Raw genomic sequence first — 56,057 nt, forward strand, 5'->3', positions numbered from 1 at the left:
CCGACCCGCCCGACCCGCCGGAACCCGACGGGCTTCCGGAGCCGTACGAGCCGCCGTACGAGCCGCCGTAGGAGCCGCCGGAAGAACCCGAACCGCCACTGCGGCCCCGGGAAGAACGGTCATTGGTACGAATGGTGCGGTTCATGCAGAACCTTCCTCGATGCGGCACGTATCGAGGAATCCCGGAAGGGAGATTCGCGAGAACGAGCCGAATGAAATTCGGGGCAGAGCCGTGCCGCGAAGAACGGGCCGGTCTGCGTGGTGTGCGTGCCGCGCTGCGCACCGCGATGCCGGGTGACCGGCGGACGGTGCGCGGGGCAGGGGGGCCGGGGCGGCGCGTGGTGAACGCTGCCCCTCGGCCGGACGTAGAAGCGGGCCGGCTGCCGGGGGCACGCCGTCACCCGCCGCCCATGCGGGCCGGTGGGAACCGGCGGGGCATGGGGAGGGGAAATGCAACGAGCTGGGGCCCGCACCCCAAGGTGCGGGCCCCAGCTGCGTGTACGCGTCAGCGTCAGGCGGGAACGATGTTCTCGGCCTGCGGGCCCTTCTGGCCCTGCGTGACGTCGAAGGTAACCTTCTGGCCTTCCTGAAGCTCACGGAAGCCAGAGGAGGCGATGTTCGAGTAGTGAGCGAAGACGTCAGCGCCGCCGCCCTCCTGCTCGATGAAGCCGAAGCCCTTTTCCGCGTTGAACCACTTCACGGTGCCAGATGCCATATGAATTCTCCTTTGGGGCAATTCCCGGAACCGCACTGTGCGATTGCCGGAGTCGCCGCGATGATTGCCCCGACCGGAAGTAACACCGGCTAAATAAAAAGTGCGCCCGCCGGAAAAATCCGGTGAGAGCACTTGTAAGTTTTTGGGAACCACAACTGCAACTGAGATCACAGTAGCACAGGGGGGTCGGGTGGGCGGGGAGGATTTCACCTCCCCGCCCGGCCGGGCGGGGAATATTCCGCGGGCTCCTTCGAAATTCTGTATCTGCAAGAACAGATATCCGTGCCCCGAAGTCATATGAACGGCGCCGCCGGACTCAGGAAACCCCGGGGCGCCGGTGCATCCGCTCGTTCAGCCGGAGGGCCTCCTCGAGCTGGTCCTCCAGCACGATGATCCGGCAGGCCGCGTCCACGGGCGTGCCGCCGTCGACCAGCTCCCGGGCCCGGGCCGCGATGCGCAACTGGTAGCGGGAGTAACGGCGGTGGCCGCCGGAGGAGCGGAGCGGGGTGATGAGGCGGGCCTCGCCGATGGAGCGGAGGAAGGCGGGGGTGGTGCCGAGCATCTCCGCCGCCCGGCCCATCGTGTAGGCGGGGTAGTCGTCGTCGTCCAGGCTGTCGGCGATCGGGGACTTCTCAGAGGTCACACAAGAGACGCTAACGCCGATGAGCAGGCATGTCTACTCTGACCATCACAGCTTTTCTCCTGGACGGGCATCCGGAGTTCTTGCCCGGCTGGATTGCTTTTCTCCGGCGTGTCTTCCTGAATTGACGCTCCGGGCGGCCGGTTCGGGACGCGCGGTGAGGTGACGGATCCGGTGGAGCCGATTGCGGCCGTCCGTTCGAGGGGTGTGTACTCCCGGAGGAACGACGGGCGATCGTGGGGGATACGACATGCGTGTGGTGCTCGCCGAGGACCAGTTCCTGCTGCGCGAGGGGCTGACCCGGCTCCTGGAGCCGCACGGGTTCGAGGTCGTCGCCGCGGTCGGCACCGGCCCCGAGCTCATCGAGGCGCTCGCCGTGCACGATCCGGACGTCGCCCTGGTCGACATCCGGATGCCGCCCACCCGACGAGGGGCTGCGGGCCGTCCTCGACGCCCGGCGCCGCCGCCCCGGGCAGCCGTCGGTGCTGCTCTCGCAGTACGTCGAGCAGCTCTACGCGCAGGAACTCCTGGCCGACGGGGCGGGAGGGGTCGGCTACCTGCTGAAGTCGGCCGCCGCGGGAAGCAGCGCCGGCAGCGGTCCGACCAGCGGGTTGACCAGGATCCAGAGCAGGTCCCGCCAGGTGGCGGCGTCCCCGAGCATCCGGTGGCCCGCTTCCAGACCGGGCCCGGGTCGCCCGCCGGCCCGGCGGCGTACGAGGACTCGACGCTGACCCCGGACCAGCGCCCGGCCAGGGCGCGCTGGGTCCGGGCCTGTCGGCGGACCGCGTTCAACGCGCCCGGCAGGAGCGGGAGTCCGACTCCGACGCAGGAGAGGCAGACGGCGAGGGACAGCCACAGGAGCAGCAGCGCCTCGTAGAGCGCCAGTCCCGTCAGGGCCACGCCCCGCAGCACCATGGCCGCCGGTCCGCCGAGTTCCCGGCGTGGTGTGTCGATCCCGTTCGCGTGCTCACTCATGTCCCGCCCCGTTCCGTGCCGACCGCTGTTCCGGTGTGGTTCCAGCAGGGCGAGCGGAGCGGGGGATCGCAGGGGTGCCAGTACCCCTCTATGGGCCGCGCGTGGGGGTCGGGGCGGGCGTGGGGGCGGGGCCGGTGGGGAGGGAGAGGCCCGCGTAGATCTGGTTCAGGACGGTGGGCAGCAGGGCCTGGGCGGTGGTCCGCCCGTCGGGCGAGAGGGTCAGGTTCGTCCAGATGACGAGCGTGACGTCGTTGTCCGGGTCGTGGCCGATGAACGAGTTGAAGCCGGGGAGTTCGCCGCCGTGGTAGTACATCGCGGCGTCGGGGGTGAAGCGCTGGTAGGCGATGCCGTACCCGTACTTCTGTCCGTCGGGCGCGGCCGGGTTCTCGGCCTGCGGGCTGTCGAGCCACTGCTTCTGGGATCCCGCGTCCAGGACCTCGCCCCTCACCAGGGCCCGGATCCACGCGGCCATGTCGTCGGCGGTGGAGACGGCGTTGCCGGCGCCGAAGGCGTAGGAGGGGTTCTGGCGGGTGTAGTCCACGGGCGCGAGCTGCCCCGACCGGGCCTGGGCCGTCATCGTGGCGGGGTAGGGCTGGTCGACCAGGGCGTAGGACGTCGTGCCGTACATGTAGCCGTGGGAGTACGGGGCGGGCAGGGACAGTTCGTCGGCGGCGGGCAGCGAGGTCCCCTTTAGTGCGAGTGGGGCGAACAGCCGGTCCTGGAACTGGCGGGCCAGGGAGCTGCCGCCGGCCTTCTCGGCGATCAGGCCCAGCAGCACGTAGTTGGTGTTGCTGTACTCGTAGGAGGTGCCGGGCGCGAAGTCCGGCGGGTGCCGGAACGCGATGTCCAGCATCTGGCGCGGTGTCACGGCCTTCCCGGGATCGGCGTCCAACGCATCCGCGAGTTCGGGGGCGTTGGTGTAGTTGTAGAGCCCGCTGCGCATCTTCAGCAGCTGGGCGACGGTGATCCGGTCGCCGTCCGGCACCCCGTCGACGTACGCGGACACCGGGTCGCCCATCCGGAGCCTGCCGTCCTGGGCGAGCAGGGTGACGAGCGCCGCCGTCATGGTCTTGGTGTTGGAGGCGACCCGGAAGTGGTCAGCGGTGGTGGGCCGTTGGGACGTGCCGCGCTCGGTGGTGCCGACGATCGCCCGAGAGGTTCCCTGCGGCGTACGGAGCAGGACCACCGCGCCGGGAACCATGAGCTGCTCCGCCGCCTTCTCCATGGTGGACTGGAAGGCGGCCGGATCGATCGGCCTGAGGGCCGACGGGACGGGGGACGGCGGGACGGGGGACGGCGGGGTGGGGGCGGGTGCGGAGGTGCCCGCCGTCGCCGCGGGCGCGGCCGGCGCGTCGGAGAGTGCCGCGGCGCTCGCCCCGGGGGGCAGGGCGCAGAGCGCGACCAGCAGCGCCGCGCACGGTGCCACCAGGGCGGTGCGGGGGGTGGTGCGCGGGGTCCGGGTGCGGGTGCCCGTACGCGGCGTGCGGTCAAGGTTTGGGGCCGGGTCCGGGTCCGGGTCCGGGTCTAGGGCGTCCTCCGCCAGGGGGACCTTGCTGTGCGCATCGGCTCGGGGAGCTCTCATACCCGCATCACAGCCTCGTGCCTCGCGCTCGGCGGTCCGGCACCGCGGCCGGGGGTCGAGCGGCGGGCCGGAGCTTCCTCCACGGACAATCCAGCCTATTTCACATCATTCGATCCGGCGAGGGGCCGGTGCCGGCGGCCCCTCGCCGGACTCAGCCCACCGCTTTCGCGATGAGCGCGCCGATCCGCGCCTCGTCGGCGGCGGTGAGTTCCGTGAGGGCGTAGGAGGTCGGCCACAGGGTGCCCTCGTCGAGCCGCGCCAGGTCGCTGAAGCCGAGGGTGGCGTACCTCGTCTTGAACTTCTGCGCGCTCTGGAAGAAGCAGACGACCTTGCCCTGGTCGGCGTACGCGGGCATGCCGTACCAGAGCTTCGGCGCGAGGCCGGGCGCGCTCGCCTTGACGAGGGCGTGGAGCCGCTCGGCGAGGACGCGGTCCGCCTCCGGCATCTCGGCGATCTTCGCGAGGACCTCGCCCTCCGGGTCGGCCTTGGCCGCGCGCGGGCCGCGGCGCGCGCCCGCCTTCAGCTCCTTGGCGCGCTCCTTCATCGCGTCGCGCTCCTCCTCGGTGAAGCCGTCGTACTGTTCGCCGGCCGCGCCGGTGCGCTCGGCGGACGCCTTCCTGTTCGTCATCGCGGGCTTCCTTTCGGAACGGGGGTGGGGGTCGGTCCGTGCGCGGGCGGGGGCGGGTCCGTCGCCGGTGCCTCGCGGTTCCTGACCGGTCGGGTCACCTGCTTCGCCACGCACGAGGGCATTCCCTCCACCGCGTCCGCGGCCCGGCTCCGGTAGACGCTGGGCGGCATGCCGACGAGCTCGCTGAAGCGGGTGCTGAACGTGCCCAGGGACGAGCAGCCGACCGCGAAACAGACCTCGGTGACGCTGAGGTCGCCGCGGCGCAGCAGCGCCATCGCGCGCTCGATGCGCCGCGTCATGAGGTAGGAGTACGGGGACTCGCCGTAGGCCTGCCGGAACTGCCGGCTGAGGTGTCCGGCCGACATGTTCGCGCCCCGGGCGAGGGCTTCGACGTCCAGTGGCTGCGCGTACTCCCGGTCGATCCGGTCGCGTACGCGGCGCAGCCGCGCGAGGTCGCTCAGGCGCTGCGCCGCGGTCAGTGCGCTCATCCACGCAGGATGGCACATGGGGGAACTCCTCCGGTGGTGTTCGGCGGCGGCTGCCGGACGGCTCAGCGGAGCTCTTGGATGCGGATCAGGTTGCCCGCCGGGTCACGGAAGGCGCAGTCGCGGATGCCGTACGGCTGCTCGGTCGGCTCCTGGACCACCTCGGCGTCCGCCGCCTGCACCTTCTCGAAGGTGGCGTCGAGGTCCGGGGTGGCCAGCAGGATCCAGCCGTAGGTGCCCTTGGCCATCATCTCGGTGATGGTCCGGCGCTCGTCGTCCGTGATCCCGGGGTCGGCGGCGGGCGGCGCCAGCAGGATCGACGTGCCGGGCTGCCCGGCGGGGCCGACGGTGATCCAGCGCATCGTGCCCTGTCCGACGTCCTTGCGGACTTCGAAGCCGAGGGCGTCGCGGTAGAACGCCAGGGCGGCCTCCGGGTCGTCGTGCGGGAGGAAGGTCGCGTGAATGGTGAGGTCCATGGCCGTCACGCTAGTCCCGCCCGGTGCGGGCCGCTTCTCGATTCCTGACCGGTCTCAGGCCGGGGGCGCGGGGCGCTCGGCGGTGGTGAAGAGACGGTCCAGGTGGTGCCGGAGGACGGCGACGGCCGACTCCGGTCCCCGCTGGCCCACCAGGATTCCGGTGCCCATGGTCGCCGCCATGGCGAGCAGGCTGATCGCCTCGATCCGGGCGTCGGCGCCGGGGTCGGCCAGGCCCGCCGCCTGGGCGCTTTCGAGCAGGCCGGTCAGGGCGTTCTCGGCGGCGTCCGGGTTGTCGATGAAGGGCTGGGCGGCGAGTGCCCCGTCGGTCACGGACAGGATCGCGTAGGAGCTGTAGAGCAGGTGGAAGGTGCGGCTCTCCTCGTCGGTCGGCAGGGAGGCCAGCAGCAGCGCCTCGATCGTCGCGCGCGGGCCCGGGTCCGGACCGGCGGCGGCGAGGCGGGCGCCCACCCGCGCGGTGAAGCGGTCGGTCAGGTGCTGGAGTCCGTAGAAGAGCAGCTTCTCCTTGCTCTGGAAGTAGTACTGCACGAGGCGCAGCGACACCCCGGCCTCGGCCGCGACGTCGCGCATGCCGACGGCGTGCAGTCCGCGCCGTCCGGCGACCCGGATGAGCGCCTCGGCGATCTGGGCGCGCCGTTCCTCGTGGTCCACGCGCTTGGGCATCCGTGGGTCTCCGGTGGTGGGTGGGGTCGTGGGGGCATCGCCCGGTTCGGTCCGGACCTCTTCATGGTACCGCCGTATCAACACCGTGGTACGGTCGTATCACGAAAGACGGATCTTCCCGGAGGTGACTCGTGACCGAGAACACGACCCGAGCGCGACGCGACATCGGCCGCTACGTCAACGACACCCTGCGCGACCGCTACTTCGCCGCCTGCGACGCGCTCTACGCGATGGGCGCGCCCGTACGTTCCGAGACGGACGTCGAGACCGGCTTCGGCACCACGCACGTCTACCGGTACGGCCCCGCCGACCCGGCCGCCGAGTCCCGCACACCGGTCGTCCTGATCCACGGCTCCGGCGGCTGCTCCGCCCAGTGGTACCCCAACACCCGCGCGCTCAGCGCCGAACGCCCCGTCTACGCCATCGACACCCCCGGCGACCCCGGGCGCAGCGTGCAGCGCGAGCCGATGTGGCAGCCCGAGCGCGCCGCCCAGTGGCTCGACGAGGTCCTCGACGCCCTCGGCCTCGACCGGGTCCACCTCGTCGGCTCCTCCTACGGCGGCTGGCTCGTCATCAACCAGGTGCACCGCCGCCCCGGCCGACTGGCCTCCGTCACGGCGCTGGACCCCGGCGGGCTGGAGAAGGTGGGCCTGCGCTTCTTCGTGTGGATCTTCGCCAGCCTGTTCGCGACCTACGCCCCCAAGTCGCTGCGCCCGCGCCTCGCCGCGTGGCTGGAACAGCCGGTCCTCGTCGTCCCCGAACTGCGTACGTGGATCCAGGCGGGCGTCCGCGCCTTCCGGATCCGGCGGCCGGCCCCGCTGCCGCTGTCCGACGCGGAACTGGGCTCCATCCGGACGCCGTTCTGCCTGATCATGGGCAAGCGCAGTCTGCTCGTGCACCCGAAGCGGCAGCTGGAGCGCGTACCGCGGCTGATCCCCGGAGCGCGCGCCGAGATCGTCGCGGCGACCGGCCACGGCCCGCAGATCGACCACCCGGACCTCGTCAACGCGCGGATGCTGAGCTTCATGGAGGACATCGACACCCTCGACCCGGCCGCGGCCGGCGGCGCCGTCGGCGCGTGACGCCCGGGCCGGCACGGGCTCGTACGGGCTCGTACGGACTCGTACGGACTCATGCGGGCGCGACTCCGGCGCCGGTCAGGGGGGCGAAGGGGGCGTCCCGGGAGGGGCGAAGGGGGCGTCCCGGGCGTTTCGGATCGGGCCGGTCGCGCGCCGGACAGACCGCGACCGGCCGGATTTCGGAGTCCGGGCCATCGGGCCGCCCGATTGGCCGAAACTCCGCTACTGGCTGGTACGCCGGTCTGCGGTTTTGTGAACGGAGTGTCTCGCCGGGGCCGCCAAGTTGGCCGGAACAGCGCGGCAAGACTTGCCTTCGCGGCGCTCGGGCGCGGCTGGTCTCCCGGCCGGCGGATTCCTTGAGCGGGCCTGGAGATCATGGGCCCGACGCAGGTCAGAGCCGGTTCGAGGGCTGAATCCCGGCCGTTTGTAAAGCTATTGACAGTCCCCGATCCCCTTGCGATGTTTTGCTCGCCGCGCCGCTCGATCGAGCCGTCGGCGAGGGGGCCGGGGAGGCGAAGTGGGCGCAGTGGGGGCTGTTGACGGACCGCGAGAGGACCGCCTGCGGGAGGACCGCCCGCGGGGTACGGACAGCACGACGACCCTCGTGGTCGTCGGTGCCAATCCGACCGTCGCCTGGGAGGCCGCGACCCTGCCCGGCGAGGTGGTCCACGTACAGCTGCCCGGCGCGCCCGCGCTCGGCCCCGAGGACCGGGTCCTCACCGCCGACTTCCTGGACCCTTCCGCCTTCCGCTCGTTCACCGACGAGGTCCTGCGGCCCCTGGCCCCCACCGCCGTCGTCTCCCTCACCGAACTCGGCCTGGAGCCGGCCGCGCTGGCCGCCCGCCGGCTCGGCGCCGCCGGCGTCGACCCCGCGGTCGTACGGGCCACCCGCGACAAGCTGGAGATGCGGCGCGTCCTGGAGCGCCGGGCCCCGCACCTGAACCCGGCCTTCGCGGCGGGCGACGACCCGGAGGCGGTGGCGCGGCTGTTCGCCGCCTACGGGCGGGCGGTGGCCAAGCCCGTCGACGGCGTCGGCAGTACCGCCATCGCCCTGGTGGAGGGCGCGGACGCACTCACCGCCGACCGCCGCACGGCGGCCACCCTGCTCGAACAGTTCGCCGAGGGGATCGAGTTCAGCGTCGAGGCGCTCTCGGCGGGCGGTCGCCACACGGTCCTCGGCATCGCCGAGAAGGGCACCACGGACGGGTTCGTCGAGGTCAGCCACATGATGCCGCCACCCTCCCTGGACCCGCGCCGGCAGGAGCTGGTGGCCCGGGCGGTCGGCGAGCTGCTCGACGCCCTCGGCCTGACCGACGGGCCCAGCCACACCGAGGTCATGGTCGACGGCGACAAGATCGTCGTCATCGAGACCCACACCCGGCTCGGCGGCGACGGCATCGCCGACCTGGTCCGGCTCACCACCGGGGTCGAGTGGCGGCGCGCCGCCCTCGGCTGGGCGGTCGGCGCGGGGATCACCAAGGGCCCCGCCGCCGCGGCCGCGGCCGCCACCGTCTTCCTCACCGCCCCGCCGGGACGCGTCACGGCCGTCGCGCCGCCGCCCCGCCTCGCGCACGGGGACGTACACGCCTGGGACCTCTCGGTCCTCCCCGGTGATGCGGTCCACCCGCTGCGCTCCTCCTCGGACCGCCTCGGCATGGCCGTCCTGACCGCTGCGGGCACCGACGCCTGCGCGGCGGCCGTCGCGGAACTGATCGCCCATCCGGTGGTCACCACCGCCCCCGGCCCGGCCCTCTGACGGCCCCGGGCACCGGCCCGCACCGGCCCGGCCCGCTCCGCTCCGCCTCCGGCCGTCCGCACCGCACAGCACGACACGGCACCGCACCGCACGGCACTGCACAGCACGACACGGCACCGCACGACACGACACGGCACGTCCCGCTCTCGCTCTCGCTCTCTTGGACCTCTCCGCTCTCTTCGACGCCACCTTCACCACACGGGGGACACATGTCTGTCCAGAACGATCCTATTTCCTACGATTTCCACGGTGATGCGCCGTTCTCGATGCCCTTCAAGGACATCAAGCCCGAGGAGATCCACATCTACCTCGACCTCGACACCAAGGTCGGGAAGAACACCTGCGGCCAGAAGTGCACCCACTGTTGGTTCGTCAACTACGAGAAGGTCTACGACAAGTCCTTCGCCATGGAGGAAGGCCCGAAGATCCTCGAGGGCCTCCAGTCGCACGGCTACCACGTCTACCCCCGCTACGTGGACAGCTTCGCCTACGACGGCGAGTTCATGCGGATCTACGGACCGGCCAACAACCGCGAGTTCCGGCAGGAGTCCGACCACAAGCCCACCGAGACGATGGAGAAGGGCGACGCCTGGACCAGCGGCCGCCCGCTGCTCGCCGACAACTGGACCGAGCTGCTCGACCTGGCCGCGAAGAACGGCTACGGCACCATCTCCATCACCTATCACGGCGTGATCGACGAGAACCTCGAGGTCACCGACCACAAGACGTACCCCATCAAGGGCGTCTTCTCCGGCGCGGACACCGAGGAGGTCCTGCGCCGCATCGCCGAGTACAACGAGGGCGTCGACCCCGAGGACGCCTTCCGCGTCAACATCGGTGTCACCGTCGGCCGCCACAACCACGGCCGCACCTCGCTGGAGCGCTACGCCCACTACTTCAACAAGCTGGGCGTGGCCACCGTCCGGTTCAACAACTTCACCGACCACGGTGGCCGCCACCCCGAACTGCGTCTCTCCCGCGAGGAGATCGAGCAGGCGTACCGCGACTTCAAGTGGATCCACGAGTCGGTCCCGCTCGGCTTCCAGCTCGGCGTCAGCGAGGACTTCGGCACCTTCGGCATCAAGGCCATGGGGTTCCCGGGTCACGTCGGCTGGTGCCGGGCCGGCCGCCAGCTGTTCGCCGCCATCCCGGCGGGGGAGGAGGTCCTGTCCGACGGCCCCGAGGGCCGCCGCGAGAAGATCGGCGACGTCGTCGGCTGCGTCAACACCTTCGAACCGCACCTGGGGATCCTGGTCCGCACGGTCACCGCGGACGGGACGGGCGAGCGCCACACCTACGACGTGGAGTTCGACCACGACGAGATCGAGGCGTTCACCGCCAAGCGGCTCGCCGGCACCTACAAGGACGGCTGCTTCGCCACCGAGCTGTCCGAGGAGCTCGGCCTGATCTCCCGCGTCCCCGAGCGGCGCCGCCTGCCGCTCCTCGTCAACTCCCCGTCCTGACCCCGAGAGGAACCCAGCCGCGATGCGCCACGTACTCGTCTTCGCCAAGACGCCCTACGCCAAGACCCCGTACGACCAGTGGCTGGCCGGCTCGGGGACCGTCCCGGTCATCGTGACCCCCGCCGAGTACGCGGCGGGCTACTCCCACCTCCCGCACGTGCACGCCTTCCCCGCCTACGACACGAACCAGCTGGTCGAGAAGACCGCGCTGCGCCTGGCCCGCGAGTTCGCGGTCGAGGCGGTCTTCGCCCGCGCCGAGGCCGACATCGTGCGGGCCGCCCAGCTGCGCGAGCTGCTCGGCCTGCCGGGCCAGCACACCGCGAGCGCGGTCGCCTTCCGCGACAAGGTGGTCATGAAGGACCACCTCGCGGGCGGCCCCGTCGACGTACCCGCCTACCGGCGGCTCGACTCGGCGTACACGGCGCTCGCCTTCGTCGCCGAACACGGCTATCCGGTCGTGGTCAAGCCGGTGTCGGAGTCGGGCTCGCTGGGCGCGGCGGTCATCCGCGACGAGGCGGACCTGGACGCGTACCTGGCCGGCCCGTGGCGGGGGACCAGCGAGATCGAGGCGTTCGTACCCGGTCAGATGTACCACGTGGACGGGCTGGTGGCGGGCGGCGAGGTCGTCTTCGTCCACCCCTTCCGCTACCTCAACGACTGCCTGTCCTTCCGGGACGACGACTGGGTGGCCAACCTCCCGCTCACCCCGCAGGACCCCTCGTACGACCGGCTGGTCAAGGCGGCGCGGGCGGTGCTCGCCGAGCTGCCGACGCCGCCGCAGACCGCCTTCCACGCCGAGTTCTGGATCACGCCCGACGACCGGCTGGTGTTCTGCGAGATCGCCAGCCGCACCGGCGGCGGCATGATCAGCGCGATGGTCCGGCACGCGTTCGGGATCGACCTGGACAAGGAGTGGCTGTACGCGGAGTGCGGCCTGCCCTCCACCCTCGGCGCCCTTTCGTACCGGCCGGCCGGGGCCCTGTGCATCCCGCCGCGGAGCGGGGTGCTGGAGCGGCTGCCGGCGGGCGGGGACGGGACGGGTGCGCGGGACGAGGCCGAGGACAGTGCCGAACTGCCGTCCTGCGTACGGGAGGTGACGCTGACCGGGGTGGCCGGCCAGGAGTTCCACGGCGGCGTCAAGTCCGGCCTGTTCCTGGCCGGCTACGTGGTCGACGGGGACACGGAGGAGGATGTGGCAGCCAATCTCGAACGCGTGGCGGGCTGGTTCTCCGACAACACCCGGTGGCGGCCCGCCGATTCCTCCGGAGGTACCGCATGAGCGCGACGACACCCCCCGACACCACTGCCACCGAGGGCCCGGCCGGCGCGCTCGTCGGGGCCGGCCGGCTGGCCGAACGGCTCGGGGAGGGCGTGGTCCTCTTCGACGCCTCCGTCGGCGCCCACCGCGGCGCCGCCGCGCGGATCCCCGGGGCCCGGCCCTTCGACCTCGACGGGCAGCTGTCGGACCACACCTCGGCCGTGCCGCACACCATGCCCGGCGCCGGGGCGTTCACCGAGGCCCTGCGGGCGCTCGGCCTGCACGACACCGACACGGTCGTCGTCTACGACGCGCAGGGCGTCTACTCCAGCGCCCGCGCCTGGTGGATGCTGCGCGCCATGGGCTTCGACCGGGTCGCCGTCCTCGACGGCGGCCTGCCCGCCTGGACCGCCGCCGGCCATCCGGTCGAAGCGGTGCCCGCCGCGTACGACGGCCCGCGCGGCACGTTCACCGCCCGGCCCCGGCCGGGCCTGGTCGTGGACGCCGACACCGTCGCCGCCGCCCTCGCCGACCCGGCCGCCGCCGTCCTCGACGCGCGGACCGGCGGGCGGTACGCGGGCACCGCGCCCGAGCCGCGCGAGGGCCTGCGCGGCGGCCACATGCCCGGCGCCGCCAGCCTCCCGTTCGGGGACCTCCAGCGCGACGGCGGCCTGATGCGGCCCGTGCCGGAGCTGCGTACGGCGTTCGAGGCGGCGGCCGGGGAGCGCGAGCGGCTGTACTTCAGCTGCGGCTCCGGGGTCACCGCCTGCGTCCTCGCGCTCGGGGCGACGCTGGCCGGCTACCGCGACCTCGCCGTGTACGACGGCTCGTGGAGCGAGTGGGGCCTGCCCTCGGACCGCCCGGTGGTCACCGGCGTGGCCGTCGGCGGGACCCCCGTCGCGCCGGGCGGTGGTGCGGCCGGCGGGGCCGCGGGTGGGGGCGGCTCGCCGTGACCGCGGGACGGCACGGTGCCGGACTCACCGCGAAGTGGCGGATCTTCACCGGGCTGCCCGCCGGCCTCAAGGCCCTGATCGGCCTGTCCTTCGTCGTGGCCCTCGGCAGCTACATGGTCACCCCGTTCATCGGGGTGCTCATGGTCGAGGCCGTCGGCATGGACATCCGGGTGGCCGGGGTGCTGGTGGCCGTGGCCACCTTCATCCAGTTCGGCGGCAGCATTCTCGGCGGCGCGGTCGTGGACCGGCTCGGGCTCAAGCGGACCATGGTGGGCGCGCTGGCCCTGCGCACGGCGGGGCTGGTCCTCCTCGGGGTGGCCGTGAAAGTGCCCTGGGTCGCGTACCCGGCCGTCGTCCTCGTCGCGGCCGGACCGGCGCTGTACCTCCCGGCGAACAAGGCGTACATCGTCACCAGCGTCTCCGACGAACTGCGCCCGCTCTTCCTCGGGGTGAGCAGCGCCGCCCTCAACGCCGGCATGGGGCTGGGCCCGCTGCTTGCCGCGCTGCTGATCGACGCGGATCCGGTCGTGCTGCTCATCGGCCTCGCCGCCCTGTTCGCGCTGATCACCGCGGCCCACCAGGCCACCTTGAAACCGGTCGCGCGCCGGCCGGCGGCCCCGGTGGCCGGCCCGGGGACGGCGGCGGCCGGCGCCGGGGCGCCGACCGGGAAGCGGGCGGCGCTGCGCGGCGCGCTGCGCCCGGTCCTCTTCACCGGTCTCGCCTTCTACCTGTACTTCTTCTTCCAGAGCTTCATGGGCCTGTACGCGGTCGGGGTGTCCGACATCCGGCTCCTCGGCTGGGTGATGCTGCTCAACTGCGCCATGGTCGTGGTGCTGCAGCCGGTGCTCGCCGACCGCATCGCGCGCGCCGGCTACCGCCGGCTGGTGGTCGTCTCGTTCGCCCTGATGGCGCTCGGCACGGCGGCCATGGCCCTCGGCGGCACCCCGGCCCTGCTGGGCGGCACGGCCCTCTTCACGCTCGGCGAGGTCTTCCTCTTCCTGCGCTGCGACCTGGAACTCGTCGACCGCGTGCCGGACAGTCCCGCCTTCGCCTTCGGCGTGCAGCGGCTGACCGCCGGTATCGGCGGACTCCTCGCGGGCGTCGTCGGCGGATTCGTCTTCGCCCACTACGAGGCCGCCGGCGACCTGGGCGGGTTCTGGCTGGTGGTGGCGGCGCAGTGCGCGGGCGCGGCCCTGCTCGCCCTGCTGCTGGGCGGCCGCCGCCGGGCCGCCGCCGCCCCCGGACCGCCGTTGCCCGAGGCGTCGTCGGCCGAACCGGCGGTGGCCCGGTGAACGAGCCCGACCCGTCGCGGGAGGCGGTGCCCGGGCCGGCCCCGTCGCGGGAGGAGGTGCCCGGGCCGGCCCCGTCGCGGGAGGAGGTGCCCGACTCCGCCCCCTCGCGGGAGACGCGGTTCGTGCACGCCGCCTCCGATCCGCGCCGGCAGGGCGGTTACGTCAACCCGCCCGTGCACCGCGCCTCCACCGTCCTCTACCAGGACACCGCCGAGATGGACGCCTCCCAGGCGGACCCGCTCAAGCGCGGCCCCCAGGTCTACGGCCGCTTCGGCACCCCCACCGGCCGCGCCTTCGAGGAGGCGCTGACCGAGCTGGAGGGCGGCCACGCGGCGGTGGCCACCTGCTCCGGTCTCGCGGCGATCACCACGGTGATCCTCGCGTACGTCCGGGCCGGCGACCACATCCTGGTCAGCGACTCCGTCTACCTGCCGACCCGGAAGTTCTGCGACTCGCTCGCCGTGCTGGGCGTGGAGACCGAGTACTACGACCCGGCCGCGGGCGGCGCCGCGATCGAGGAGCTGATCCGCCCCACGACCAGGCTGCTCTACCTGGAGTCCCCGGGCTCCACCACCTTCGAGGTACAGGACGTCCCGGCGCTCACAGCCGTCTGCCGGGCCCGCGGCGTGGCCACCGTCGCGGACAACACCTGGGCCACGCCCGCCTTCTGCCGCCCGATGGCACTGGGCGCGGGTGTGGACGCGGTGGTGCACTCCGCGACGAAGTACCTGACGGGCCACGCGGACAGCATCCTCGGCGCGATCGTCTGCACGCGGGAGAGCTACCCGGTCATCCGCGGCGCGGCGATCCGGCTCGGCCAGTGCGCGAGCGCCGACGACGTCTACCTCGGCCTGCGCGGGCTGCGCACCCTGGGCGTACGGATGAGCTGGCACCAGGACCAGGGGCTGGAGCTGGCGCGCTGGACCGCCAAGCAGGAGGGCGTGGCGGCCGTACTGCACCCGGGACTGCCCGAGGACCCCGGCCACGGCCTGTGGCGGCGGGACTTCACCGGCGCGGCGGGGCTGTTCGGGGTGGAACTGGAGCCGCGCTTCGGCAAGCCGGACGTGGACGCGATGCTCGACCGGCTGCGGGTCTTCGGCCTGGGCCACAGTTACGGCGGCTACGAGAGCCTGGTCGTCCCGGCCGACCCGGTTTCCCACCGCCTGCCGGGCACCTGGGCGGGGCGCGGTCCGCTGATCCGGGTGCACGTCGGCTTCGAGGGCCTGGACGACCTGAAGCAGGACCTGACGGCGGGCTTCGAAACCCTGCTGGACGGCGGCGGCCCGACGCCGTGACGCGCCCGGCCGCCACGACGCCGTGACACCGTCACGCGCCCGGCCGCCAAGAGGCCGTCACGTGCCCGGCCCAACGCGACGAGCCGGCCCGGCGTCAGTCGACCGGCCGCAGGGACCGTTCGGAGCGCAGGCCCGCCCAGGCCGCCGTGGCGGCCACGGCGGCGGCGGCGGCGAGGGCGAGGCCGCCGGTCAGGGGTGCGGGATCGGGCGGGGCCTGATTCCAGAGGTAGAGCTGGTACTGGGCCTCGGGGGGCAGGTTCAGCAGGTCGGCGATCCAGCGGTGCGGCAGGAACGGCGCCGCCGGAAGCAGTACGAGGGGCGCGGTCACCAGCAGGGGACCGATGCCGAGCGCGAGGGTCCCGATGACGCTGCGCAGCAGGGCCGCCGCGAGGGCGGCCAGGGAGACGAAGAGGAGCTGGACGAGGAGGGCGGCGGCGATGGCGCCCGCGGCCTGGCCCCAGGTCGCGGACTCGACGGGCAGGGGATCGACGGGCAGGGGAGGGGGTGTGGGGGCGGCCCCGCCGGCGAACCCGGGGGCCACCGCGCGCGGCCGTACCGGCCACAGCCGGGCGAGCGCCGAGGTGGCCAGCCACAGCAGTACGCCGGTGACGATCTGGCCGGCGAGTGACAGGGCGAGGGCGGCGCCGGCCTTGCGGGCCCACAGCACCCCGACCCGGTTCTCGAACAGGCGCAGGGCGCTCCAGGTGCCGCCTTCCAGGGTCTGGCCGAGCCCGGTGGCGACGACCACTCCCGTGAGGACGAGACCCAGCAGGGTCGCGAACTGCCATGCCGCCGCTCGCAGCGCCGACGGGAGCGAGGTGAGCGCCGACACCGAGGGGTCGAGCACTCCGTACGAGGCTCCCGACATCCAGAGCCGGACGGCGAGCGCCAGGGCCAGCAGCACCACGGCCGCGGCCGCTCCCCATACGGGAGCGGTCCACAGGGCGCGCAGCTCGCCGGCCCAGGCGGTCCACTCCCCGCGGGCCGGCCGCCGCCGGGTACCGGCCATCAGGCGCGGTCCCGGGTCCGGTTGAAGCGGTCCAGCCCGAGCCAGAGCAGACCGATGAGGGCCAGGGTCGGCAGGACGCGGAGCAGGACGGGGGCCGTGGAGGGGTCGGTGGAGATCCAGAAGTGGTCCCAGACCCCGTCCACCGCACCGAAGCCGACGAGGTCGGCCAGCGCGCCGCCGGGGAGCCAGGCGCCCAGCCCCGGGGCGGCGGAGGTGCGGACCACCAGGACGAGCAGCAGCATCCCGGCGAGGAAGGTGCGCATCGGCTGGCGCAGCAGTGCGCCGAGGGCGACCGCGACGGCTGCGGCCCCGGCCAGCACGGCCGCCCCGGCCAGTACGCCGAGTGCGGTGTCGGCGAGGACGGTGCCGAGGGCGCCGGGCGAAGGCAGCGGGTAGGCGCCGCGGCCGTAGAGCAGGCCGAACGCGGCTGTGGCGGCGGCCGACACGCACAGCAGCACCAGGCTCCACGCCCAGACGGCCAGGGCCTTGGCGGCGAGCAGCCTGCCGAGGCGGGACTCGTAGAGGAGGATCGGCACGATGCTGCCCCGGCTCCACTCGCCGGCGACGGAGAAGGCCGCCACCATGACGAGCAGCACGAGCCCCGGGACGGACGTCAGCAGCCGTACGGTCCACAGCAGCGAGCCCACCGGGTGCTGGGCCTGCGCGGCACGGACTCCTTCGGCGGTGAACCGGTCCTGGATCCGCTCCAGCCCGACGGCCTGCAGGGGCACTTCGGCGAGGCACCCGGCCTTCTGCTCCGGGGTGTTGCGCGGGGAATCGCACGACTCGGGGAGGAAGTCGAGGTTGGCCTGCACCTGCGTGATGTTGTACGAGGCCATGCTCTGGCTCACCCAGGCGCAGTAGAGGGAGCCGAGGACGAACAGCGCGGCGAGGGTGAGGCCGAGCGGGTGCCGCAGCAGCCGCCGGGTTTCGGCCCGGACGAGGCGGTTCACGGGCGGGCCCCGTTCCCGACGAGTCCGAAGAACCAGTCCTCGAAGGCGGCCGGACCGCTTTCGGGGTCGTAGCCGAGCGCGTCGAGGGTGCCGGCGGCGACCACCCGGCCCTGGGCGAGCATGATCACGCGGTGGCAGATGCGCTGGATCTCGTCGAGCTGGTGGCTGGAGACGAGGACGGCGGCCCCGCGCGCGGCCTCCTCGGCCACGATCCGCCGCACCATGCGCAGTCCCTCGGGGTCGAGCCCGTTGGTGGGCTCGTCGAGGATCAGCAGGTCCGGCTGCTTGAGCAGCGCGGAGGCGATGGCCAGGCGCTGCCGCATGCCCTGCGAGTACGTCCCCAGCCGCCGGTCGGCGGCGCCGGTCAGCCCGACGCGTTCGAGCGTACGGGCGATGCGGCCGCCGTCGGGAAGTCCGGCGGTGTCGAGGAGGGTGCGCAGCATGGCGCGGCCGGTGGACCACCGGTGGAAGGCGGGCGCGTCGAGCGCGGCTCCGAGCCGGTCGAGCTGCCGGGGGCGCATGGGCAGGGCCTCGCCGAACAGCCGCACCTCACCGGAATCGGGGGTGGACAGCCCGGTGATCACCCGCATCAGGGTGGTCTTGCCGGCGCCGTTGAGCCCGAGGAGGCCGACGATCTCGCCGGCCTCCAGGCTGAGATGGACCCCTTCCAGCACGGAGTGCTTCCGGAAGCCCTTGGTCACTTCGTGACAGGAAAGGACGCTCATCTTCGGGGGGCAAGCGTTGGCGCCGAGTTCGTGCGAGCACGCATGGGTGTGGTGTTCCCTCCCGATCACCCCACCGTCCCGGTGGAGTTCGTGCGCCGCGTGCCGTCGTCGGCACGCGGCGGAAAGTGATCTTCATCCTTTCTGCTTCTTTGGTCAAATGACGGCACGATCCAGCCGAACGCCGTACAGCGCGCCGGGTGGGTCAGGGGCGGCGGGCGGTCCACGCGGTGCGTTCGGTGCGGACCGCGAGGTCGTCGCGGCGCAGGAGGCTGCCGGGGCCGCCGGTGTCGAGCAGCCGGTCCAGCGAGGCGAGGTCCTCGGCCGCCAGGACGGGAGCGGCGCTGTCGCGCAGGCGCTTCAGGCCGCTGAGGGCGTAGCGGCCGACCGCCTCGACGCGGGAGCCGTCGACGTTCACGGTGATCGTGCGCCGGCCCTCGACGGTGAACCCGGCGGCGACCAGCCCGGGCCCCCAGTCGGCGCCGCGGTGCGGTACGTGCTCGGCGTGGTGGCGGGCGAGGGCGGCGTGGCAGCGCTCCTCGAGGCCGGGCCGGTCCTCCGGGGCGTCGCCGGGCAGGAAGCGCGGGAAGCCGGCCAGCTCGACGACGGCGAACAGGCCGCCGGGCGCGAGCAGTTCACGGACCGTGCGCAGGGTGCGGCCGGGGTCCGCCATGTGGTGCAGCGAGGCCGACGCCCAGACGAGGTCGGGCCGGCCGAGGTCGGGCCAGTCCGCGTCGAGATCGGCCTGTACGGTGCGCACCCGGTCGGCGAGGCCGAGCTCCAGGGCCCGCTCCCGCAGCCGGCGCAGATGGACGGCGGACGCGTCGACGGCGGTCACCTCCGCTTCGGGGAAGCGGGCGAGCAGGGCGAAGGTGCCGGCGCCGGTCCCGCACCCGAGGTCCACGATGTGGCGCGGTCCCCCGGCCGCGACGGGGAGCCATGCGGTGAGGGAGGCGGTGTGCTCGGCGAGTACGTCCGCGTCCAGGTCGAGGATCTCCGCCTGGTCGTCGGAGCCGGGGGTGTGCCGGGGGGCGGGGTGGTGCGCGCCGCCGTGGGCCGCGTGGGGAGAGGCGTGGGTCATGCCGCCACGCTAGGAGCGCCGTGCCGTCGCGGCACCATGGTTCCCCAGGCGCGCAAGACGAAGGCCCGCCGCGCTGCCGTACGCGCAAGACCGGTCCCCCGGAGACGGCGGGCGCGGCCCCGAATGCGGCGGCCGCCGGCCCGGCGGCGGTAGTCGGCCCCTGGTCGCGGGCCTTGGCCGCGCCGGCGGGGCAGGCGCCCGCCATCGCTCGGGGTGCCGGGCCCGGCCACCGCCCGGGGCGTCGGGCTCCGCCGCCGCTCGGGGGTCAGGCGCCGTCGGCGTTCTGGTGGCCGCGGCGGGCGTCGCGGTCGAAGACGCCCAGGATCTCGCAGGGCCCGCCCTCGGCGCCGATCGCGTGCGGCAGCATCGTCGGGAACTCCACCGCCTGGTTCGTCTCCACGCGCAGGCGCCGGTTCCCCAGCAGCAGGACCGCGGTGCCGGACAGGACGACGAGCCATTCGCGGCCCGGGTGGGCCCGCATGCGCGCGGGGTTGTCGGGCGGCGGGTTCGTCATCCGCTGGCGCACGACGCTCATGCCGGGTTCCGCCTTCATGGACCAGCGCATCAGCCCGTGAGCCGCGTCGATCACCGGGTTGGTGACGACGTCGTCGGCGGCGGTCTCGACGAGCTGGTCCAGGGAGGTGTCCAGGGCCCGGGCGAGTACGACGAGCTGGTCCAGGGCCAGGCGGCGCTGGCCGTTCTCGATGCGGCTGAGCGTGGACTGGCTGAGGTGGGCGCGGGAGGCGAGTTCCGCCAGGGACCAGCCCTGCGCCACGCGCAGGGCCCGGATCCGCTTCCGGACCAGCCCGTCCAGCCCGTCCAGTCCGTCCAGTCCGCCCAGCCCGTCCAGCCCGCCCGGTCCGTCGTTGTCTTGCGTCACGGGCAAAAGCATATGCCGTCACCGCACGGCGTCGACCGGCGCCGGCGCCCCCGCGCCGCGCGCCGCGGCCCGCCGCCGGAGCCAGGCCGCCACCAGGACGAGGGCGGCCGCGGCTCCGTACGCGAGGGTGCCGGGCGCCGCCCCGTGGCCGACGGCCGGCCCGAGGACGTAGACGGCGGCGCCGGCCAGGGCCACGCCGAGCCATTCCCAGCGTCCGTCCAGGGCCACGAGCGCGATCAGCAGCAGGGCGTACCAGGAGTAGCCGGGCGTCAGAAGGACGAAGGCCCAGCCGGTGACCAGGAGGGCGCCGCTCCACGGGCGCCGCGGGTCCCCGCGCCACATCACGTACAGGCACACGCCCGCGACGACGGCGACCAGCACGGGAAACGCCCAGGCGTCGGGGAGGACCAGGCGCAGGAGCGAGTAGCGCGACCCGGCCGAGGCGTCGTCGTAGCCCTCCTCCTCCACGTACCCGCCGAGGTAGCCGAAGACCGAGCCCCGCGAGAGCAGGACGTACGGGAGGTAGGCCAGTACGGCGAAGGCCGCGGCGGGCAGCAGCACGGCCGCCGCGTCGCGGACGCGGCGGACTCCGGACAGGGCGCCGGGGAGGACGACGGCGGGCATCAGTTTCGTGGCGACGGCGGCGCCGATCAGCAGGCCGCCCGCCGCCCGCCGGCTGAGGGCCCGGGAGGCCACGAGGCCGAGTCCGATGACCGTCAGGAGCACGCCCAGGACGTCGACGTGCGCGTTGTTGACGGCCTCGACGGCGACGGCCGGGCACCACGCCCAGTACGCGGCCTTGCGCGGGTCGTCGCCCCGCCGCCGCAGGATCAGCAGGAGCGATCCGGTCACGCCGAGGGACACCAGGCCGGCCGCGGCCTGGAGCGGCTTGTGCCGGGCGCCGGCGGGGGACAGCCGGTCGACGGCCAGGAAGTACGCCTCGGCGACGGGCGGGTAGATGGTGGGGACGGCGGGCCTGTTGATGCGGGTGCAGTCGGGTGCGCCGCCGGTGCCCGGGACGGGCGCGAGGTCCGGTCCGGCGCAGACGGCGCCCGTGGGGAACAGCCAGGTGTCGCGCAGCCGTGCCACCGCCGGGTCCTGCGGTGCGTGGTCGTACGGGGAGACGCCCGCGGACTGGACCCGGCCGTCCCAGGCGTAGCGGTAGGAGTCGGTGCTGGTCCGCGGCGGCGCCACCAGCCCGGTCACCGTGACGGCGACGGCCCCGGCCACGACCAGCGGCGTGACGTACCGCGCCGGGACCCGGCGCAGTGCCGCCAAGGCCGCCGCGAACAGCGCCCAGCACACCGCGTACCACCGGAACAGGCCGCCGGGATCGGTGAAGAGGCCGTCGTACCGGATGGTGAGGACGAGGGCGGCCGTGAGGGCGGCGAGGACGGCGGAGGCGAGGACGGTGCGCGGGTTCACCTGCGGAAGCGTTCCAGCAAGGGGCGCCCCCGAGGGGCCCGACGCCCGGGCCGTCCGCGTTTCGTAAGGTGTCGCGGACCCCCTCGGACACTGGTCGGGGGTGTGATGGAGGCATGCGCCTCCCACTGCCCCCCGGCCCGCCGGTCACCTTCACCGCGCGGCTGCACGACGCCCGCACCGCGACCGCGATCGGCCGCTGGCTGGGGCTCGCCTTCGCCGTCTGCTTCGCGACCGGTGTGCTGAGCCACTTCCTCCAGCATCCGCCGGGATGGCTGGCGGACCGGCTGCCGAGCCGTCCGTACTGGGGCTACCGGCTGACCCAGGGGCTGCACGTGGCCTCCGGGATCGCGGCGGTCCCGCTGCTGCTCGCGAAGCTGTGGGCGGTCTACCCGCGGCTGTTCGCCTGGCCCCCGGTGCGCTCGGCGACGCACGCGCTGGAGCGGCTGTCGGTGGCGGTGCTGGTCGCGGCTGCGCTGTTCCAGCTGTTCACCGGCCTGCTGAACACCTTCCAGTGGTACCCGTGGCCCTTCAGCTTCGTACCGGTGCACTACGCGGTCGCCTGGGTCGTGACGGGAGCCCTGCTGCTGCACGTCGCCGTCCAGTGGCCGAAGATCCGGGACCACTTCACCCTGGAGTCCCCCGGAACCCTGGCGCTGCCCGGGGCAGACGGCCCGAACCGGCGCCAGCTCCTCTTCGGCGTCGCCGCCGCGGTGGGAGCGGTCACGCTGACGACCGTCGGACAGTCGGTGACCGCGCTCGGCCGCCTGGACCTGTTCGCCCCGCGCAGCCCCGCCCACGGCGTGCAGGGCCTGCCCGTGAACCGCACGGCCGCCGCGGCGCGCGTGACCCGGGCCTCGCTGGCCGGCTGGCGGCTGACCGTGGACGGGCCCCGGCCGTACGCCCTGACGCTGGACGAACTGCGTGCCATGCCGCAGCACGAGGTGACGCTGCCCATCGCGTGCGTCGAGGGCTGGAGCAAGTCCGCCCGGTGGACCGGGGTACGGGTACGGGACCTGCTGGAGCGGGCGGGCGGCGGCCCGGGCGCCCGGGCCCGGGTGGTCGCCCTCGAAGCGGCCGGCGCCTACCGGGTGATGGACATGGGCCGCCTGTACGCGCAGGACCCGCTCACGCTCCTGGCGCTGCGCCTCAACGGCGAGGCGCTGTCCCTGGACCACGGCTACCCGGCGCGGATCATCGCCCCGAACCGGCCGGGCGTGCTTCAGACCAAGTGGGTCGGCCGGCTGGAGGTCGTGTGATGACGTTCCGACGCGCGGCGGGCGCCTGCGGGCTGCTCCTCATGGTCTGGGGGGCATGGCTGCTGGTCCGGCAGCCGGAACCGTGGCGGATCGCCCTCTGGCTCGCGGGCGCGGTCGCCGTGCACGACGGACTCGTCGCACCCCTCGTGTTCGCGGTCGGGTCCCTGGCCGCGGCGGCGGGCCTGCGCCTGCGCGGGATCCCGCGGGCGGCACTGATCGTCGCGGGATCCCTGACCGCCATCGCCCTGCCCCCGCTGCTGCGCCCCGGCGCCGCCGCCAACCCGACCGCGCTGCCGCTGGACTACCTGCGCAACTGGCTGCTGACGATGGCGGCCATCGCCGTCCTGACGCTCCTGTACCTGGGAGCGCGGACCGTGCGGCGCCGGGCCGGGAGGTCAGCGCCGCAGGTGGACGAAGTGCCGCCCCGCCGCCTGCCATGACCCGTACGGGGCCCAGCCCGCGTCCGCCGCCGCGACGGACAGGGCCCGGGCCCCGAGCCGGGACCACCAGAAGGACTCCCCGTAGCCGCCGTTGCCGTCGTCGACGTACACCTCGACGCGCTCGTCGACGTCGGCCTCGGCCACCTCGACGAGCAGGGAGCCGCCGGGGGCGGTGAGCTCCGAGGTACGGCGCAGCAGTGCGCCGGGGTCGCCGCCGATGCCGATGTTGCCGTCGATGAGCAGGACCGTGCCCCAGCGGCCCTCCCGCGGCAGCGGGTCGAACACCGACCGGCACAGCGCGCTGCCGCCCGCCCGCACGGTCCGGGCCACCGCCTCGGGGGTGACGTCCACGCCGAGGGCCTTGTGCCCGAGCCCGGCCAGGGCGGCGACCAGCCGGCCCGGCCCGCAGCCGATGTCGAGGACCGGGCCGGCGCAGCGGCTCAGGACGGTGCCGTCCGCCGCGTCGGGTGCGGCGCACCACCGCTCGACCTCCAGCGGCAGCAGCCAGCCGTCGCGGCGGCGCAGGTACAGGGGCCCCCGCCCGGTGCGCAGGGCGTCGGCGTACGGGTCGGCCTGCCAGGTCCGGGTGACCGGACCGGCGAGCCGGGCCGTCACCGGGTCACCGCGCACAGGCCGGAGTGCAGGGCGGCGAAGCGGGTCCGCGGGGCCGCGGCGGCGACCCGTTCCGCGTCGGCCGGGGTGTCCACGTCGCACAGCTCGGGCAGGTCGCGCACCACCAGCCCCGCGTCCAGCAGCCGCGCCCGCTGCACCGCGCCCGTCTCCGGTACGGACATCGGGACGCCCAGCAGCAGCGCCGGGTCGGGGGCGGCGAGGCCCAGGGCCCAGAACCCGCCGTCGTCGGCGGGCCCGAACCAGGCGTCCGCCCCGGTGAAGTCGAGCCCGGGCGCGAGGAGCCCGGGCGTGACCTGCGGGGTGTCCATGCCGATCAGCAGGGCCGGTCCCTCCGCCAGGGCGAAGGCCGCCGCCAGCCGGACGTCCAGACCGCCCGCGCACTGCGGGACGACCTCGATGCCGTCCGGGACCCACGGCCCCGGCCGCCCCTCCAGGACCAGGACACGGCGCCGGGCCGGGGTGGCCAGGACCGCCGCGAGGGTGTCCTCCAGCGCGGCACGGGCCAGACCGGCGGCCTGCCGCGGGGTGAACACCGTGGTCAGGCGGGTTTTGACGCGGCCCGGCACGGGGGCCTTGGCGATGACGAGGAGGGTGCTCACGCGGAAGCCCTCCCGGCCGGCGCGACGGGGGCGCCCGGCGGTTCGGCCAGGACGCGGCGCATGTCCCGTACGGCGTGCCAGGTGCCCCGCCAGGTCCCGGTGACCTTGGACTTCCCGGAGCGGGGCAGGTAGGGGACGTCCGTCTCGGCGACCCGCCAGCCCGCGTCGGCGGCCCGTACGACCATTTCGAGCGGATAGCCGCTGCGCCGGTCGGTCAGCTCCAGGCCGAGCAGCGCCTCGCGGCGCGCGACCCGCATCGGACCGAGGTCGTGCAGCCGCAGCCCGGTCCGGTGCCGCAGCATGCGCGCCAGGGCGAGGTTCCCGGCCCGGGCGTGCACGGGCCACGCGCCCCGCCCTCGCGGGCGGCGCCGGCCGAGGAGCAGGTCCGCCTCCCCGGCCGCGACCCGCTCGGCCATCGGGGCGAGCAGACCGGGGTCCATGGAGGCGTCGCAGTCGCAGAAGCAGACCAGCTCGGCGCGCGCGGCGAGCAGCCCGGCGTGGCAGGCGGCCCCGAAACCGCGCCGGGACTCGTGCACCACGGTGGCACCGAGGCGGCGGGCGATGTCCGCCGAGCCGTCGGTGGAGCCGTTGTCGACGACGATGGCCCGCCAGGTGGCCGGCACCCGCGCCAGCACCCAGGGGAGGGCCTCGGCCTCGTCGAGGCACGGCAGTACGAGGTCCGCGCGGGGCGGACGACAAGCAGAAGAGGTCACCCTCCACACCGTAGGAACCGGAGGGCGGGGAAAGGGGCTCGGAGACCTTACGAAACGCGGACGCTGTCGGACGCCGCCGCAGGGGACCGGGCGAGAACGGCGGGAATCCGCGGGACCGATGAGTTTCCAGGTGATCCAAAGTCGGAGAACATGACGGGGGCGCGGCACCGCTCGCGGGCCCCGTCCGCGCACCGTCCGCGCACCGACCGATCGCCGGGACACAGGCACGAGACACCGAGGAACCACGATGCGTACCCTGATCAGCACCGCCTTCATCTCCCTCGACGGCGTCATGGAGGCCCCGGGCGGCGAGCCCGGCTACCGGAACTCCGGGTGGACCTTCAAGGACGTCGAGTTCCTCCCCGAGGCGTTCGACATCAAGGGCCGGGAGCAGAGCGAGGCCACCGCGATGCTGCTGGGCCGGACCAGCTACGAGGCGTTCAGCCCCGTGTGGCCGGACATGGCGGACTTCGCCGACTACAAGGCGATGCCGAAGTACGTCGTCTCCACGACGCTCACCGAGGGCGAACTCGTACCGGGCTGGGGCGAGACCACGATCCTGCGCTCGCTCGACGACGTCGCCGCGCTGAAGGAGACCGAGGGCGGCCCGATCATCGTCCACGGCAGCGCCGCCCTGAACCGGAACCTCTCGGACGCCGGCCTGATCGACCGGTACCACCTGCTCGTCTTCCCGCTCCTGCTCGGCGCGGGCAAGCGCCTGTTCAGCGCCACCGACAAGGACACCCAGAAGCTGCGGCTCGTCGAGCACGAGGCGTACGCCAACGGCCTGCAGAAGAACGTCTTCGACGTCGTCCGCTGACCGGGGGCGTCCCCCGGCCCGGCCACCGGGCCGGGGGACCGCCCGGTGCTGTCCGGTGCTGTTGTCCGGTGCTCTCCGGCGCTGCCCGGCTCAGCCCGCGGCGCCCGCCGACGTGCGCTGGGCGGCCCGCGCGAACCCGGCCATCCCCTCACCGAACCCCACCTCCGGACGCCAGCCCAGCTCGCGGCGCAGCCGGGCGGAGTCGGCGGTGACGTGCCGTACGTCGCCGAGGCGGAACTCGCCCGTGACCACCGGGGCCGGCCCGCCGTACGCCGCCGCCAGCGCGGCCGCCATCTCGCCTACCGTGTGCGGATCCCCGCTGCCCGTGTTGAACGCGGTCAGCGCCCCGGGGGCCAGGCCGCCGACGGCCTCCAGGGCCACCGTGTTCGCCGCGGCCACGTCGCCGACGTGGACGAAGTCCCGCCGCTGCGCGCCGTCCTCGAAGACCCGCGGCGCCTCGCCCCGGGCCAGTGCGGACCGGAAGTAGGAGGCCACCCCGGCGTACGGGGTGTCGCGCGGCATGCCCGGCCCGTACACGTTGTGGTAGCGCAGCGACACCGCGCGACCCTCCACGCAGCGGGCCCAGGACGCGGCGAGGTGCTCCTGGGCCAGCTTCGTCGTCGCGTACACGTTCCGCGGATCCGTCGGCGCGTCCTCGCCGACCAGGCCCGGCGCGAGCGCGGCCCCGCAGTCGGGACAGCGGGGCTCGAACCGGCCCGCCGCGAGGTCCTCGGTCCGGCGCGGCCCGGGGCGCACCGTCCCGTGCCGCCCGCACGTGTACCGGCCCTCCCCGTAGACCACCATCGACCCGGCGAGCACCAGCTCCCCCACCCCGGCGGCCGCCATCTCCGCCAGCAGCACCGCGGTCCCGAGGTCGTTGCACCCGACGTACGCGGGGGCGTCCGCGAAGTCCTTCCCCAGGCCGACCATGGCCGCCTGGTGGCACACCGCGTCCACCCCGCGCAGCGCGGACCGGACGGCGCCGGCGTCCCGTACGTCCGCGCGCAGGAACTCCGCGTCCGGCGGGTCCGGCGTGTCCGGGTGGGCGGCGGGCAGCAGGGCGTCGAGGACGACGGGCTCGTGCCCGCGTGCCGAGAGGGCGTGGACGATGTGGGAGCCGATGAACCCGGCTCCTCCGGTGACGAGTACGCGCATGCCGGGGACGGTACGCACGGCACCCGTGCGAGGGCGGTTCCCACGCGCGGACGTAAGACTTCCGTCAGGAGGCCGCTCAACCGTGCGCCGTACAAGGCCCTTTACCGGCGGCGGCCGGTGGGTGAGGCTGACCCGGCGTTGGAACGATGAGCGACACGGTAGGGGCCGGTCGGTCCGGGTCCGTAGGGGGAGGCCGCCGAGGTGCGCGTAGAACTGCTGGGACCCATTCAGGCGTACGCCAATGACGCGACGCCGGTGGAGGTGGGTGGCGTCCGGCTGCGGACGCTCCTCGCCCGGCTCGCCCTCGAAGGGGGCCGGACGGTGTCCGTCGACGCGCTCGTCGACGGCCTGTGGGGAGAGGACCCGCCCGCCGCCGCGACGAACGCCCTGCAGGCGCTGGTGTTCCAGCTGCGCCGGGCGCTGCGCGGGCCGGCGGCGGTGGAGTCCGCGTCCGGCGGCTACCGGCTCGCGGTGCGGGCCGAGGACGTGGACGTTCACCGTTTCGAGGACCTGACCGCCCGGGGCTGCCGACCAGCTGACAGCGCCCCCGGCCGGCTGTCAGCCCGTGTCAACGTGTGGGCCGACGGCCCTGGGCGGGTGGAGGCACCGCCCCCGGCGGGCCCCCGGCAGCGCCCGGTCAGCCCGGTCAGCCCGGTCAGCCCGGTCCGTCCTCGGTCCACGGACGGAGCTTCTCCGGGTTGCGGACCGCCCAGATGCGGGTGATGCGGCCGCCGTTGAGGCTGAACGCCGCCACGGTCACGGTGACGCCGGAGTGCTGGGCGACCAGGCCGGGCCGGCCGTTGACCGTCCGTTCCAGGAGGGTCAGCCCGGGTGCCTTGTCGGCGATGTGGACCAGGTACCGCGCGATGGCCTCGCCGCCTTCGACCGGCCGCAGGACGGTGCCGACCAGGCCGCCGCCGTCGGCGGTCATCGTGGCCCCGGGGTCGAGGAGGCCGACGAGTGCCTTGATGTCCTTGGCCTCCCACGCCTCCTTGAAGTCCCGTACGACACCGGCCTGTCCGGCCGACGGAACCACCGGGGTGTGCGCGGCGCGCACGCGGCGGCGGGCCGAGGACGCCAGTTGCCGGCAGGCCGCGGGGGTCCGGCCGACGATCCGTGCGATGTCGGCGAAGGGGTAGCGGAAGACGTCGTGCAGGACGAACGCCACGCGTTCGGCCGGTGTCATCGACTCCAGCACGACGAGGAAGGCCATGTTCACCGACTCGTCCAGGGTGATCCGGTCGGCGGGGTCCGTCGATGCGGCCGCGCCGCCGCCGGCCCGTCCGCTGATCCACTCCGTGCGGTCGGGCAGCGGCTCGGGTATCCACGCGCCGACGTACCGCTCCCGCCGGGCCCGTGCCGAGCCGAGCACGTCCAGGCAGATGCGGCCGGCCACCGTCGTCAGCCAGGCGCCGGGCGACTCGACGGCCTCCCGCCGCTGCCGCGACATCGCGTACCAGCGGGTATAGGTCTCCTGCACGGCGTCCTCGGCCTCGGCCAGTGAACCGAGCAGCCGGTAGGCGAGATTGATCAGCTGGCGCCGCTCGTCGACGATCGTGCTCAGGCCCGGTTCGAACCGGTCGTGCCCTGCCTCGGATGGGGTGCTCATGGTGGCGACCGCTCCCTGGTTCTTCTCGTCCGCTTCGTCTCTCGGTACTCCGACGAAACACCTCACCGGATGGTGAGGTCCACGCGGCGCCTCACATTTTGCGGGCCCACGTCGTCGGACCGGCGAGACAGTGACGATGCACAGTGACGAACCACCGCCGCGAGGCAGAACAGGGGGCCGCGCCATGGCCACGCAGACGACGGCAGCACCGGGCCGGCTCACGTTCCTCCAGGTCGCGATAGTCCTTCAGACCGCGTCCCTCTTCTTCCAGGCGGCCACCGCCGGACTGCTGCTGTCCTCGTCGTACGGCGCGACCCTGCACGACGTCGGCTCGCGCGTGATGTACGGCGCCTCGATGCTGTACCTACTCGTCGCGGTCCTGGCGTGGCGGCCGGGCGGCGGCTCGCCCCGACCCGTCCTCTACGCGTCCGGCTTCCTCGTCCTGGCTTCGGCGCAGGTGGTGCTGGGCATCGCGCACGTACCGTCGCTCCATGTCCCCCTGGGCATCCTGATGTTCGGCCTGAGCGTGCTGGATCTGGGCCGGGTGCTGTCCACCCGCTCGACGGGGCGCGCCGCGGCCCGGCCGTGACCGCCGGTGCCGCGCTCGCGAACGCCCGGCGACGGCCGTGGCCCGGCCGAACGGGCCGGCGAGGTCAGGGCGTCGGCGCGGCCGGCGCCTCCGCCCGTACGGGACTCGGCGCCTCCGGCCGTACGGGATTCGGCGCCTCCGGCCGTACGACACGCCGGCGCCGGGACGGCATGCCCACGGTCGGGTGGGCGACGCCCCAGGCGGCGCCCTTGCAGATCAGCTCCTTGTAGAGGGCGGCCACACGGCCCGTCAGGGCCCGGTCGACCGCGCGGTCGTCGGCGGTGACGAACTGGATCAGCCCCTCCTTGCGGCCGAGGGAGACGCACTGCTGGGCGTAGCGGATGGAGACCCGGGGCACCTCGGTCCCGGCGAGCCGGGCGGCGAGGGCGTCGGCGGCCTGCCAGGCCATGGGGACGCCCGAGGCGCAGGACATGCGCAGGGGCCCGCCGCCCGGACCGATCGCCATCGCCGCGTCGCCGACGGCGTACACGTCCGGGTGGGAGACCGAGCGCATCGTGGTGTCGACGACGATGCGGCCGCGGTCGGTGGTCTCCAGACCGGTGGCCCGGGCGATCGGGTGGACGGCGAAGCCGGTGGTCCAGACCGTGACCTCGGCGGGGACGGTCCGGCCGTCGGCTGTCGTCACGCCGTCCGCCGCGACGGCGGTGACCGCGGTGTGCTCGTGGACCGTGATGCCGAGCGTGTCCACCACCCTCCGCAGGTGGGCCCGGCCCTTCGCCGAGAGCCAGTCGCCGAGAGCGCCCCGGGCGGCCAGGGCGACGTCGAGGTCCGGGCGGGCCTCCGCGATCTCGGTCGCGGCCTCCAGGCCGGTGAGGCCCCCGCCGACCACGACCACGGGCCTGCCGGAGTCCAGGGCGGCCAGGCGCTCGCGGAGACGGAGGGCGCCGGGTCGGCCGGAGACCTCGTACGCGTGCGCGGCGGCGCCGGGGACACCCCCGTCGTCCCAGCCGCTGCCGAGGGCGTAGACCAGCGTGTCGTACCGAACCTCCTCGAGCGCCCCGAGCTTTCCCGTCCGGGGGCCGTTCGTGACGCTGACCGTCACCGTCTTGCGGTCCACGTCCACGGCGGTGACCGCTCCGAGCTTCAGTTCCACGCCCGTGCCGGCGAACATCTCGCCGAACGGCCGGGGCCTGAGGTCTCCGCCGGCCGCGAGCTGGTGGAGCCGGACGCGCTCGACGAAGTCGGGCTCGGCGTTGACGAGGGTGAGGGCGATGTCCTCGCGGCGCAGCCGCCTGGCGAGGCGGCCGGCGACGATGGCGCCGGTGTAGCCGGCTCCGAGGACGACGATGCGGTGCTGCATGTCCGTGCTCCTGTCTGGGCGGGGGCCGCCGTGGTCCGGCGAGGTTCCGCCCCTTGAACCGGACAGCCCCCCGTTCCCTGACAGACGAAGTCCGTGACCTGCGTCACACGTCCTCCCTCAGAGGGTGTGGAGCGGTGCCTCCCCGCGGTCCGCGGCGGCCCAGTGCCCGGTCGCGCGGACGAGCTTGTCGGGGTTGACCTGGCTGCGGACCGCGGCGACGCCCTCCGCCGTGACCTCCAGGCAGACGACCGCGACGACCCGGCCGTCCACGACCGCCACGATGGCGGGCCCGCCGTTGGCGGTGGCGGCGTAGACCTCGGCCGCGCCGCCCACATGGGCCCGCTTGGCGGCACTGGGCTTGAACATGCCGCGCAGGAACGTGGCGACCGCGAGCGCGCCCTCGAACGCCTTCGCGCGGGCCGGCACCTTCCCGCCGCCGTCGCCCACCGCGAGGGCGTCCTGGGTGAGCAGCCGCAGGAGGGGTTCGGTCCGGCCACTGGTCGCGGCGGCCAGGAACTCCTCGACGATCCTCCGGGCGGCGCCCTCGTCGACCTCGGTGCGTGCCCTGCCGTCCGCGATGTGCTTCCTGGCCCGGTGGTAGGTCTGCTGACTTGCGGCCTCGGTGATCTCCAGGACCTCGGCGATCTCCCGGTGGGGGTAGTCGAAGGCCTCGCGCAGCACGTACACCGCCCGCTCGCCCGGCGTCAGGCGCTCCAGCAGGACGAGGACGGCGTACGACACCGAGTCGCGCTGCTCGGCGGTGTCGGCCGGTCCGAGCATCGGGTCTCCGGCGAGCAGCGGCTCCGGCAGCCACTTCCCCACGTACGTCTCACGCCGGGCGCGCGCCGAAGTGAGCACGTTGAGGCACCAGTTGGTGAGAACCTTCGTCAGCCAGGCCTCGGGCACCCCGATCCGTCCGACGTCGGCGGCCTGCCAGCGCAGGAACGTCTCCTGCACGGCGTCCTCCGCCTCGCTCGCGGAGCCGAGCAGCCGGTAGGCGATGGCCTCCAGCCGGGGCCTGGCCGCCTCGAACCGGTCGACGTCACTCATGATCAGGGCCATACCCGCGATCCTAGGCGCCCCGGGGCGGAACGTCAGGGAGCGCGGAAGCGGTACGACTCCCACCCCGCAACGGACGGACACCGCGCCGTGAACGCTGCACGGAACCGAACCGAACCGAACCAGACGAACAGGTACCCGTATGACGACGATCGAACGCCTGTGGAAGGACCTTCAACTCCCCGCCAGGGACGCACTCCACTTCGCCGGCGGACACTCCTGTGCCGTCGACCTCGACTGCGACGCGCCGACCGGCGTGCGGGTGGGCGCCCCGTTCGACCTGGAGGACATGCTCCAGCGCGACCCGTCGTGGGTGTCCTCGGTCGACGGACTGACCGCGGTGGACCTGGGCGGCAGCGGGCTGCTGTGGGGCGGCGAGGGTTCGCACGGGTCGGAGGGCTTCATCGCACGGCTGACCGCGGACCATGCCCTCGTCTGGGCGATGTTCTTCACGGAGTCCAACCCGTTCGACCACATCCGGCTGTCCCGGAACACCGCCACCTTCACCTCAACTTCGGGGCACGAAGTCACAGTCGACGCAGACGACCCACGCACCCCGATCCCCGCCCCCGCATCTCACTCACCGACCTGAGCACCACCGGGAGCACGAGCCCGCCCCCCGACCACACGGAGACGCCGACCACCAAGGCGCCAACGCGATGCGTCTCCTCCCCGCACTACGGCAACCGCCGCGACCAACGCGTGTGCCGGTCACAACGAAAAAGGCCCAGGTCGCTGACCTGGGCCTCTCTCAAGAGCGGATGACGGGAATCGAACCCGCGCTATCAGCCTGGGCATCTACTGCCCGCGGGGTATCTGTAAGGCGCCTGGCCTGCGAAAACGGGCCACCGGACGGGCTGTCGCGAGGGTTCGCCCGTACCTGTATTGACCGCTGCTCACCGCTCCGAAGGGCACGGATAGGGCACGGATAGGGCACGCGCCGGGTCCCGGTTCCCAGTCGACGGTGATCAGCCCTTCGCCCCGCCGGGGAGGTGCGGAGGGCGGCCGGGTCCTGTTCCGGTACGTGGAGGTCGCGCTGTAGCCGTGCTCCGGTGATGCCGAGGAGGCGGTTGCCCCCGTTCCCGCCCCTCCGAAGCACCTCCCGGATGCGATCCACCAAGCCGTCGAGCCCGGCAGCGCCACCGCACCCGCAGACGGTGACGCCCCGGCAGTCCGATCCTGAAGCCTCAGCGCCCGAGGAACCGCTCGACCGCTGCCGCGACAGTCTCCGGGGACTCCTCCGGTGCATAGTGCCCCGTGTGCGGGAGCACCTCGAGCTCGGCGTTCGGATACCACTGCATCCAGGTGCCCCGCATGGCCTCGGCTCCCAGCACCGGGTCGTTCGCACCGGCGAGGAGGAGTACGGGGGCCGGGTTGTCCTTCACCCGCTCGTGGAAGTCGACCCGCGCCCATGAGTCCAGATAGGCGCGGAAGGCCGTGGCCGAGGAACGCTCCACCGAGCGGCCGACCATGGCGTCGAGCCAGGTGTCGTCGCGCTGCCCGCCGGTGGTGTTGTCGATGATCGCCCTGCGGTTGCCCGGATTCTTCGCGGCGCTGGCGAACAGCTCCCACATCTCCCCTTCGAGGGGGAAGCCGGAGGCGGGCACCGGCGAGATTCCGATGACGGAGCGGACGCGTGACGGGGCGTCCAGCAGCATCAGCTGGGCCGCCTTGCCGCCCATGGAGTGGCCGATGACCGTGTAGGTCTCCCAGCCGAGGTGGTCGGCCACGGCGAGGGCGTCCTCGGCGACCTCTTCCATGGTGAAAGCGCCGTCCGCGTCGATCGCCTTCCCGTACCCGCGGCAGTCCAGGAACGCGTAGCTGAACACATCCCCGTTCAGGTGCTCGCGCATCGGGTCGAAGCTCGACCGGTCGCCGAACCAGTTGTGGAGCAGCAGGGCTCGTTCGGAACCGCTGCCCAATACGTCGTGCGGAAGGACCTGTCCTGTCACAACATCCCCTGCCTGTGAGGTGGCCGTGTACGGATGCCGGACGTCACCGGCGATCAAGTCTGGCGATCTCTGCCAGGCGAGGGCAACGCGACACCCCGCGCCGCAGGCGTCTACTCCCGAGGTCTCCAGGGGGCCCGGCACCAACTTGGGCAACCCCGGGCGGGCGGCGTCCCGGAAGCCGTTTCCGTGTCCACCGGGGGCACGGGGCTTGTAGGGGCTGGACTCAGGGCTTCACGGATCTCGAGTTGAGGCCTCGCGGCATCGGCGTAGCGTAAGAGAGGACCCGGTGCAGTGATAGGGCGTGCAGCGGGGTGTGACATCCCACAGAGAGCCCAGGTGCCCGCTTCTGTAGGCGTCGCGCCTTCCTGGCAGAGCCGGCGGGGTACAGGCACGAGGAGCGATTGCTATGGGCAAGCTCTCGATCGAGCAGTTGCGTGAACGTGTACGCGGGGCGGTCGCCACCCCTGACGACGATGCCTACGACGAGGCGCGCAAGGTCTACAACGCCATGATCGACAGGAGGCCGACTGTCGTCGTGCGCTGCGTCAACGCGGGCGATGTCATGGCCGCGGTCGACTTCGCACGGGAGAACGAGCTCGATCTGGCAGTGCGTGGTGGCGGCCACAGCGTGCCCGGCTTCGGTACCTGTGACGGCGGCGTCGTGGCCGATCTGTCCGGGATGCGTGGCGTGCGTGTCGACCCCATACGGCAGACGGCACGTGCCGAAGGCGGCGCGACTTGGGGTGACTTCGACGCGGCGACGCACGCCTTCGGTCTGGCGACGACCGGGGGAATCGTGTCGACCACGGGTGTCGGCGGGCTCACCCTCGGTGGCGGCATCGGCTATCTCTCCCGCGGACTCGGGCTGAGCTGCGACAACCTGATCTCCGCCGACGTGGTGACCGCGGACGGCCGACTGCTCATCGCGAGCGAAGAGGAGCACGACGACCTCTTCTGGGCCCTTCGCGGCGGCGGTGGCAACTTCGGCGCGGTAACCTCCTTCGAGTTCCGGCTCAGCCCCCTCAAGGACGTCTACGGCGGGCCGATGCTCTACGAACTGGAAGACGCCGCCACCGTGCTGCGCTCCTTCAGCGGCTACATCGCCGATGCGCCTGAGGAACTCGGCGGCTTCCCGGCCTTCCAGCTGGCCCCGCCGCTCCCGTTCATCCCGGAGAACCGGCACGGCGATCCCTTCGTCCTGATCGTGGCGTGCTGGGCGGGGCCGTTGGATGAGGGGCAGCGCGCTCTCCAGGCCTTCCACGACTTCGCGCCGGTAGTCGCCGAGCACGTCGGGCCCATGCCGTATCCCGCACTCAACAGCGCCTTCGACGCGCTGGTACCGCCCGGCCTCCAGCATTACTGGAAGGCCAACTTCGTGACCGAGCTCAGCGACGCCGCGATCGCAGCGCACGTACAGCACGGGCCAGGGCTGCCGGCCCTGAACTCGACGGTACACATCTACCCGATCAACGGTGCCTGCCACCGAGTCGCACCGGAGGCAACGGCCTTCGCCTACCGGGATGCCTCGTTCGCCACCGTCATCGCCGGTATGTGGCCCGACCCATCCGCCAACGAGGCCAACATCGCGTGGGTGCGCGACTACTACGAAGCGACCGCGCCGCTCTCGGAGGAAGGCGGATACATCAACTTCATGGCTGACGACGACCAGAACCGGATCAGGGCCAATTACAAGACCAACTACGACCGCCTCGTTGAGGTCAAGCGGAAGTACGACGCAGGAAACCTGTTCCACCTGAACCAGAACATCAAGCCTTAGTGCTCCGTGATGCCGTGCCCCTCCGCCGCGTTCCTGATCTCGGTGAGGGTGTCCCTCAGCGGCAGATCTGGACAACGAAGAAGGCCCAGGTCGTTGACCTGGGCCTTCTTGCAAGAGCGGATGACGAAAATCGAACCCGCGCCATGAGCTTGGGAATCTATGGCGCGTGAACGCCTCCAGGTGGCGCTGGGCATCGCACACATGTCATCGCCACATGTCCCCCTGGCCGTCCTGATGTTCGGCCTGAGCATGCTGGCACTTGGCCAGGTACTGCTCATCCACATGTCGAAGCGCTCAGGCACCCGGTCGTGTGCGCAGGCCATGCGATGCCCACTCAGCCTGGCAGTCGCCTGCCATCCCGTGACGGGTGGCGAAGCCGGCATCCTCCCAACGTCAGCGCGTGGACGGGCTGGTGAGGTCGTCGTGTCCCCGGTCCGGCGCGTTGTTCACCAGGAGTCCGCTGCGCTCGGCCGCCAGGGCAGCCTGTACCCGGTTGGTCGCCCTGAGCTTGGCCAGGATGGCACTGACATGTTCCTTCACGGTGCTGAGACTCGTGTACGTCTTGACGGCTATGGCGGTGTTGGTCAGCCCCTCGGCGAGCAGCCCTAGGACTTCGTGCTCGCGCTCTGTCAGCTGCGGCCGGGGTCCGCCCGACGGCAGGCGTCCATGCAGGGCGAGATGGCCGTCGATGACTGTGTTCCCCGGCCGGGGCGAGAGAGCGACACCGCCGGAGGCGATGAAGCGCACCATCGGTGCCAGGTGTTCGGGGTCGGTGTCCTTGAGCAGGAAGCCCGCCGCACCGGCCTGGAGGGCGCTGGTGAGGTGCTCGTCGGTGTCGAAGGTGGTCAGCATGCACACAGCCGGCGGATCCGGGAGTTCCCGGATCCGCCGCAACACCGTGAGCCCGTCGACGTCCGGCATCCGGATGTCGAGGAGTACCGCGTCGGGCGCCCGTTCGGCGATGGCCTCGATAGCACCTGCTCCGCTGGTCAGAGCGATGACATCGATATCACTCTCCGTCGAGAGGATGCGTTGGAACCCGGTCCGGATGAGTGCTTCGTCGTCCACGATTACGACCTTGATCACCAGGCACTCCGCTCACATACCAGCACGGTGTCACCGGCGGCCCGGCCTGATGACGCCAGAGATCATACTGGCGGCCCGGGTGCCCGAAGCGTCACTGGCCCGAGCGGCGGGAGGCCGCGAGGGCCTGGCCGCCCAGACGGTCCGTGTCGGTGGGGGATCCGCCGAGCCGGTGAAGGAGTACCCATCGCCCGTCGGGGAGCGTTGCCGCGAAGACGGACGCTCCGTCAGTGGCACCGTTGTGCCAGGTCACGGCGCCGGTCTTCTGCCAGGTCGGGGCGGGCGGCCCGAGGAGTCTGTCGACGAGCAGCCCGGTCAGCAGTTGGGCGGCCGCCCGGGGAGTGGCCCAGAGGCCACCCGCGGGCAGGATGGCGCCATCCATGGTCCACGGCGTCCGGGGGCGGTTCAGCAGGCGGGTCGTCGCGAGCAGCCGCTGCTCGGCCGGGGGATGTGCCGTCATCTCGTCGATGCCCAGGGGCTCCAGGACGTAGGTGCGTACCACCTCCTCATACGGGACCCCGGCCGCCACGGACAGGGCTGAACCGAGCAGCGCGTAACCGAGGTTGGAGTACTCCTCGGACGCGCTGGGCGGAGCCGTGGCCATCTCGCCGAGACCGCCGAGCAGCGCGTCCAGGGCGGCCTGGTCGAAGCCGCCGTACGGGTTCCTGCGCGGCAGGCCCGGGGGCAGGCGGGGCAGCCCGGACGTGTGGTCCGCCAGGTGCCGCAGGGTGATGCCGCTGCCGGGCGGTGTGTCGAGCCAGCGTTCGATGGGATCGTCCACGCCGAGGACGTCGGCCTCGGCCATGCGCATCAACGCGGTGCCGGTGACGACCTTGGTCAGCGATCCGATCTGGACGTAGCCGGAGATGCTGTGGCCGTGGGTGACACGGGGTTCGATTCCACTGCCGAGAAGGCAGCTGGGTGTCCGGAACACGGAGGGTCCCCTTTCACGAGCGGGTGCTGGGGCCGGGCAGGGCGCAGGCTTCCGAACTGCCCGGCATACGGTGCCTATTGTTCGCCACCCCGCGGTAACCGATAGCCGCGCAAGCCCTGATGCCGGGCGTGCGCAGCAGGGCCGCTGCCAGCCGGTATCCGCGTACGGGCGAGTCCCGTACGAATTCCGCCAGCGCCTGCGCCCCGCCGGCCAGGACACGCCCGTCCAGGAGGAGTAGTACCTCCCGGTCCAGTCGCTCCACATGTGGGTCGGTGACCTCGTCCGGGAGTGACTGCCAGGGCACGGCACGCACCGTGGTCCGAGCGCCGGCGGTGATCCGACTCACGGCGGCCTGACAGAAGCCGCAGTCCCCGTCGAACGCCAGGACGGCGTCGGCCGGGACGGGCTCGCGGCGGCGCTGGGCCGCGCGGGCCCGGTCCAGGGCGGTCTCCAGCGCCCCGCTCAGGAACACGAGGTCGCACGCCACCATCGTGAGGGCGAAGCCGGTCAGGCCCATGACGGCGCCGATGGACACATGGAAACCGATGGAGACGACGGCAGCCCAGGGCCGCAGCCGCGGCACGAGGATGCCCATGGGGAAGTACACCAGGAACAGCGTGGTGGAGTACGTCCCGATGAAGACGAGATAGTCGTTGCCGAACACCAGCTCGGACACGCCGGGGAGGTTGAACTCGGACACGCGCAGGACGTAGAACAGCGCCGTTCCGTCCTGCCACATGGGGCCCTGCACCTTGTACAGCCCGCTGACGACGTAGACCAGGCACATCTGGACGGCGATGGCGAGTACACCAAGATTGTGCAGCGGTGTGGACAGCGACCGCAGCACTGGGGGAACGCGCCGGGCGAGCGCGCGGGCGAGACCGGTGGGGTAGGAGAGGCGGTCGTAGCAGCGCGTCAGCAGGAGCATCGGGATGACGAGATAGGCGAGGTTGTCCCCGCCGTCCAGCAGTACGGGCTGACGCTGGTAGACGGACCACAGGAGGGCCCAGTGAACGGCGAGGCCGAGCCGGCCGCCGACACCGCAGGTGACCGCCAGCGCGGCCAGCATCCCCGCGTGGAAGACGATTTCGAACCACAGCGTGGAGTCGCTCAAGGTGTAGAGGCTGAAGGTGCCGTTCTCGTGGATCTGGGCGGTGAAGTCCGCCCAGGGCAGCACCCCGGCCGGACCGAAGAGGAACCGCCGGTCGCCGTACTGGCTCGCGTAGTACATGAAGCCGACGAAGCCGAGCAGCATGCGGGTTCCGCTCACCCCCAGCACGCTGAGGGGTCGGCTGCCGACCGCGTCCAGCCGCTCGAGGAGCCGGTTCGTACGGGTACGGCTCACAGGAGATCCCCGGCCTTCATCCATTCCATGTCGTAGGCGTCGACCTGGCCTTCCGCAGCGGGATCGTGCCGCTCCGACCACGGGGGGAGCTTCTGGATGTACATGCGGACCTGCACCTGCTCGGGAGGGGCGCCGTCGCCGCACGTATTGGCCGGCAACTGCGTCAGGGAGTAGCGGGAAACGAAGCGCAGGGCTTCCTGCTGGGAGGTCTTCTCGTGGGGCATGAGGGGCAGTTCGGTCTTGTTCTTCGCCCGCTCGGACTCCCGCAGCCGGGCCAGCACGGCGTCCGAACCGCTCAGCTGCTGCATGTTCCCGGTCACCAGCCGAGACATGCGCGAGGGGAAGAACCTGCTGCTCTGCGCCGCTGCTATGTACTTCGCCGTCACGTCGTAGAAGGAGGTGACCGAGCCGTCCCGGCATTGCGCCCGGGCCAGGATTCCCCTGTTCTCCGACAGCGGGTCGGGTGCGAAGAGCATCCAGTTCTGGGCGGAGTACGGCTCCAGATAGGTGGCGACCTTGTTGTAGTACCGGATCTTCATCGGTGTGAGGGGCATCTGGGAGAAGGCTGCGGCGGCGAAGTGAAGGCCCAGGAGGGCGGCACCGATGAGCAGTGCCGCCCTCCTGGTCAAGTGGTGATCTCTCACTTGTCGAAGACCGTCTCGACGGACGTGCCCTCGGGGATGTCGGCCGGGCTGACGCCGCCGGTGAACTGTCCGGCGGCATCGGCCACCGACGGGCAGGCGGCCTTGGCGTGCACCCAGGCCTTGCCGGCGAACTTGCCGGCAGCCTTGCCGACGAAGGAACCGAAGCCCATCGGGCCGTTCTGGGGTCCGTCGACGGAAGCGACCGTGGCAGGAACCTCCTGCGCAGTGGCGGCCTGCGCGGACCCCTGGGTGGTGACGACCAGGGCCGCACCGCCGAGGGCTACACCGATGCCTGCCAGTACCTTCTTCATTTCCTCAACTGCCTCTCTCGTGGATCTCTGCCCGCCCGGTTCGAAGTTGGGTTCGCCGCGCGGACAACTTCGGGTGAGCGGCGTGCGGGAGCACGCCGGCGCCACTCGACGATCATGATTTCGGCACCGTCTGGCCGTTCGGTACCGGCCACTTGGCCGGACGAACCCGCCAGCTGGCTTCAGCGGGCGCGGAGATGCGCGGGAGGGGCCGGGGGGCAGGCCGACTCAGGGGGACGTGGCCTGTGCGGGGTGCCGGGTCGGGAAGGAGGCGGTCACGAGATGCCCGCCGTCGTCGGTGGGGCGGGCCTCGAAGGTACCGCCGACGAGGTGGGCGCGTTCCGCCAGCCCGATGAGGCCGTAGCCGCCGGAGGGCAGGTCCGGGTCGGGGTGCGGGTCCGGGTCCGGGTCGGGGTGCGGGTCGGGGAGGCCGGGCGGGCCGTTGTGAATCCGGAGGCACAGGTGTCCGTCCGACTCGTGGAGCCGCACGCTGACGACGGCCCCCGGCGCGTGCTTGCGGATGTTGGTCAGAGCTTCCTGGACCGTGCGGTACACCGCGTGCTGGACCAAGGTGGGCCACCGGCTCGGGGAGCCGGTGGCAGGCTGAAGGAGGCGCGGGTCGATCCGCGCCTCGACCTCGAGCTGGCACTCGCGGATGAGCTGTGGAAGGTCGGCGAGCCGGGGCTGGGGCGCACCGGTGTCAGCGCGGTTGCCGCCGTCCCGCAGGACCCCCACCACCTGGCGCAGCTCGTCCAAAGTGCGGGCGGCCATGGTGCGCACGGCGCAGGCGGAATCCCGCACCGCGGGGTCGGACGTGGTCATCTGCAGCGCGGCGGCCTCGACGCTGATCAGGCTCACCTGATGGGCCACGACGTCGTGCATCTCACGGGCCAGGCGGGTGCGCTCGGCCACCAGCAGCCGCTCCGCCGACAGTGCGTCCTCGCGCGAGCGTGCCGCGGCGAGGTCGGCGACGCGTGCGGTGAGTTCCGCGCGGCTGCTGACGAGCAGGCCCAGCGCGACCGGCAGGATGGCCTGGGCAAAGGCGTCCATCAGGATGAAGTAGTCGGTGGGGTTGTCCCACGTGGCTTCCTCGGGGTTCAGCGTGTAGCCGCTCCAGAGGAGGAACACGACGGTGCACACGGTGACCACTTGGCGACGGGTGGTCATGAGCGCCACCGTGTACAGCGCGATCATGCTGGGGATGCAACTGTCCAGGTACATCCCGGGCAGGGTCGTCAGGAACGTGGCGATCGGCCAGCGACGCCGGGCCAGCACGACCACGGGCAGCGCGCACAGGGCCACCGTCGCGCAGAACAGCTTCCGGGAGTCGTTCGTGTCGGCGTACGCCCATTCCAACTGGACGGCGATGTCGACGGTGGCGGCGCACGCCGGGAGCAGCAGCCACAGGGCCTGGGGTGCCCTCACCTGCCGACTTGCTCCGAACACCCGTTTGCCCCTTCGAAGTTACTCGTTGGTCACTTTGCGACTATAGGGCCAGCCGCCTGGGGGTCCTCCCGGCGGTTTCGCGCTCCCCTGCCAGGTGCATCGAGGACGACTGCCGGAGTGCGCTGGAGGCAGAGGTGTGGCGCCGGCTGGGCGGCGATGGCAGCGAGCGCCGACATGCTCCCGGAGGCTGACGGTGCTCTGGCGGCAGGACGCGTCTGGTGAGGTGAGCGCTGTCCTGTCGTGGCAGCCGCTGTGGCGGGACTCAGATGACAGCGGAAGGCGTGCGACGCCCAACCCGACGCTCCAATGGGTCACTTATCGCACGCGAATGGCACGCCGGGCGGGAGAGGTCTGGACAACGAAGAAGGCCCAGGTCTGTGACCTGGGCCTTCTTGCAAGAGCGGATGACGGGAATCGAACCCGCGCCATGAGCTTGGGAATCTATGGCGCGCGGGGTGTCGACAAGGCGCCTGAGCTGCAGAAACGAGCTGGTCGAGAAGTTGTCACGCGAGGGCGTCCGCACCCGTATTGACCGCTGTTCACCGCCTCGAAGGGCACGGATGGGGCACGACAGCGGCGGCCGGCCGGTAGGTCGATGAGGTTCGCGTTTGGGCGCAGAGCCCAGCACTCCCCAGGCGGTGGAGCTGCCGCGCCCGGAGGCACTCACCCCGCCTGTCTTTCGAAGTTGATTCCAAGGGTTCCGGGCCGTCCTCTGCCGACCGGCGTTTACCGCCCTGACCGGCACGTAATGGCGCGCGCCGCTCAGAGTGCTTGGCCGGCCTGATCTGCGAGGTACGAGCGCAGGGCCGCGTGCGAGGAGCGTTCCGAGCCGCTCGCCCTGGCGTCCAGCCATGCATCGTCGTGCCGACTGCCGGACGGTCAGGCTGTGTCGATGGCCACGAGCAGACCTGCCAGCGCCGGCCGTGCACCATGTGCAAGTCTGTTGGCGCAGGTCAGCCCAATATTCTTGGGTGTTCACCTGGGCTCATGAGCGTTCCCGCACCTCCGCCCGTCTGCAGCGTGGACGGTGCTGAACGCTGCTGCACCGACCTGAATGAGACGGGATTGAAGCAGGTCCAGAAGCAGGGCCAGACGGCGGCCTCGCGCCGCCGCGAAGACGGCCTGCTGCGTGAAGAGGACCCGCGACGACGAGACCCTTTGGCCGGAGAACCACTCGCCCTTACGCACAGAGCCCGGCCGGGCTCTGCCATGTCCCGCCCGACGCGACCTCGAAGCTCGCAGGGACGGGGGAGACGGCCCCGTCTCCGAGGCGGCTTCCTGACGTTATGTCACTCACATAGACCATTTTTTCTGATTTGTGGGCAATTGCATTGGAATATGCGTGACTGTTCCCGTGTAACGGCATATCACTACCTCGGGCAGGGAGCCGCTCTCGCAGTCCTCGCTCAGGGGGAGCCTGCGCGCCCGGCGCAGGTTGGGGCTTGCGGCCCCGCGTAGCCATCGTCGCGGTCGCTCGGGAACCTCCTCCGGGAGGACCTGAGACCCGAAGCAACAAGAAAGGTCCTGCTGTGGCATTGGATGTCATCCGGTCGGGTCCACCCGACAGAAGGCCTCGACGCAATCTGTTCAAACGGGGAGCTCTTGTCCTGCTCCCCGCAGCGATCCTGGCGGCGGCAACCCTGGTCCCGAACCTCGCTCACGCCCTGGAAGCTCCCGTCGGGCTGGGGACCGCCACCAATTACGCGGTCCTGGCCGGTTCAACGGTCACCAACACGGGCCCCTCCGTCATCAACGGAGATCTGGGGCTCCATCCGGGCACATCGGTAACCGGCTTTCCGCCCGGCATCGTCAACGGAACGCAGCACATCACCGACGCCGCCGCCGCTCAGGCGAAGTCCGACCTCGTCGTCGCCTACAACGACGCGGCAAGCCGGGGACCCGGCACCGCCACTTCGGCCGATATCGGCGGACAAACGCTGGCGCCCGGCGTCTACACGGCCTCGTCGACACTGAACATCACCGGAACGGTCACTCTCGACGGCCAGAACAACCCCGATGCCGTCTTCATCTTCCAGATCCCCTCGACCCTGATCACGGCTCCGGCGAGTGTCGTGGCCTTCATCAACGGGGCAAATGCCTGCAACGTGTTCTGGCAGGTGGGCAGCTCCGCCACCATCGACACGACCTCCCAGTTCAAGGGCAACATCCTGGCCCTGACGTCCATCACGCTGAACACGGGCGCCGTGCTCGAAGGCCGTGCCCTGGCGCGTAATGGCGCTGTCACGCTGGACACCAACACCATCACGCGGGCGGCCTGCGCCGTTGGCCCGCCTGGCCCGCCTGGGCCTCCCGGGCCGACCGGCAGCCCTGGCCCGACGGGCCCGACCGGCGCCCCCGGCCCGACGGGTGCTCCCGGCCCTGACGGCAGCCCTGGCGCCCCCGGCCCGACGGGTGCTCCCGGCCCTGACGGCAGCCCTGGCGCCCCCGGCCCGACCGGCGCCCCCGGCCCCGTCGGCGCCCCCGGACCTGCCGGACCTGCCGGACCTGCCGGACCTGCCGGACCTGCTGGACCTGCTGGACCTGCCGGACCCGCCGGACCCAAGGGGCCTCGCGGCGACAAGGGCGAAAAGGGTGACGCGGGCGATCACGACCACGGTCACGACGACGAGGGCGAGCACGGTCACGACCACGGCGAGCACGGTCACGACCACGGCAAGCCCGGTCACGACCACGGCAAGCCCGGCCACGACCACGGCAAGCCCGGGCACGGCCACGACGGCTCCGACCAGGGCAAGCCCTAGTCGGCCGACTTCCTACCAGGCGGCTTCCACGATGCTCTGGGCCACGTAGGTCCCGGGCACACCGCCAAGAACGTCAACTTCACCCCTGTAAGCGCCGCCACCGGCCTGCGGTCGAAGGAGACGACGCCAGGCCCTCACCGCGACCGACTTGAGCAGCGAGGTCAGCATCATGGCCGCCACTGCAGCCGCGCCGGCATTCGTCGGAGGCTCGGCCGTCTTCGCCATGAGGCGGACCCGGCGAGGTGGAGCAACCCGACAGGACTAGCCCTTCGTAGAAAGGCTGACGCTCGATCAACCACATAGGCAGTTCGGTCCGCCGTTCGGCAGCTGAGCCCCTGGAGACACCGTCCGGGGGTTCAGTGGCGCTCACGGGCTCGGCAGGGACAGCGCGCGGGCATCCCGGCACGATTCTGGGTCGGCGTACGCCCTGATGGTTTCCTTGATGAAATGCCGGGTGCCTTCCGGGCTCAGCGCCTGGGCCTGCAAGTGCGCATGCATGCCGCTGTAGCGTCCCACGTCGGATCGTTTCTCCAGATAGAGGTCGCTGGTGAACCTCTCCAGATACACCACGCACACATCGGTGGTGTCGGCGAACTCGAGCAGTGAGAACTGCCCCGAGACGCCTGGGTGCGCACCTGCATCGTGAGGGAGAACCTGCATGGTGACGTGCGGCTGGGCGCTGAGGTGGGCCAGATGCTTCAGCTGCTCGCGCATGACCTCGCGGCTGCCCACGACGCGCCACAGCACCGATTCGTCCAGCACGGCCCATAGGCGCAGTGGGTTGCCCGGGGCGCGAAGCCGGTCCTGGCGCCGCATCCGCACCTGGAGGCGGGTGGCGGCCTGCTCGGCAGTGGCGTGAGGGATCGTTCCTGCGATGACCGCTCGTGCGTAGGCGGGGGTCTGCAGCAGGCCGGGGACCACCAGGGGCTCGTAGAACCGGATCGCGGCCGCTTCGGCCTCCAGGCCGATGTAGGCGCCGTACGGGATGTCGTCGTAGGCGTTCCACCAGCCCGGCTGACCCGATTCGCCGGCCATTTGCATCAGATCGTCGACGCGCCGCTGATCCCGGACTCCGTACAGCCCGCAGAGATCTCGCACATCGCGCGGCTTGATGGGTCGGCGGCCGTTCTCCAGCAGGCTGATCTTGGGCTGGGAGATCAGCAGGCGCGCCGCCACCTGCTGCGTCGTCATACCGCTGACCTCCCGGAGCCGACGCAGCTCCGCCCCCAGTCGGCGCCTGCCGATGGTGGGATTGGCAGTGACACCCACGGGGCGCGTACCTCCGTTCAAGAACCTTGCACCGGCGAGCAGATTGCCACGGCCAGAGCAACTGGATTCGCTTTGGCCCCCGTGTCGTACAGGGTAATTCGATAATTACAACCAGAGAACGCAGAAGGCCCCCGGCCGGTTTCCCGGTAGGGGCCTTCAAGTGCCCAGTGAGGCACGGGCGGAGGCGTCGTGAATTCATGGGTTGCTTCCGGGACTTGGGTTCGTTGATGTGATATCGGTCGTTTCGATGAGTTGATCAGTCCGTTGCGGGCGAAGTTTGAGGCGGTGACTCCGCATCTCAACGAGCGGCAGTGCCGTCTGCTGTATGCGGCGGAAGCGCGGCAGCTCGGACATGGCGGGATCGCGGCTGTCGCCAGGGCCGCGGGAGTCTCGAAGGAGGTGACGCCCCCAGCCTGTGACGCAGGCACCCCATCGCGGGGCGTGACGGACCAACGCTCAATCTGACGCCCCGTGAAGGGACTTATGGCACGCGAATGGCACGCGGGCTCTGAGAGGTCTGGACAACGAAGAAGCCCCAGGTCGCTGACCTGGGGCTGTCGTATGGAGCGGATGACGGGAATCGAACCCGCGCTATAAGCTTGTTCCGCGGCCAGCTGCCCGTACGACCAGGCACCACGCCCGCGGCCCGTGCGGTGGCGGTCGACGCCTTGTGCGCAGAGGCCCCCAGCCAGCACGGCGACCCAGAGACCACCGCGGGCCGCCACGGGAACCGGCAACAGACCCACGGCCGCGAGGACGGCACCGGCGGCAAGCACCCTGCCGATCGCGGATGGTGCGCCCGCTCTCCTCAAAGGCCCGTCGCTCCTTGCCGGAGCTTTTCCGGGTTGCGGACCGCCCAGATACGAGTGATGCGGCCGCCAGTGACGCTGAACGCCGCCACGGTCACGGCGACGCCGGCGTGCTGGGCGACCAGGCCGGGCCGGCGGTTGACCGTCCGCTCGAGAAGCGTCAGCCCAGGGGCTTTGCCGGCGATGTGGATCAGGTACTGGGCGGTGCTCCTGGCGCCTTCGACCAACCGGGCGCAGAACGGTTCCGACCTGGCCGCCGCCGTCGGCGGTCATCGTGGCGTCGGGGGGCGAGGAGGTCTACGAGGGCATCGATGTCCCTGGCCTCCCACGCCTCCTTGAAATGCCGCACCAGACCGGCCTGCCAGGCCGACGACCTCGGCGACCTCGGCGACCTCGGCGAAGCCTGGCGGCGGCTCGCCCGCCCCATCCTGTACGCGTCCGGATTCCTCGTACTCGCTTCACTGCAGGTGGCGCTGGGCATCGCACACATGTCATCGCCACATGTCCCCCTGGACATCCTGATGTTCGGCCTGAGCATGCTGGCACTTGGCCAGGTACTGCTCATCCACATGTCGAAGCGCTCAGGCACCCGGTCGTGTGCGCAGGCCATGCGATGCCCACTCAGCCTGGCAGTCGCCTGCCATCCCGTGACGGGTGGCGAAGCCGGCATCCTCCCAACGTCAGCGCGTGGACGGGCTGGTGAGGTCGTCGTGTCCCCGGTCCGGCACGTTGTTCACCAGGAGTCCGCTGCGCTCGGCCGCCAGGGCAGCCTGTACCCGGTTGGTCGCCCTGAGCTTGGCCAGGATGGCACTGACATGTTCCTTCACGGTGCTGAGACTCGTGTACGTCTTGACGGCTATGGCGGTGTGACCGAGCCGTCCCGGCATTGCGCCCGGGCCAGGATTCCCCTGTTCTCCGACAGCGGGTCGGGTGCGAAGAGCATCCAGTTCTGGGCGGAGCACGGCTCCAGATAGGTGGCGACCTTGTTGTAGTACCGGATCTTCATCGGTGTGAGGGGCATCTGGGAAAAGGCTGCGGCGGCGAAGTGAAGGCCCAGGAGGGCGGCACCGATGAGCAGTGCCGCCCTCCTGGTCAAGCGGGTGGCTGCGGGTCGGCGGGTCGGCTCGGCCTGGACGCACCTACCAGAACCTGGTCCGTGCCAGTGCCCGTCATCCGTGGTCGGTCGTCATCCGCACTGTCAACTGCCCGTCATTACCCCTGAGGTAATCGTTTTCTCTGGCGCCCCCGAAGAAGCTTGATCCATCGAAGCGATCAAGCGATCACGAACGGGGAACGACATGAACATGCGGCGGTACACGCGCACCGGAGTGTTCGCGGCGGCCACTCTCCTCGCAGGCCTCACCATCGGTGCCGCGCCGGCCACCGCCACCGCCGAGGGCGGCGAGTGCGCCGAGGTCCGCGAGAAGGTAGACCGGCTCGAAGGGCGGATCACCCCGAACGCTTGCGCCTTCATGAAGCGGCAGATCGTCTTCGGCGAGGCCCCCAGCCTCCAGACCTACCTGGACATCTTCGACGAGGAGGCCAGCCTCTGGGAGGCCGGCGGCAAGCCCCAGCGCGGTCACGAAGTGATCGGCGCCTCGATCAGCAACTCGCTCCGCCTTGTGCCGGACCTCCGCTATCGCGGCACGAACGTGGTCGCCGACGGCGCCGTAATGATGTTCGGTCAGCAGAACACGGTCACCCTCAAGGGCCACAAGGTCAGCTACCCGCAGATCGCCCGCAACGTCCTCGGCGATGATGGCAAGACCATCCAGGCCCGCCGCTACTACGACCGCTACGAGCTGTTCCAGGTCTTGCCCGAGTCTCAGCGGCCCCGCCCCCTCTTCGCCGGCATCGCCGACCCGGCCGGCCCCGGCCCGCGCGGAGCGGCCCCCGACCGGTTCCACGCCCAGGAAATCCCCGCCCGCCTCGCCGCCTGGAACAGCGGGGACGCTGCCGCGCTGGCCGTCCGTACCGGCAACGCCAAGCTGGCCGGGCCCGGCCTGGACCGGTCGCTGACCACCCAGGAGGGCAAGACCGCTTACCTGCAGCGGCTGTTCGAGAACGCCGACGTCGAGTTCAAGGCGGGCCAGGTTGCCTTCGGCCGCACCACCACTTACATCGAGTGGCATGGCACGATGACCGACCCCAACGGCACCGACCCCAACGGTACCGACCCCAACGGCACCGACCGCAAGGGCACCGACATCCCCTTCGGGATCGTCGAGCGCATTGGCCCGAAGGGCGAGTGGGAGCTCTACTTCGACACCCTGCCGGTGATCGCGGACGAGGACGAGATCCGCGGCCTGTTCAAGGTGCTCGCGAGCTAGTGCGGTCGTGCACCGGCCGCTCCCTGAGCTGGCCTCCGGCCCGCCGGAACAATTGCGGTTCAGTGTGAACGAAGGACGCCGGTGGTGGGTCATGACGAACACCGGGGAGTGCACCGGCGGCTCATCACCCCACCAGCCCTGCCACTCGTAGTCCTGCCAGGGCCCGCACTGAGGCCCGAACTTGCTGCGTCACAGCGACTGTGGCGCAGGCACGTGGGGAATCGAACCTGCGCGTTTACCTCCCTGACCGGCACGTACGGGCACGCACCGTCCAGACGAATGCGGCCAGAACTGGAACCAGGGGACACGGCTTGGGTCGGCCTGGTGTCCGGCTGTTCAGATTCCGCGCCATGCGCTGAGCAATTCTTCCGGCCCGTACGTGGCCTGGAGCCCGGCGCAGTTGACGCCACTGCGGGAAACCGCGATCAGTGGCACGGGATCATCGGTGACTGCTGCCCGGTGTTTGTGCAGTGCGGCGAGGTCGTGGCTATCGAAGGCCGAGTTCTCCAGCCATTTGACGGATCCGAGGAAGAGCAGCTGTTTGGCCACCGGCTGGCGGTCTGCGCCAACCAGGTCGATCTCGACGTCGTTGCTGCGGGTCCAGTATCCGCCGATGGCGGGGGCGGCGGGCAGGTCGTCGTCGGGCAGGAGGCGGGCAAGCGATTCGCGTACGAGCGGCTCGACGGCGCGGCCTCGCCAGCTTGTCCATTGTTCCTTGATCCGGCTCAGGGTCAGGTCGCCGCGCATGCGCTCGATCTCCGCCATGTGGGGATCGAGAAACGCAAGCCAGAAGCGCAGGTACGGGTCGGCCACCCGATAGCGGCGCTCCTTGGACGGCCTGATCGAGACCGGCAGTTCGGCTGCGACCACGCGCTTCTCCGTCAGGACGTCCGTGGCCCGGGTGAGGGTCGTATGGGCGATTCCGCCAGCCGCCCGGGCGATGTTGGTGAACGTGCGCTCGCCGCTCCCGATCGCCCGCAGCACTTCCCGGCTCATCGCCTGGGGCGGGAACTCGGCGGCCAGTGATCGTTCGGCGGAGACCAGGAGCGCGGAGATGGGATTGTCGAGCGAGCTGCGGAGGAACTCCCACAGCGAGGCCCCCTGCTGCCACTCGGCGCAGATGAGAGGCAGTCCGCCGGTAACCAGTGCCGCATCGAACGAGGCCGCCGGTTCCAGGCCGAGCATGTCGCCGATGTCAGCGGGATTGAGCGGCCCGAGGACCATCTCACGACCGCGCTGGTGGAAGGGCCGGTCGTAGCTGTTCACGGCCTCCATCATCGACAGATCGGAGCCGACCAGCAGCAGTAGTACCGGCTTGCGGCTGAGCAGTCGGTCCCACGCCCGCTGCAGCATGCCCTCGAAGGCGTCGATCCGGTCCATGAGGTACGGGACTTCGTCGATCACGACCACGCTCGGGCTGTCGTCGGGCAGGATCTCCGCCAGCAGTCGGAATGCTGCGTTCCATTGCGTCGGGGCCTCCTCGGCGAATAGAGACCGCTCCGGCAAGGTGGAGGAAGCGACGGCGTCGAGCAGTTCCGTCAGCTCGTCCTCAGCTGTTCCCCCCGCTGCAGTGAAGAAGAGATATGGGGCCTCGGCCCGGCTGAGGAACTCCTCGACCAGGCTCGACTTGCCGACTCGCCGTCTCCCGCGCAGCAGGATGCACTGGCCGGGCTTGTGAGAACCCCCCGCCTCGCGGACCGTCTCGAAGGCAGCACCCAGAACCCGCAGCTCCTGCTCTCGCCCGATGAATCGACGCACGCCAGAGGCTCCCCTCAGAGATAGTATCGCCAGCAATACTATCGCGCGTGGCAGTATCTGGCCGGATGCCCCGCCCGTCGGGTGCCCGGTGCGTCGTCGGCCGCCGCGAAGTCGATCGTGCATGCTGCCTGAACTCGGGGCGGCGGCCCCCGGCGGGTCACTGGACGCCGGAGGCCGATCAGCTACCCGTCTCCCGCTGCGTGGCGCGCCGGACCAGGCGGTCGACGGTGGAGACGACCTCGGTGGCGAAGGCCGCGTCGTCCCTGACCGTGAGGTAGGTGACGTCCGCGACGGTGTGCAGGCCGTGGACGAGGCCCCGGGGTTCGCTGAGGTGGGCGTTGTAGACGTGGTAGCCCTCCCTCTCCAGTTCCTCGAGGAGCGTCTCGAAGTGGTCCCGCGCCTTGGTGCCCATGGCGCCAGCTGCGTCCACGAGGCCCTTGAATGGGCGGCATGGGAGCAGGCCAGGAGGGTGGTGCTTGTCGGAAGACGGGTGCCTCACCTTTCCCACTTCCCACGTGATCGACCGGACAGGGCCTGGAAGTGTGCGGGTCGGCCTCGGGCAGGGGCGCCTCTCCCCCGTACGGGGGAGACGGTCAGGACCGGGGACGGACGCCGGGCTGCGGAAGGGCGCCGGAGGATGGGAGGCGGCAGCAACTCCCGGGCCTTTCCGGCTCTCGGGGTGTCCCCGGCTAAGGAAGACGACGATGAGCGTGACCGAGACTCTGACCAAGGCGGGTGCCACGGCCGGCGCGGACGCCGGAGCGCGCGTGCCGCAGGTGTCCCGCGCCATCATGTGGGCGGCGCACGCGATCCCGCTCTGCGCACTGCCGTCGGGGCTGTGGCGCATCGCTCTCGTCTCGGGATGGCCCGACTGGTACGCGGGCCACGAATGGCTGCCGGGCGAGCGCCCGTACGTCGTTTCGCTCTCGCTGATCGCGGAATGCCTGGCGCTGCTCACGCTCGGGCTTGTCAAGCCGTGGGGCGAACGGCTGCCCGACTGGGTCCCGTTCGCCGGCGGACGCGTGCTGTCGGTGCGCGCCGTTGTCGTGCCCGCCTCGGTGGGCGCCTTCCTCGCCACGGCGCTGTCCGCCTACGCCACGCTCAACTACTTCTTCCACTTCGTCCCGCCGCTGAACGACAACGGCGAGGCGTTCCCCACGAGCGGACCGGGCGCCTGGGCGCTGTGGGCCTGCTACATCCCGATCCTGGCGTGGGGCCCGCTGCTCGCCGTGGTCACCCGCGCCTACTACCTGCGCCGGACCCGCGGAACGCGGTAGCCACGGACACTCCGAACGGCAGCTGGTCTCGCGATACGGGATGCCTCTGGGGCCAAGCGGTGCAAGCGGTGTGCGAAAGGCCTTCAGGGCAAGGCATTCCTACGAGTTGGGGCACGCGGAGGGCACGGCATGGCCTGAGAGGCCTGGACAATAAAGAAGGCCCAGGTCGTTGACCTGGGCCTTCTTGGAAGAGCGGATGACGGGAATCGAACCCGCGCTATAAGCTTGGGAATCTATGGCACGCAGGGCATTCATATAGCATCTGGCCTGCGGAAACAGTTAACCAAGCGGTCTGTTGCGAGTGCCCGCCCCGACCCATATTGACCGCTGTTCACCGCTCCGAAGGGCACGGGTAGGGCACGGTGCCGTGAAGAGGTCACGCAGCGGTCGGTACGGAGCTTCGAGGTCGTCGTCACTCCGCCGGACTGCCCCCTGCAAGGGAGCGCCGTTGCGAGCGCAAGTGCAGGGTCGGCGCTGCCGAAAGCACCCCGACGTGTGCGGGGAGTCCGTCAACGGGGCTCCAGGTACGCGCGTGCCGCGGGAGCAGGCGCCTCCGGTCGGGCCGGCCTCCAGCCGGCCCGCGAACAGGTCCGGCGCGTGACCTGTCGCGCCCATGACGATCCCACTCGGGCTGGACGTCGTCGGGCGGGCAGGCTGACCAGGATGCCCTTCCCCGGGCTTCTGTACCGACCGTGCTCTGGCGGGCCCCGAAGTCGAGCCAGGTCTAGCGTGGAAGGGGGGAAACCTCATCGCGACGACGGGTGGGCCCGACTCCTGGGCGACCGGACAGGAGCCGGGAGGGCGGTGCCGACCCGATGGGCAGGTGTGGCCATGGCCAGTACAGCCAGCGCGACTGGCACCGACACCGGCACCCGTGACCACGACGTGATCGTCGTCGGTGGACGCTGCGCAGGAGCACCGACCGCCATGCTTCTCGCCCGCCTCGGGCACAAGGTCCTCCTGGTCGACCGGGCGACGTTTCCGAGTGACACGATCTCCACCCATCTGATCCACCCGCCGGGCCTCGCCGCGCTGGAGCGTTGGGGATTGCTGGATCGGGTGGTCGAGACCGGTTGCCCGCCCATCGACACCTACGCGTTCGACCTCGGCCCCTTCACCATCGTGGGTTCGCCGGCCGGAGAGGGCTTCGACGCCTCGTACGCACCACGACGTACCGTCCTGGACGAGATCCTCATCGACGCTGCGGCGGAGTCCGGTGCCGAGGTGCGCCAGGGGTTCACCGTCGAGGAGATCTTGGCCGAGGGGGACACAGTGACCGGTATCAAGGGCCACGGCAAGGACGGGAGGACCGTCACCGAGTACGCCCGGTTCGTCGTGGGCGCGGACGGACTCCACTCGTCGGTCGCGAAGGCGGTGGGCGCCGTCGGCTACGCGGAGAAACCGAAGATCAACGCCTACTACTACACCTACTGGTCCGGGCTGCCGATGTGCGGGACGTTCGAGGCGTACGACCGCGGGGACCGGGCCTTCGCCGCCTGGCCCACCAACGACGATCTGACACTTCTCATCTGCGCCTGGCCGATGCGAGACTTCGAGGCCAACCGCGCGGACGTCGAGGGCAATTACCGTGCGACGGTGGCCCTGGCACCTGCCTTCGCCGATCGGGTCTCGGCCGCCACCCGGGCCGAGCGGTTCTTGGGCATGGCCATCCCCAATTACTTCCGCAAGCCCTACGGCCCGGGCTGGGCGCTGGTCGGCGATGCCGGATACCTGAAGGACCCCATTACCGCCCAGGGCATCCAGGACGCCTTCCGGGACGCGGAGCGGTGCGCCCGGGCACTGGGCGACACGCTCGACGGACGGCAGCCCTTCGACGAAGCCATGCGGGCGGCCCAGGAGGCGAGGGATGCCCAGGTCATGGGCATGTACGAATTTACGGCGGAGTTCGCAACGTTGGAGCCTCCGCCTCCCGAGATGGAACAGCTGCTCCTTGCGGTGTCCCAGAGCCCTTCGGCGCAGGACGAGTTCGCCAGGGTGACGGCTGGAGTGACGCCGCCCGAGGTGTTCTTCGGACAGATGGAGGAACGGATGAGCGGCCCTACGGGGAACGCGGCCTGAGCGCCTTGACCGGCGCAGTGGCACGCGCCCCGGCGTAGCGCGTCGTCACCGGGAGGTTGCGGCGACGCTGGCAGGTGCCCCGGCGCCTCGCGTGCCTGGGGAACCTCAACGGTGTGGTGGTCAGGTACGCGTACGGGGATGCGTTTCGTACATGCGTACCGCCACCAGGAGGCCAGAAGCGGCGGTGAGGGCGGCGATGGCGTAGATGGCGGTGGTCAGGCCGTAGGCGTCGGCGAGGATGCCTGCGAGGAGTGCGCCGATGGCGAAGCCGCCGTCTCGCCAGAGGCGGTAGACGCCGACGGCGCGGGCGCGCCAGGCGGGGTGGGCGACGTCGCCGATGACGGCGAGCAGGGTGGGGTAGACCAGGGCGGTGCCGATGCCCAGCAGGATTTGCGCGGCGGCCCAGACGCCGAAGGTGGTGCCGGCGGCGACGAGGGCGATGGCGGCGGCCTGGAGCAGCATGCCTGCGGTGATGAGGTGCTTGCGGCCGATGTGGTCGGACCACCAGCCGGTCAGCATCTGGCCGGCGCCCCAGACGGCGGGGTAGAGGGCGGCGAGGATGCCGATCTGGGCGATGGACAGGCCGTGGGCGGCGAAGAGCAGGGGGAAGATGCCCCAGGCGAGGGCGTCGTTGAGGTTGTTGACGAGCCCGGCCTGGCTGGCGGCCGAGAGAGCCTTGTCGTGGAGGCTGGTCAGACGGACGATCTGGCCGGTGGTCAGTCCCCCGTCGTGCCCGTTGCCTGAAGCGATGGTGTGACGGGCCGCTTCGAGGCGGGCGTGGTCGCGGGTCTCGCGTACGGCGAGGGTGGACAGGCCCAGAGCCAGGACGACGTAGGCGGCCCCGAGGAGGAACGGGGCGGGGCGCAGTCCGGCGTGCTCGGCGATGGCGCCGGTGGCCATGGCGGTCGCGGCGACGGCGCCGTATCCGGCGGCTTCGTTGAAGCCCATGGCGAGTCCCCGGCATTCGGGGCCGGCGAGGTCGATCTTCATGATGACGGTGGTGGACCAGGTCAGGCCCTGGTTGATGCCGAGCAGGATGTTCGCGGCGATGATCCAGCCCCAGGACGGGCCCCAGGCGAGCATTGCGGGGACGGGCAGGGCGATCAGCCATCCGGCGATCAGGACCGGTTTGCGGCCGAAGCGGTCCGACCAGGTGCCGGCGAAGAAGTTGGTGACGGCCTTCGTCGCGCCGAACGCCACGATGTAGGTGAGGGCGGCGGTGTAGGCGGACAGGTGGAAGACGTCGTCGGCGAGCAGCGGCAGGATGGTTCGTTCCTGGCCGAGCATCCCGCCGACGAGCGCGTTGACCGCGACGAGCAGGGCGAACTGGGGGAGGTTGGCCCGCAGGCCGAGCTGTATGCCGGAACGGGTATCGCTGCCTGCGTGGATGCTCACACCCCCTCCTGGAGGGGGCGGCCGGTCGCCTTGGCCCAATCGCCCGGGCCGCCGTCGAGGACGGCGAGATCACGCTGGCCGGCGCGCTGCAGGAGGCTGGCAGCCGTCATGGCGCGCTCGCCGTGACCGCAGGCCACCACGGCATCGGCCGGAGCCTCGCCGGAGCGGGCGGCGAGATCGCCAAGTTCGATGTGGACCGCGTCGGCGATGTGCCCCGCCATGTGTTCCGCCCGCTGGCGGATGTCAAGGACGGGCCGGCTCCCCATACGGTCGGCGGTGAGCAGTTCGATGCTCTGGCGCTCTCCCCCGATGGCGGTCCAGGCATCCATGCCGCCGTCGAGGTGCCCGGCCAGCCGCTCATATCCGATCTTCAGGGCCTGCCAGGTGATCTCTGCGAGGTCCTGGCCGGGTGAGGCGACGAACACGAGCGGGCTGTCGTCGGGCAGCAGCCAGCCCAGCCAGGTGGCGAACTGCCCGCGCAGCGGGATCGAGATCGCGCCCGGTAGGTGGCCCGCGGCGAAATCGGCGACAGATCGGACGTCGACGAGCTGAGCACCCTGGCCGAGGAGGCCTCGGACCTCTGCCACCGTGAGTGGGGTGAGGGTGGGTGCGGACCCGAGGACCGCAGGGCCGCGCCGGTTCACCTCACCCAGCTGGTCGAAGTACGCCGGGTAGGAACCGAGGCTCCCCAGCAGCTGCCGCACGAAGGCGTCCTCGTCCGGTGCCGCGAGCAGCGGGTTGGCCCGTCGCTGGTCACCGATGGTGCTGATCCGCTCGGTGCCGGGAGGGGCGGAGCAGAACGAGCCCGCGCCGTGGGTGGGCCAGACGGCCGTGCTGTCCGGCAGCTCGGCGAGGCGTCCCAGCGAGCGGTACTGGGCACGGGCCAGCTCCTCGGCTCGGTCGGCGCCGAGGAGGTCGGTGCGCGCGGCCGACCCGACGATCAGCGAACCACCGGTGAAGACACCCAGCTCGCGGGTGCCGTCCAGCAGGAGGAACGAGAGGTGCTCGTCGGTGTGGCCTGGGGTGGCCAGCGCCCGCAGGGTCAGCCCGCCGAGCTCGGTCTCGTCGCCGTCGGCGAGGGGCGTATGCGGGAAGGCGCGGTGGCCGGCTGCCGAGGCCAGCACCGTCGCATCGTCGTCGTGCGCGAGCTGGACGGCGCCGGAGAGGAAATCGGCGTGCAGGTGGGTGTCGGCCGCGTACGCCACCCGCAGCCGCCGCCGTCCGACAGCAGCCCGCAGCGCGCGCAGGTCCCGGCTCGCATCCACCGCGAGGGCGCGTCCGTCGCCGAGGTCGACGAGGTAGGCGCTATTGCCCAGTCCCTCATCCACCAGCGGTATCAAGTGATCG

The 56,057-nt window shown here is 71.8% G+C and carries 53 protein-coding genes and 4 pseudogenes (1 of these 57 running past the window's edge); 20 read left to right on the forward strand and 37 right to left on the reverse strand.

Annotated features, from left to right (window positions below; all coding sequences use genetic code 11):
* Nucleotides 1–511: 511 nt before the first annotated feature.
* Together OTB16_RS16770 and OTB16_RS16775 are read right to left on the reverse strand one after the other, a co-directional pair.
* Complete coding sequence (locus OTB16_RS16770; RefSeq protein ID WP_030011983.1) at nt 512–715, reverse strand: cold-shock protein; 204 nt, start codon at nt 713–715, stop codon at nt 512–514.
* Between the two features lie 316 nt (nt 716–1,031).
* Nucleotides 1,032–1,295 (reverse strand): MerR family transcriptional regulator, encoded by a 264-nt coding sequence (locus tag OTB16_RS16775; protein WP_267721227.1) that lies wholly within the window; start codon nt 1,293–1,295, stop codon nt 1,032–1,034.
* 310 nt (nt 1,296–1,605) lie between these two features.
* On the opposite strand from OTB16_RS16775, the pseudogene OTB16_RS16780 reads away from it, so the two are divergent.
* Nucleotides 1,606–1,921, forward strand: a pseudogene (locus OTB16_RS16780) (response regulator); the annotation flags it as partial.
* A 160-nt stretch (nt 1,922–2,081) separates the two neighbouring features.
* Here OTB16_RS16780 and OTB16_RS39585 read toward each other — a convergent pair.
* The 6 genes and pseudogenes from OTB16_RS39585 to OTB16_RS16805 form a co-directional block, all read right to left on the reverse strand.
* Nucleotides 2,082–2,330, reverse strand: a pseudogene (locus tag OTB16_RS39585) (hypothetical protein); the annotation flags it as partial.
* 88 nt (nt 2,331–2,418) lie between these two features.
* Complete coding sequence (locus tag OTB16_RS16785; RefSeq protein WP_267721028.1) at nt 2,419–3,912, reverse strand: serine hydrolase domain-containing protein; 1,494 nt, start codon at nt 3,910–3,912, stop codon at nt 2,419–2,421.
* Between the two features lie 151 nt (nt 3,913–4,063).
* Entirely contained in the window at nt 4,064–4,540 is a 477-nt protein-coding gene (locus OTB16_RS16790; RefSeq protein ID WP_267721029.1) for an iron chaperone, read from the reverse strand.
* Nucleotides 4,537–5,046 (reverse strand): helix-turn-helix transcriptional regulator, encoded by a 510-nt coding sequence (locus OTB16_RS16795; protein WP_420717718.1) that lies wholly within the window; start codon nt 5,044–5,046, stop codon nt 4,537–4,539. The genes OTB16_RS16790 and OTB16_RS16795 overlap by 4 nt, the downstream gene beginning before the upstream one ends.
* Nucleotides 5,047–5,090: 44 nt before the next feature.
* Complete coding sequence (locus OTB16_RS16800) at nt 5,091–5,501, reverse strand: VOC family protein (RefSeq protein ID WP_267721031.1); 411 nt, start codon at nt 5,499–5,501, stop codon at nt 5,091–5,093.
* A 54-nt stretch (nt 5,502–5,555) separates the two neighbouring features.
* Nucleotides 5,556–6,182 carry a TetR/AcrR family transcriptional regulator gene (locus OTB16_RS16805; protein ID WP_267721032.1) on the reverse strand — a complete coding sequence of 209 codons (627 nt, stop codon included), beginning with the start codon at nt 6,180–6,182 and terminating at the stop codon, nt 5,556–5,558.
* 131 nt (nt 6,183–6,313) lie between these two features.
* Here OTB16_RS16805 and OTB16_RS16810 point away from each other — a divergent pair, with 131 nt between their 5' ends.
* From OTB16_RS16810 to metC, 7 genes are all read left to right on the forward strand, one after another.
* On the forward strand, nt 6,314–7,264 hold the full coding sequence (locus tag OTB16_RS16810) for an alpha/beta fold hydrolase (RefSeq protein WP_267721033.1): 951 nt from the start codon (nt 6,314–6,316) through the stop codon (nt 7,262–7,264).
* A 514-nt stretch (nt 7,265–7,778) separates the two neighbouring features.
* Complete coding sequence (locus tag OTB16_RS16815) at nt 7,779–9,017, forward strand: ATP-grasp domain-containing protein (protein WP_267721034.1); 1,239 nt, start codon at nt 7,779–7,781, stop codon at nt 9,015–9,017.
* Between the two features lie 209 nt (nt 9,018–9,226).
* A complete protein-coding gene (locus tag OTB16_RS16820; protein WP_267721036.1) occupies nt 9,227–10,480 on the forward strand; it encodes a radical SAM protein in 1,254 nt (417 codons plus the stop codon).
* 22 nt (nt 10,481–10,502) lie between these two features.
* The gene (locus OTB16_RS16825) at nt 10,503–11,759 is read left to right on the forward strand and encodes an ATP-grasp domain-containing protein (RefSeq protein WP_267721037.1); all 1,257 of its coding nucleotides are present in this window, start codon (nt 10,503–10,505) and stop codon (nt 11,757–11,759) included.
* Nucleotides 11,756–12,691 carry a sulfurtransferase gene (locus OTB16_RS16830; protein ID WP_267721038.1) on the forward strand — a complete coding sequence of 312 codons (936 nt, stop codon included), beginning with the start codon at nt 11,756–11,758 and terminating at the stop codon, nt 12,689–12,691. Before OTB16_RS16825 ends, OTB16_RS16830 begins: the two co-directional genes overlap by 4 nt.
* Nucleotides 12,688–13,983 carry an MFS transporter gene (locus OTB16_RS16835; RefSeq protein WP_267721039.1) on the forward strand — a complete coding sequence of 432 codons (1,296 nt, stop codon included), beginning with the start codon at nt 12,688–12,690 and terminating at the stop codon, nt 13,981–13,983. The genes OTB16_RS16830 and OTB16_RS16835 overlap by 4 nt, the downstream gene beginning before the upstream one ends.
* The gene (metC, locus tag OTB16_RS16840) at nt 13,980–15,278 is read left to right on the forward strand and encodes a cystathionine beta-lyase (protein ID WP_267721040.1); all 1,299 of its coding nucleotides are present in this window, start codon (nt 13,980–13,982) and stop codon (nt 15,276–15,278) included. The genes OTB16_RS16835 and metC overlap by 4 nt, the downstream gene beginning before the upstream one ends.
* A 94-nt stretch (nt 15,279–15,372) precedes the next feature.
* On the opposite strand, the gene OTB16_RS16845 is transcribed toward metC, so the two are convergent.
* From OTB16_RS16845 to OTB16_RS16870, 6 genes are all read right to left on the reverse strand, one after another.
* Nucleotides 15,373–16,287, reverse strand: coding sequence for a hypothetical protein (locus tag OTB16_RS16845; protein WP_267721041.1), 915 nt, complete (start codon nt 16,285–16,287; stop codon nt 15,373–15,375).
* Nucleotides 16,287–17,240, reverse strand: coding sequence for an ABC transporter permease subunit (locus OTB16_RS16850; protein WP_267721042.1), 954 nt, complete (start codon nt 17,238–17,240; stop codon nt 16,287–16,289). Before OTB16_RS16850 ends, OTB16_RS16845 begins: the two co-directional genes overlap by 1 nt.
* Nucleotides 17,237–17,941, reverse strand: a complete 705-nt coding sequence (locus OTB16_RS16855) for an ABC transporter ATP-binding protein (protein ID WP_267721043.1) — start codon at nt 17,939–17,941, stop codon at nt 17,237–17,239. Before OTB16_RS16855 ends, OTB16_RS16850 begins: the two co-directional genes overlap by 4 nt.
* Nucleotides 17,942–18,167: 226 nt before the next feature.
* Nucleotides 18,168–19,043 carry a class I SAM-dependent methyltransferase gene (locus OTB16_RS16860; RefSeq protein ID WP_267721044.1) on the reverse strand — a complete coding sequence of 292 codons (876 nt, stop codon included), beginning with the start codon at nt 19,041–19,043 and terminating at the stop codon, nt 18,168–18,170.
* A gap of 265 nt (nt 19,044–19,308) precedes the next feature.
* Nucleotides 19,309–19,923, reverse strand: a complete 615-nt coding sequence (locus OTB16_RS16865; RefSeq protein WP_420717719.1) for a helix-turn-helix domain-containing protein — start codon at nt 19,921–19,923, stop codon at nt 19,309–19,311.
* A gap of 18 nt (nt 19,924–19,941) precedes the next feature.
* Entirely contained in the window at nt 19,942–21,348 is a 1,407-nt protein-coding gene (locus OTB16_RS16870) for a glycosyltransferase family 87 protein (protein WP_267721045.1), read from the reverse strand.
* A 113-nt stretch (nt 21,349–21,461) separates the two neighbouring features.
* Here OTB16_RS16870 and OTB16_RS16875 point away from each other — a divergent pair, with 113 nt between their 5' ends.
* Together OTB16_RS16875 and OTB16_RS16880 are read left to right on the forward strand one after the other, a co-directional pair.
* Entirely contained in the window at nt 21,462–22,604 is a 1,143-nt protein-coding gene (locus tag OTB16_RS16875; protein ID WP_267721046.1) for a molybdopterin-dependent oxidoreductase, read from the forward strand.
* On the forward strand, nt 22,604–23,044 hold the full coding sequence (locus OTB16_RS16880; protein ID WP_267721047.1) for a hypothetical protein: 441 nt from the start codon (nt 22,604–22,606) through the stop codon (nt 23,042–23,044). The genes OTB16_RS16875 and OTB16_RS16880 overlap by 1 nt, the downstream gene beginning before the upstream one ends.
* On the opposite strand, the gene OTB16_RS16885 is transcribed toward OTB16_RS16880, so the two are convergent.
* Genes OTB16_RS16885 through OTB16_RS16895 form a run of 3 tightly spaced genes read right to left on the reverse strand, consistent with a single transcriptional unit; the run spans nt 23,000 to nt 24,989 of the window.
* Nucleotides 23,000–23,674, reverse strand: coding sequence for a class I SAM-dependent methyltransferase (locus OTB16_RS16885; protein ID WP_267721048.1), 675 nt, complete (start codon nt 23,672–23,674; stop codon nt 23,000–23,002). The two genes, OTB16_RS16880 and OTB16_RS16885, sit on opposite strands and share 45 nt — an antisense overlap.
* Entirely contained in the window at nt 23,656–24,276 is a 621-nt protein-coding gene (locus tag OTB16_RS16890; protein ID WP_267721049.1) for a TIGR04282 family arsenosugar biosynthesis glycosyltransferase, read from the reverse strand. The genes OTB16_RS16885 and OTB16_RS16890 overlap by 19 nt, the downstream gene beginning before the upstream one ends.
* Nucleotides 24,273–24,989 (reverse strand): glycosyltransferase family 2 protein, encoded by a 717-nt coding sequence (locus OTB16_RS16895; RefSeq protein WP_267721050.1) that lies wholly within the window; start codon nt 24,987–24,989, stop codon nt 24,273–24,275. Before OTB16_RS16895 ends, OTB16_RS16890 begins: the two co-directional genes overlap by 4 nt.
* Nucleotides 24,990–25,236: 247 nt before the next feature.
* On the opposite strand from OTB16_RS16895, the gene OTB16_RS16900 reads away from it, so the two are divergent.
* Nucleotides 25,237–25,809, forward strand: coding sequence for a dihydrofolate reductase family protein (locus tag OTB16_RS16900; protein WP_267721051.1), 573 nt, complete (start codon nt 25,237–25,239; stop codon nt 25,807–25,809).
* Nucleotides 25,810–25,899: 90 nt separating this feature from the next.
* Here the strand turns inward: OTB16_RS16900 and OTB16_RS16905 are convergent, their stop codons facing one another.
* Entirely contained in the window at nt 25,900–26,964 is a 1,065-nt protein-coding gene (locus OTB16_RS16905; RefSeq protein ID WP_267721052.1) for an NAD-dependent epimerase/dehydratase family protein, read from the reverse strand.
* 201 nt (nt 26,965–27,165) lie between these two features.
* Between OTB16_RS16905 and OTB16_RS39250 the strand changes: the two genes are divergently transcribed.
* Nucleotides 27,166–27,687, forward strand: coding sequence for an AfsR/SARP family transcriptional regulator (locus OTB16_RS39250; RefSeq protein WP_324290835.1), 522 nt, complete (start codon nt 27,166–27,168; stop codon nt 27,685–27,687).
* On the opposite strand, the gene sigJ (OTB16_RS16915) is transcribed toward OTB16_RS39250, so the two are convergent.
* Entirely contained in the window at nt 27,620–28,573 is a 954-nt protein-coding gene (gene sigJ / locus OTB16_RS16915; protein ID WP_267721053.1) for an RNA polymerase sigma factor SigJ, read from the reverse strand. The genes OTB16_RS39250 and sigJ (OTB16_RS16915) overlap by 68 nt on opposite strands.
* Nucleotides 28,574–28,757: 184 nt before the next feature.
* On the opposite strand from sigJ (OTB16_RS16915), the gene OTB16_RS16920 reads away from it, so the two are divergent.
* Nucleotides 28,758–29,162 (forward strand): hypothetical protein, encoded by a 405-nt coding sequence (locus OTB16_RS16920; RefSeq protein WP_267721054.1) that lies wholly within the window; start codon nt 28,758–28,760, stop codon nt 29,160–29,162.
* Between the two features lie 64 nt (nt 29,163–29,226).
* Here the strand turns inward: OTB16_RS16920 and OTB16_RS16925 are convergent, their stop codons facing one another.
* Nucleotides 29,227–30,483 carry an NAD(P)/FAD-dependent oxidoreductase gene (locus OTB16_RS16925; RefSeq protein ID WP_267721055.1) on the reverse strand — a complete coding sequence of 419 codons (1,257 nt, stop codon included), beginning with the start codon at nt 30,481–30,483 and terminating at the stop codon, nt 29,227–29,229.
* Nucleotides 30,484–30,600: 117 nt separating this feature from the next.
* Nucleotides 30,601–31,545: an RNA polymerase sigma factor SigJ gene (sigJ, locus tag OTB16_RS16930; protein ID WP_267721056.1), complete on the reverse strand. Its 945-nt coding sequence runs from the start codon at nt 31,543–31,545 to the stop codon at nt 30,601–30,603.
* 139 nt (nt 31,546–31,684) lie between these two features.
* Here sigJ (OTB16_RS16930) and OTB16_RS16935 point away from each other — a divergent pair, with 139 nt between their 5' ends.
* Nucleotides 31,685–32,134 (forward strand): hypothetical protein, encoded by a 450-nt coding sequence (locus tag OTB16_RS16935; protein ID WP_267721057.1) that lies wholly within the window; start codon nt 31,685–31,687, stop codon nt 32,132–32,134.
* Between the two features lie 595 nt (nt 32,135–32,729).
* On the opposite strand, the gene OTB16_RS16940 is transcribed toward OTB16_RS16935, so the two are convergent.
* Nucleotides 32,730–33,494, reverse strand: coding sequence for an alpha/beta fold hydrolase (locus tag OTB16_RS16940; RefSeq protein ID WP_267721058.1), 765 nt, complete (start codon nt 33,492–33,494; stop codon nt 32,730–32,732).
* Between the two features lie 406 nt (nt 33,495–33,900).
* Here OTB16_RS16940 and OTB16_RS16945 point away from each other — a divergent pair, with 406 nt between their 5' ends.
* Nucleotides 33,901–35,271 carry an FAD-binding oxidoreductase gene (locus tag OTB16_RS16945; RefSeq protein ID WP_267721059.1) on the forward strand — a complete coding sequence of 457 codons (1,371 nt, stop codon included), beginning with the start codon at nt 33,901–33,903 and terminating at the stop codon, nt 35,269–35,271.
* Nucleotides 35,272–35,664: 393 nt separating this feature from the next.
* Here OTB16_RS16945 and OTB16_RS16950 read toward each other — a convergent pair whose 3' ends face one another.
* The 6 genes from OTB16_RS16950 to OTB16_RS16975 all read right to left on the reverse strand — a co-directional run bounded on the left by OTB16_RS16950 (nt 35,665) and on the right by OTB16_RS16975 (nt 41,010).
* Nucleotides 35,665–36,357, reverse strand: a complete 693-nt coding sequence (locus OTB16_RS16950; RefSeq protein ID WP_267721060.1) for a response regulator — start codon at nt 36,355–36,357, stop codon at nt 35,665–35,667.
* Nucleotides 36,358–36,448: 91 nt separating this feature from the next.
* Nucleotides 36,449–37,288, reverse strand: a complete 840-nt coding sequence (locus tag OTB16_RS16955) for a serine hydrolase domain-containing protein (protein ID WP_267721061.1) — start codon at nt 37,286–37,288, stop codon at nt 36,449–36,451.
* Between the two features lie 13 nt (nt 37,289–37,301).
* The gene (locus OTB16_RS16960; protein ID WP_267721062.1) at nt 37,302–38,633 is read right to left on the reverse strand and encodes a DCC1-like thiol-disulfide oxidoreductase family protein; all 1,332 of its coding nucleotides are present in this window, start codon (nt 38,631–38,633) and stop codon (nt 37,302–37,304) included.
* Entirely contained in the window at nt 38,630–39,262 is a 633-nt protein-coding gene (locus OTB16_RS16965) for a DUF5819 family protein (RefSeq protein ID WP_267721063.1), read from the reverse strand. Before OTB16_RS16965 ends, OTB16_RS16960 begins: the two co-directional genes overlap by 4 nt.
* An 11-nt stretch (nt 39,263–39,273) precedes the next feature.
* Entirely contained in the window at nt 39,274–39,588 is a 315-nt protein-coding gene (locus OTB16_RS16970) for a hypothetical protein (RefSeq protein ID WP_267721064.1), read from the reverse strand.
* 225 nt (nt 39,589–39,813) lie between these two features.
* Complete coding sequence (locus OTB16_RS16975; RefSeq protein ID WP_267721065.1) at nt 39,814–41,010, reverse strand: sensor histidine kinase; 1,197 nt, start codon at nt 41,008–41,010, stop codon at nt 39,814–39,816.
* Nucleotides 41,011–42,560: 1,550 nt separating this feature from the next.
* On the opposite strand from OTB16_RS16975, the gene OTB16_RS16980 reads away from it, so the two are divergent.
* On the forward strand, nt 42,561–43,793 hold the full coding sequence (locus tag OTB16_RS16980) for an ice-binding family protein (RefSeq protein WP_267721066.1): 1,233 nt from the start codon (nt 42,561–42,563) through the stop codon (nt 43,791–43,793).
* Nucleotides 43,794–44,159: 366 nt separating this feature from the next.
* Here OTB16_RS16980 and OTB16_RS16985 read toward each other — a convergent pair whose 3' ends face one another.
* A complete protein-coding gene (locus tag OTB16_RS16985; RefSeq protein WP_267721067.1) occupies nt 44,160–45,062 on the reverse strand; it encodes a helix-turn-helix domain-containing protein in 903 nt (300 codons plus the stop codon).
* A 234-nt stretch (nt 45,063–45,296) separates the two neighbouring features.
* Here OTB16_RS16985 and OTB16_RS16990 point away from each other — a divergent pair.
* Nucleotides 45,297–45,458 (forward strand): annotated as a pseudogene (locus OTB16_RS16990) (ISAzo13 family transposase); the annotation flags it as partial.
* A 412-nt stretch (nt 45,459–45,870) separates the two neighbouring features.
* Here OTB16_RS16990 and OTB16_RS39590 read toward each other — a convergent pair.
* The 3 genes from OTB16_RS39590 to OTB16_RS17005 form a co-directional block, all read right to left on the reverse strand.
* On the reverse strand, nt 45,871–46,098 hold the full coding sequence (locus OTB16_RS39590; protein ID WP_420717721.1) for a sigma-70 family RNA polymerase sigma factor family protein: 228 nt from the start codon (nt 46,096–46,098) through the stop codon (nt 45,871–45,873).
* Between the two features lie 453 nt (nt 46,099–46,551).
* On the reverse strand, nt 46,552–46,698 hold the full coding sequence (locus tag OTB16_RS17000) for a helix-turn-helix domain-containing protein (protein ID WP_420717722.1): 147 nt from the start codon (nt 46,696–46,698) through the stop codon (nt 46,552–46,554).
* 29 nt (nt 46,699–46,727) lie between these two features.
* On the reverse strand, nt 46,728–46,892 hold the full coding sequence (locus OTB16_RS17005; protein WP_267721068.1) for a DUF5819 family protein: 165 nt from the start codon (nt 46,890–46,892) through the stop codon (nt 46,728–46,730).
* Between the two features lie 277 nt (nt 46,893–47,169).
* Here OTB16_RS17005 and OTB16_RS17010 point away from each other — a divergent pair, with 277 nt between their 5' ends.
* Nucleotides 47,170–48,201 (forward strand): hypothetical protein, encoded by a 1,032-nt coding sequence (locus OTB16_RS17010; protein ID WP_267721069.1) that lies wholly within the window; start codon nt 47,170–47,172, stop codon nt 48,199–48,201.
* A gap of 57 nt (nt 48,202–48,258) precedes the next feature.
* Here OTB16_RS17010 and OTB16_RS17015 read toward each other — a convergent pair.
* From OTB16_RS17015 to OTB16_RS17025, 3 genes and pseudogenes are all read right to left on the reverse strand, one after another.
* Nucleotides 48,259–48,390 (reverse strand): annotated as a pseudogene (locus OTB16_RS17015) (dihydrofolate reductase family protein); the annotation flags it as partial.
* 147 nt (nt 48,391–48,537) lie between these two features.
* Nucleotides 48,538–49,959, reverse strand: a complete 1,422-nt coding sequence (locus OTB16_RS17020) for an ATP-binding protein (RefSeq protein WP_267721070.1) — start codon at nt 49,957–49,959, stop codon at nt 48,538–48,540.
* A 178-nt stretch (nt 49,960–50,137) separates the two neighbouring features.
* The gene (locus OTB16_RS17025; RefSeq protein WP_267721071.1) at nt 50,138–50,389 is read right to left on the reverse strand and encodes a hypothetical protein; all 252 of its coding nucleotides are present in this window, start codon (nt 50,387–50,389) and stop codon (nt 50,138–50,140) included.
* A gap of 274 nt (nt 50,390–50,663) precedes the next feature.
* Between OTB16_RS17025 and OTB16_RS17030 the strand changes: the two genes are divergently transcribed.
* Together OTB16_RS17030 and OTB16_RS17035 are read left to right on the forward strand one after the other, a co-directional pair.
* Nucleotides 50,664–51,236 (forward strand): hypothetical protein, encoded by a 573-nt coding sequence (locus tag OTB16_RS17030; RefSeq protein WP_267721072.1) that lies wholly within the window; start codon nt 50,664–50,666, stop codon nt 51,234–51,236.
* Between the two features lie 831 nt (nt 51,237–52,067).
* Nucleotides 52,068–53,315: an NAD(P)/FAD-dependent oxidoreductase gene (locus tag OTB16_RS17035; RefSeq protein ID WP_267721073.1), complete on the forward strand. Its 1,248-nt coding sequence runs from the start codon at nt 52,068–52,070 to the stop codon at nt 53,313–53,315.
* A 120-nt stretch (nt 53,316–53,435) separates the two neighbouring features.
* Here the strand turns inward: OTB16_RS17035 and OTB16_RS17040 are convergent, their stop codons facing one another.
* The gene (locus OTB16_RS17040) at nt 53,436–54,710 is read right to left on the reverse strand and encodes an MFS transporter (RefSeq protein WP_267721074.1); all 1,275 of its coding nucleotides are present in this window, start codon (nt 54,708–54,710) and stop codon (nt 53,436–53,438) included.
* Nucleotides 54,707–56,057: the 3' portion of an MBL fold metallo-hydrolase gene (locus OTB16_RS17045; RefSeq protein ID WP_267721075.1), read on the reverse strand. Its footprint extends 14 nt past the window's final position; the window shows 1,351 of its 1,365 coding nt (coding positions 15–1,365); its start codon lies beyond the right edge, outside the window — the gene reads right to left on this strand; it ends in the stop codon at nt 54,707–54,709. Before OTB16_RS17045 ends, OTB16_RS17040 begins: the two co-directional genes overlap by 4 nt.

The sequence above is a fragment of the Streptomyces antarcticus genome, assembly GCF_026627255.1.
Taxonomy (GTDB): domain Bacteria; phylum Actinomycetota; class Actinomycetes; order Streptomycetales; family Streptomycetaceae; genus Streptomyces; species Streptomyces antarcticus.

What these genes read in the sequence shown, in the direction of transcription:
- sigJ (WP_267721053.1), bottom strand. Translation starts at nt 28,573, where the DNA reads ATGAGCACCCCATCCGAGGCAGGGCACGACCGGTTCGAACCGGGCCTG.
- OTB16_RS16900 (WP_267721051.1), top strand. Translation starts at nt 25,237, where the DNA reads ATGCGTACCCTGATCAGCACCGCCTTCATCTCCCTCGACGGCGTCATG.
- OTB16_RS17005 (WP_267721068.1), bottom strand. Translation starts at nt 46,892, where the DNA reads ATGCCCCTCACACCGATGAAGATCCGGTACTACAACAAGGTCGCCACC.
- OTB16_RS16800 (WP_267721031.1), bottom strand. Translation starts at nt 5,501, where the DNA reads ATGGACCTCACCATTCACGCGACCTTCCTCCCGCACGACGACCCGGAG.
- OTB16_RS16880 (WP_267721047.1), top strand. Translation starts at nt 22,604, where the DNA reads ATGACGTTCCGACGCGCGGCGGGCGCCTGCGGGCTGCTCCTCATGGTC.
- OTB16_RS16935 (WP_267721057.1), top strand. Translation starts at nt 31,685, where the DNA reads ATGACGACGATCGAACGCCTGTGGAAGGACCTTCAACTCCCCGCCAGG.
- OTB16_RS16790 (WP_267721029.1), bottom strand. Translation starts at nt 4,540, where the DNA reads ATGACGAACAGGAAGGCGTCCGCCGAGCGCACCGGCGCGGCCGGCGAA.
- OTB16_RS16785 (WP_267721028.1), bottom strand. Translation starts at nt 3,912, where the DNA reads ATGAGAGCTCCCCGAGCCGATGCGCACAGCAAGGTCCCCCTGGCGGAG.
- OTB16_RS16920 (WP_267721054.1), top strand. Translation starts at nt 28,758, where the DNA reads ATGGCCACGCAGACGACGGCAGCACCGGGCCGGCTCACGTTCCTCCAG.
- OTB16_RS16945 (WP_267721059.1), top strand. Translation starts at nt 33,901, where the DNA reads ATGGGCAAGCTCTCGATCGAGCAGTTGCGTGAACGTGTACGCGGGGCG.
- OTB16_RS16775 (WP_267721227.1), bottom strand. Translation starts at nt 1,295, where the DNA reads ATGGGCCGGGCGGCGGAGATGCTCGGCACCACCCCCGCCTTCCTCCGC.
- OTB16_RS16825 (WP_267721037.1), top strand. Translation starts at nt 10,503, where the DNA reads ATGCGCCACGTACTCGTCTTCGCCAAGACGCCCTACGCCAAGACCCCG.
- OTB16_RS16830 (WP_267721038.1), top strand. Translation starts at nt 11,756, where the DNA reads ATGAGCGCGACGACACCCCCCGACACCACTGCCACCGAGGGCCCGGCC.
- OTB16_RS16820 (WP_267721036.1), top strand. Translation starts at nt 9,227, where the DNA reads ATGTCTGTCCAGAACGATCCTATTTCCTACGATTTCCACGGTGATGCG.
- OTB16_RS16860 (WP_267721044.1), bottom strand. Translation starts at nt 19,043, where the DNA reads ATGACCCACGCCTCTCCCCACGCGGCCCACGGCGGCGCGCACCACCCC.
- OTB16_RS16845 (WP_267721041.1), bottom strand. Translation starts at nt 16,287, where the DNA reads ATGGCCGGTACCCGGCGGCGGCCGGCCCGCGGGGAGTGGACCGCCTGG.
- OTB16_RS17035 (WP_267721073.1), top strand. Translation starts at nt 52,068, where the DNA reads ATGGCCAGTACAGCCAGCGCGACTGGCACCGACACCGGCACCCGTGAC.
- sigJ (WP_267721056.1), bottom strand. Translation starts at nt 31,545, where the DNA reads ATGGCCCTGATCATGAGTGACGTCGACCGGTTCGAGGCGGCCAGGCCC.
- OTB16_RS16795 (WP_420717718.1), bottom strand. Translation starts at nt 5,046, where the DNA reads ATGTGCCATCCTGCGTGGATGAGCGCACTGACCGCGGCGCAGCGCCTG.
- OTB16_RS16970 (WP_267721064.1), bottom strand. Translation starts at nt 39,588, where the DNA reads ATGAAGAAGGTACTGGCAGGCATCGGTGTAGCCCTCGGCGGTGCGGCC.
- OTB16_RS16770 (WP_030011983.1), bottom strand. Translation starts at nt 715, where the DNA reads ATGGCATCTGGCACCGTGAAGTGGTTCAACGCGGAAAAGGGCTTCGGC.
- OTB16_RS17010 (WP_267721069.1), top strand. Translation starts at nt 47,170, where the DNA reads ATGAACATGCGGCGGTACACGCGCACCGGAGTGTTCGCGGCGGCCACT.
- OTB16_RS16875 (WP_267721046.1), top strand. Translation starts at nt 21,462, where the DNA reads ATGCGCCTCCCACTGCCCCCCGGCCCGCCGGTCACCTTCACCGCGCGG.
- OTB16_RS16905 (WP_267721052.1), bottom strand. Translation starts at nt 26,964, where the DNA reads ATGCGCGTACTCGTCACCGGAGGAGCCGGGTTCATCGGCTCCCACATC.
- OTB16_RS16805 (WP_267721032.1), bottom strand. Translation starts at nt 6,182, where the DNA reads ATGCCCAAGCGCGTGGACCACGAGGAACGGCGCGCCCAGATCGCCGAG.
- OTB16_RS17030 (WP_267721072.1), top strand. Translation starts at nt 50,664, where the DNA reads ATGAGCGTGACCGAGACTCTGACCAAGGCGGGTGCCACGGCCGGCGCG.
- OTB16_RS16925 (WP_267721055.1), bottom strand. Translation starts at nt 30,483, where the DNA reads ATGCAGCACCGCATCGTCGTCCTCGGAGCCGGCTACACCGGCGCCATC.